The 57,671-nt window shown below is 40.7% G+C and carries 38 protein-coding genes, 2 tRNA genes and 3 rRNA genes (1 of these 43 running past the window's edge); 15 read left to right on the forward strand and 28 right to left on the reverse strand.

Annotation, left to right across the window (positions count from 1 at the left end):
• Positions 1 to 43: 43 nt before the first annotated feature.
• From rrf to spt, 16 genes are all read right to left on the reverse strand, one after another.
• Positions 44 to 155 (reverse strand): 5S ribosomal RNA (gene rrf, locus M472_RS24575).
• A 97-nt stretch (positions 156 to 252) separates the two neighbouring features.
• Positions 253 to 3,135: ribosomal RNA gene (locus M472_RS24580) — 23S ribosomal RNA — on the reverse strand.
• Between the two features lie 177 nt (positions 3,136 to 3,312).
• Positions 3,313 to 3,386, reverse strand: a tRNA-Ala gene (locus tag M472_RS24585).
• Between the two features lie 9 nt (positions 3,387 to 3,395).
• Positions 3,396 to 3,469, reverse strand: a tRNA-Ile gene (locus tag M472_RS24590).
• 105 nt (positions 3,470 to 3,574) lie between these two features.
• Positions 3,575 to 5,102, reverse strand: a 16S ribosomal RNA gene (locus M472_RS24595).
• The 16S, 23S and 5S rRNA genes sit together here with 2 tRNA genes alongside, the layout of an rRNA operon.
• 728 nt (positions 5,103 to 5,830) lie before the next feature.
• Entirely contained in the window at positions 5,831 to 7,282 is a 1,452-nt protein-coding gene (locus M472_RS24600) for an efflux transporter outer membrane subunit (protein ID WP_235049477.1), read from the reverse strand.
• Positions 7,283 to 7,293: 11 nt separating this feature from the next.
• On the reverse strand, positions 7,294 to 10,452 hold the full coding sequence (locus tag M472_RS24605) for an efflux RND transporter permease subunit (RefSeq protein WP_031301268.1): 3,159 nt from the start codon (positions 10,450 to 10,452) through the stop codon (positions 7,294 to 7,296).
• Between the two features lie 77 nt (positions 10,453 to 10,529).
• Positions 10,530 to 11,690 (reverse strand): efflux RND transporter periplasmic adaptor subunit, encoded by a 1,161-nt coding sequence (locus M472_RS24610; RefSeq protein ID WP_031301269.1) that lies wholly within the window; start codon positions 11,688 to 11,690, stop codon positions 10,530 to 10,532.
• Positions 11,691 to 11,891: 201 nt separating this feature from the next.
• On the reverse strand, positions 11,892 to 16,442 hold the full coding sequence (locus M472_RS24615) for an efflux RND transporter permease subunit (protein WP_021068472.1): 4,551 nt from the start codon (positions 16,440 to 16,442) through the stop codon (positions 11,892 to 11,894).
• A 16-nt stretch (positions 16,443 to 16,458) separates the two neighbouring features.
• Positions 16,459 to 17,565: an efflux RND transporter periplasmic adaptor subunit gene (locus M472_RS24620; protein ID WP_021068473.1), complete on the reverse strand. Its 1,107-nt coding sequence runs from the start codon at positions 17,563 to 17,565 to the stop codon at positions 16,459 to 16,461.
• Positions 17,566 to 17,678: 113 nt separating this feature from the next.
• Complete coding sequence (locus tag M472_RS24625) at positions 17,679 to 18,044, reverse strand: hypothetical protein (RefSeq protein ID WP_021068474.1); 366 nt, start codon at positions 18,042 to 18,044, stop codon at positions 17,679 to 17,681.
• Between the two features lie 125 nt (positions 18,045 to 18,169).
• The gene (locus tag M472_RS24630; protein WP_021068475.1) at positions 18,170 to 18,556 is read right to left on the reverse strand and encodes a GtrA family protein; all 387 of its coding nucleotides are present in this window, start codon (positions 18,554 to 18,556) and stop codon (positions 18,170 to 18,172) included.
• Entirely contained in the window at positions 18,546 to 19,253 is a 708-nt protein-coding gene (locus tag M472_RS24635) for a CDP-alcohol phosphatidyltransferase family protein (RefSeq protein WP_021068476.1), read from the reverse strand. Before M472_RS24635 ends, M472_RS24630 begins: the two co-directional genes overlap by 11 nt.
• A 10-nt stretch (positions 19,254 to 19,263) precedes the next feature.
• On the reverse strand, positions 19,264 to 20,262 hold the full coding sequence (locus M472_RS24640) for an NAD-dependent epimerase/dehydratase family protein (RefSeq protein WP_021068477.1): 999 nt from the start codon (positions 20,260 to 20,262) through the stop codon (positions 19,264 to 19,266).
• Complete coding sequence (locus M472_RS24645) at positions 20,259 to 21,380, reverse strand: hypothetical protein (protein WP_021068478.1); 1,122 nt, start codon at positions 21,378 to 21,380, stop codon at positions 20,259 to 20,261. Before M472_RS24645 ends, M472_RS24640 begins: the two co-directional genes overlap by 4 nt.
• A 27-nt stretch (positions 21,381 to 21,407) precedes the next feature.
• Positions 21,408 to 22,622: a serine palmitoyltransferase gene (gene spt / locus M472_RS24650; RefSeq protein ID WP_021068479.1), complete on the reverse strand. Its 1,215-nt coding sequence runs from the start codon at positions 22,620 to 22,622 to the stop codon at positions 21,408 to 21,410.
• Between the two features lie 330 nt (positions 22,623 to 22,952).
• Between spt and smpB the strand changes: the two genes are divergently transcribed.
• Positions 22,953 to 23,408, forward strand: coding sequence for an SsrA-binding protein SmpB (gene smpB / locus M472_RS24655; RefSeq protein ID WP_021068480.1), 456 nt, complete (start codon positions 22,953 to 22,955; stop codon positions 23,406 to 23,408).
• 9 nt (positions 23,409 to 23,417) lie between these two features.
• Here the strand turns inward: smpB and M472_RS24660 are convergent, their stop codons facing one another.
• Positions 23,418 to 24,320, reverse strand: coding sequence for an AraC family transcriptional regulator (locus M472_RS24660; protein ID WP_021068481.1), 903 nt, complete (start codon positions 24,318 to 24,320; stop codon positions 23,418 to 23,420).
• Positions 24,321 to 24,493: 173 nt separating this feature from the next.
• On the opposite strand from M472_RS24660, the gene M472_RS24665 reads away from it, so the two are divergent.
• Positions 24,494 to 25,996 carry an aldehyde dehydrogenase family protein gene (locus M472_RS24665; RefSeq protein ID WP_031301270.1) on the forward strand — a complete coding sequence of 501 codons (1,503 nt, stop codon included), beginning with the start codon at positions 24,494 to 24,496 and terminating at the stop codon, positions 25,994 to 25,996.
• A gap of 80 nt (positions 25,997 to 26,076) precedes the next feature.
• Positions 26,077 to 26,451, forward strand: a complete 375-nt coding sequence (locus M472_RS24670; RefSeq protein ID WP_021068483.1) for a DUF779 domain-containing protein — start codon at positions 26,077 to 26,079, stop codon at positions 26,449 to 26,451.
• 27 nt (positions 26,452 to 26,478) lie between these two features.
• Here M472_RS24670 and M472_RS24675 read toward each other — a convergent pair whose 3' ends face one another.
• The 3 genes from M472_RS24675 to M472_RS24685 are packed head-to-tail and all read right to left on the reverse strand — an operon-like array spanning position 26,479 to position 29,394.
• Complete coding sequence (locus M472_RS24675; protein WP_021068484.1) at positions 26,479 to 26,886, reverse strand: acyl-CoA thioesterase; 408 nt, start codon at positions 26,884 to 26,886, stop codon at positions 26,479 to 26,481.
• A gap of 34 nt (positions 26,887 to 26,920) precedes the next feature.
• A complete protein-coding gene (locus M472_RS24680) occupies positions 26,921 to 28,723 on the reverse strand; it encodes a MutS-related protein (protein WP_021068485.1) in 1,803 nt (600 codons plus the stop codon).
• Positions 28,724 to 28,737: 14 nt separating this feature from the next.
• The gene (locus M472_RS24685) at positions 28,738 to 29,394 is read right to left on the reverse strand and encodes a protein-L-isoaspartate(D-aspartate) O-methyltransferase (RefSeq protein WP_021068486.1); all 657 of its coding nucleotides are present in this window, start codon (positions 29,392 to 29,394) and stop codon (positions 28,738 to 28,740) included.
• Between the two features lie 256 nt (positions 29,395 to 29,650).
• On the opposite strand from M472_RS24685, the gene blaOXA reads away from it, so the two are divergent.
• Positions 29,651 to 30,466, forward strand: coding sequence for a class D beta-lactamase (gene blaOXA / locus M472_RS24690; RefSeq protein WP_021068487.1), 816 nt, complete (start codon positions 29,651 to 29,653; stop codon positions 30,464 to 30,466).
• A 67-nt stretch (positions 30,467 to 30,533) separates the two neighbouring features.
• Positions 30,534 to 31,376 (forward strand): DUF4886 domain-containing protein, encoded by an 843-nt coding sequence (locus tag M472_RS24695; RefSeq protein ID WP_021068488.1) that lies wholly within the window; start codon positions 30,534 to 30,536, stop codon positions 31,374 to 31,376.
• An 11-nt stretch (positions 31,377 to 31,387) separates the two neighbouring features.
• On the opposite strand, the gene priA is transcribed toward M472_RS24695, so the two are convergent.
• Both priA and M472_RS24705 read right to left on the reverse strand, forming a co-directional pair.
• The gene (gene priA, locus M472_RS24700) at positions 31,388 to 33,865 is read right to left on the reverse strand and encodes a replication restart helicase PriA (RefSeq protein ID WP_021068489.1); all 2,478 of its coding nucleotides are present in this window, start codon (positions 33,863 to 33,865) and stop codon (positions 31,388 to 31,390) included.
• A gap of 76 nt (positions 33,866 to 33,941) precedes the next feature.
• Positions 33,942 to 34,331, reverse strand: coding sequence for a DUF423 domain-containing protein (locus M472_RS24705; protein WP_021068490.1), 390 nt, complete (start codon positions 34,329 to 34,331; stop codon positions 33,942 to 33,944).
• Positions 34,332 to 34,584: 253 nt separating this feature from the next.
• On the opposite strand from M472_RS24705, the gene M472_RS24710 reads away from it, so the two are divergent.
• The 3 genes from M472_RS24710 (at position 34,585) to M472_RS24720 (ending at position 39,435) form a co-directional block, all read left to right on the forward strand.
• Positions 34,585 to 37,197, forward strand: a complete 2,613-nt coding sequence (locus M472_RS24710; RefSeq protein WP_021068491.1) for a PQQ-binding-like beta-propeller repeat protein — start codon at positions 34,585 to 34,587, stop codon at positions 37,195 to 37,197.
• Between the two features lie 125 nt (positions 37,198 to 37,322).
• Complete coding sequence (locus tag M472_RS24715; RefSeq protein WP_021068492.1) at positions 37,323 to 38,333, forward strand: DHH family phosphoesterase; 1,011 nt, start codon at positions 37,323 to 37,325, stop codon at positions 38,331 to 38,333.
• Between the two features lie 106 nt (positions 38,334 to 38,439).
• Complete coding sequence (locus tag M472_RS24720; protein WP_021068493.1) at positions 38,440 to 39,435, forward strand: FKBP-type peptidyl-prolyl cis-trans isomerase; 996 nt, start codon at positions 38,440 to 38,442, stop codon at positions 39,433 to 39,435.
• Between the two features lie 835 nt (positions 39,436 to 40,270).
• Here M472_RS24720 and M472_RS24725 read toward each other — a convergent pair.
• Complete coding sequence (locus tag M472_RS24725) at positions 40,271 to 40,483, reverse strand: hypothetical protein (RefSeq protein ID WP_021068495.1); 213 nt, start codon at positions 40,481 to 40,483, stop codon at positions 40,271 to 40,273.
• 265 nt (positions 40,484 to 40,748) lie between these two features.
• Between M472_RS24725 and M472_RS24730 the strand changes: the two genes are divergently transcribed.
• The 3 genes from M472_RS24730 (at position 40,749) to M472_RS24740 (ending at position 45,179) form a co-directional block, all read left to right on the forward strand.
• On the forward strand, positions 40,749 to 41,528 hold the full coding sequence (locus M472_RS24730; RefSeq protein ID WP_021068496.1) for a TatD family hydrolase: 780 nt from the start codon (positions 40,749 to 40,751) through the stop codon (positions 41,526 to 41,528).
• 6 nt (positions 41,529 to 41,534) lie between these two features.
• The gene (locus M472_RS24735; protein WP_021068497.1) at positions 41,535 to 42,551 is read left to right on the forward strand and encodes an asparaginase; all 1,017 of its coding nucleotides are present in this window, start codon (positions 41,535 to 41,537) and stop codon (positions 42,549 to 42,551) included.
• Between the two features lie 225 nt (positions 42,552 to 42,776).
• A complete protein-coding gene (locus M472_RS24740; protein WP_144062622.1) occupies positions 42,777 to 45,179 on the forward strand; it encodes a toxin-antitoxin system YwqK family antitoxin in 2,403 nt (800 codons plus the stop codon).
• Between the two features lie 23 nt (positions 45,180 to 45,202).
• On the opposite strand, the gene M472_RS45580 is transcribed toward M472_RS24740, so the two are convergent.
• From M472_RS45580 to M472_RS24755, 3 genes are all read right to left on the reverse strand, one after another.
• Positions 45,203 to 46,675: a TPM domain-containing protein gene (locus M472_RS45580; protein WP_021068499.1), complete on the reverse strand. Its 1,473-nt coding sequence runs from the start codon at positions 46,673 to 46,675 to the stop codon at positions 45,203 to 45,205.
• Between the two features lie 63 nt (positions 46,676 to 46,738).
• Complete coding sequence (locus tag M472_RS24750; RefSeq protein ID WP_021068500.1) at positions 46,739 to 48,196, reverse strand: FimB/Mfa2 family fimbrial subunit; 1,458 nt, start codon at positions 48,194 to 48,196, stop codon at positions 46,739 to 46,741.
• An 83-nt stretch (positions 48,197 to 48,279) separates the two neighbouring features.
• Positions 48,280 to 50,601 (reverse strand): glycoside hydrolase family 95 protein, encoded by a 2,322-nt coding sequence (locus M472_RS24755; RefSeq protein WP_022829233.1) that lies wholly within the window; start codon positions 50,599 to 50,601, stop codon positions 48,280 to 48,282.
• A gap of 208 nt (positions 50,602 to 50,809) precedes the next feature.
• On the opposite strand from M472_RS24755, the gene M472_RS24760 reads away from it, so the two are divergent.
• Positions 50,810 to 52,300 (forward strand): catalase, encoded by a 1,491-nt coding sequence (locus M472_RS24760; protein WP_021068502.1) that lies wholly within the window; start codon positions 50,810 to 50,812, stop codon positions 52,298 to 52,300.
• A gap of 110 nt (positions 52,301 to 52,410) precedes the next feature.
• The gene (locus tag M472_RS24765; protein WP_021068504.1) at positions 52,411 to 53,583 is read left to right on the forward strand and encodes a trans-sulfuration enzyme family protein; all 1,173 of its coding nucleotides are present in this window, start codon (positions 52,411 to 52,413) and stop codon (positions 53,581 to 53,583) included.
• 54 nt (positions 53,584 to 53,637) lie between these two features.
• Here the strand turns inward: M472_RS24765 and M472_RS24770 are convergent, their stop codons facing one another.
• Positions 53,638 to 54,213, reverse strand: a complete 576-nt coding sequence (locus tag M472_RS24770; protein ID WP_022829234.1) for a hypothetical protein — start codon at positions 54,211 to 54,213, stop codon at positions 53,638 to 53,640.
• A 427-nt stretch (positions 54,214 to 54,640) separates the two neighbouring features.
• Here M472_RS24770 and M472_RS24775 point away from each other — a divergent pair, with 427 nt between their 5' ends.
• Together M472_RS24775 and M472_RS24780 are read left to right on the forward strand one after the other, a co-directional pair.
• Entirely contained in the window at positions 54,641 to 55,573 is a 933-nt protein-coding gene (locus M472_RS24775) for a lysylphosphatidylglycerol synthase transmembrane domain-containing protein (protein ID WP_021068506.1), read from the forward strand.
• Complete coding sequence (locus tag M472_RS24780) at positions 55,573 to 56,283, forward strand: SDR family NAD(P)-dependent oxidoreductase (RefSeq protein ID WP_021068507.1); 711 nt, start codon at positions 55,573 to 55,575, stop codon at positions 56,281 to 56,283. The genes M472_RS24775 and M472_RS24780 overlap by 1 nt, the downstream gene beginning before the upstream one ends.
• A 30-nt stretch (positions 56,284 to 56,313) precedes the next feature.
• On the opposite strand, the gene M472_RS24785 is transcribed toward M472_RS24780, so the two are convergent.
• Positions 56,314 to 57,671, reverse strand: the 3' portion of a protein-coding gene (locus M472_RS24785; RefSeq protein WP_031301273.1) for an alpha/beta hydrolase family protein. The gene runs 7 nt beyond the window's last position; only the last 1,358 of its 1,365 coding nucleotides appear in the window; the start codon falls outside the window, past its right edge; the stop codon is at positions 56,314 to 56,316.

Raw genomic sequence — 57,671 nt, forward strand, 5'->3', positions numbered from 1 at the left:
AACAGAAAAGCCCCTCCAGTTTCCTGAAGGGGCTTTGTATAAAAAAAGGCACCGACCTACTCTCCCACCTGTTACGGCAATACCATCGGCTCTGGCGGGCTTGACTTCTCTGTTCGGAATGGGAAGAGGTAGACACCGCCGATATAGGCACCTGAAATATCTTAAGCTCATCGCTGTTGCATAACAGCTATAGCCTGATTGACATGTTATTGAAAGAAAAAGAACAGTCAGAGAAGACAACAGGTCTATCTGCTTGGAAAGCTTCGGGCTATTAGTACTACTCGGCTTTGGTCTCTCAACCTTTACACCTGTAGCCTATCAACGTTGTCATCTCCAACGACCCTGTAAGGAAGTCTCATCTCGTGGCTAGTTTCGCACTTAGATGCTTTCAGCGCTTATCTATTCCCGACGTAGCTACCCAGCCGTACACCTGGCGGCATAACTGGTTCACCAGCGGTCAGTCCATCCCGGTCCTCTCGTACTAAGGACAGATCCACTCAAACTTCCAACGCCCACAACAGATAGGGACCGAACTGTCTCGCGACGTTCTGAACCCAGCTCGCGTGCCACTTTAATGGGCGAACAGCCCAACCCTTGGGACCTTCTCCAGCCCCAGGATGTGACGAGCCGACATCGAGGTGCCAAACCTCCCCGTCGATATGAGCTCTTGGGGGAGATCAGCCTGTTATCCCCAGCGTACCTTTTATCCTTTGAGCGATGGCCCTTCCATACAGAACCACCGGATCACTATGTCCGTCTTTCGACCCTGCTCGGCTTGTGGGCCTCACAGTCAAGCAAGCTTATGCCATTGCACTCCACGTACGGTTACCAAGCGTACTGAGCTTACCTTTGAAAGCCTCCGTTACCTTTTTGGAGGCGACCACCCCAGTCAAACTACCCACCAAACAATGTCCTCGAAATCATCGAGTTAGAAACCGAATACAGAAAGGGCGGTATTTCAAGGTTGATTCCACGACTCCTGGCGAAGCCGCTTCAAAATCTCCCGCCTATCCTACACATCCTGTACCCAATTTCAATGTTAAGCTATAGTGAAGGTGCATGGGGTCTTTCCGTCCCGTTGCGGGTAATCGGCGTCTTCACCGATACCACAATTTCACCGAGCTCATGGCTGAGACAGCGCCCAGATCGTTACACCATTCGTGCAGGTCGGAACTTACCCGACAAGGAATTTCGCTACCTTAGGACCGTTATAGTTACGGCCGCCGTTTACTGGGGCTTCGATTCAATGCTTCTCCTTGCGGATGACATCCCCTCTTAACCTTCCAGCACCGGGCAGGTGTCAGGCCTTATACCTCATCTTTCGATTTTGCAAAGCCATATGTTTTTGCTAAACAGTCGCCTGGGCCTTTTCACTGCGGCTGCTCATCGCTGAGACAGCGCCCCTTCTCCCGAAGTTACAGGGCCATTTTGCCGAGTTCCTTAGCCATGAATCACTCGAGCACCTTAGGATTCTCTCCTCGACTACCTGTGTCGGTTTACGGTACGGGTTTTCTTTACCTGAAGCTTAGCGGGTTTTCTTGGAAGTCTGATTACCTGCTCTATCTGCGCAGCCGAAGCTTTGCAGTACTGTTGGGTTTCAGCAGGGTCGGCGGATTTGCCTACCGTCCCTATACCTACGCCTTTTAACGGACTATTCCGTCAGTCCGCGGCAGTGTCACTACTCCGTCACCACATCGCAGTAAAGAAAAGTACTGGAATATTGACCAGTTGTCCATCGGCTTTCTCCATTCGGATGCGCCTTAGGTCCCGACTAACCCTGATCCGATTAGCGTTGATCAGGAAACCTTAGTCTTTCGGTGGGCGGGTTTCTCACCCGCCTTATCGTTACTTATGCCTACATTTGCTTTTCTATAATCTCCACACTGCATCACCACAGTGCTTCCCCGACGATAGAATGCTCCCCTACCAGATGCATTTACATGCAAATCCATAGCTTCGGTAGTAATCTTGATGCCCGTTTATTATCCACGCCCGGTCGCTCGACTAGTGAGCTGTTACGCACTCTTTAAATGAATGGCTGCTTCCAAGCCAACATCCTAGCTGTCTGGGCAACCGGACCTCGTTAGTTCAACTTAGACTACATTTGGGGACCTTAGCTGATGGTCTGGGTTCTTTCCCTCTCGGCCTTGGACCTTAGCACCCAAAGCCTCACTGCCGATTATATTTAACAGCATTCGGAGTTCGTCTGGATTTGGTAGGATTTGACTCCCCCGCACCCAATCGGTAGCTCTACCTCTGTTAAACTCTACATCGACGCTGTTCCTAAAAACATTTCGGGGAGTACGAGCTATTTCCCAGTTTGATTGGCCTTTCACCCCTACCCTCAGGTCATCCGGAAACTTTTCAACGTTTATCGGTTCGGTCCTCCACTGTGTGTTACCACAGCTTCAACCTGCCCAAGGGTAGATCACAAGGTTTCGCGTCTACCTCTACTGACTCTGCGCCCTGTTCAGACTCGCTTTCGCTTCGGCTGCGTGGCTGAACCACTTAACCTTGCCAGTAAAGAGTAACTCGTAGGCTCATTATGCAAAAGGCACGCTGTCACAGAATCGCTCTGCTCCAACCGCTTGTAAGCACACGGTTTCAGGTTCTTTTCACTCCCCTGTTCGGGGTTCTTTTCATCTTTCCCTCACGGTACTGGTCCACTATCGGTCTCTCAGGAGTATTTAGCCTTACCAGATGGTGCTGGCAGATTCAAGCAGGATTCCTCCGGTCCCGCCCTACTCAGGATACCACTATGCTGCCATTCTTTACCTGTACGGGGCTGTCACCCATATCGCGCAGTTTCCCACCTGCTTCCAGTTCATAGCGACAATGCAATGGCGTGGTCCTACAACCCCCATATTGCCGTAACAATATGGGTTTGGGCTCTTTCGTGTTCGCTCGCCACTACTTACGAAATCATTGTTATTTTCTCCTCCTACGCTTACTTAGATGTTTCAGTTCGGCGCGTTCGCGTATTATACGACTGTTCTTCAAACAGCCAGGTTGCCCCATTCGGAAATCCACGGATCAAGTCACATTTGCTGATCCCCGTGGCTTATCGCAGCTTATCACGTCCTTCATCGCCTCTGAGAGCCTAGACATCCCCCGTGTGCCCTTATTTACTTTCTTCTCTCGCATAGCCCTTTTGCTACTATGGAGATGCTTTGACTAATTGTCCTGTATGAATACAGAACGTTCGTCCCTATTGTCTTCTCTTGTGTTTTTTTTCTTTCAATATGTCAAAGAACTCTTTTTTTCAGGCACATCGCTAATGGCTTTTGGCTGTTAGCTATATGCTGAAAACAGTGGAGAATAACGGATTCGAACCGTTGACCCCCTGCGTGCAAGGCAGGTGCTCTAGCCAGCTGAGCTAATTCCCCTCTTGTATGTAGTCCCGAGCAGATTTGAACTGCTGACCCCTACATTATCAGTGTAGTGCTCTAACCAACTGAGCTACGGGACTAGCTTTTGCTTTCTATCTCTCGGCACTCCACCGGGGTGGGCACTTTCTTCTTGTCTCTTGATAATCATGTGTGAACGTAACGAGCCTCGATCACGAATGCTCTAGAAAGGAGGTATTCCAGCCGCACCTTCCGGTACGGCTACCTTGTTACGACTTAGCCCCAATTATCGGTTTTGCCCTAACACGCTCCTTGCGGTTACATGCTTTAGGCACCCCCAACTTTCATGGCTTGACGGGCGGTGTGTACAAGGCCCGGGAACGTATTCACCGCGTCATTGCTGATACGCGATTACTAGCGAATCCAACTTCACGGGGTCGAGTTGCAGACCCCGATCCGAACTGTGAACGGCTTTTCGAGATTGGCATCACATTGCTGTGTAGCTGCCCGCTGTACCGTCCATTGTAGCACGTGTGTAGCCCCGGACGTAAGGGCCATGATGACTTGACGTCGTCCCCACCTTCCTCTCTGCTTACGCAGGCAGTCTGTCTAGAGTCCCCACCATAACGTGCTGGCAACTAAACATAGGGGTTGCGCTCGTTGCGGGACTTAACCCAACACCTCACGGCACGAGCTGACGACAGCCATGCAGCACCTAGTTTCCTGTCCCGAAGGACGGATGCGTCTCTGCATCCTTCAGTAACTTTCAAGCCCGGGTAAGGTTCCTCGCGTATCATCGAATTAAACCACATGCTCCTCCGCTTGTGCGGGCCCCCGTCAATTCCTTTGAGTTTCACCCTTGCGGGCGTACTCCCCAGGTGGATAACTTAACGCTTTCGCTTGGACGCTTACGGTGTATTGCAAACATCGAGTTATCATCGTTTAGGGCGTGGACTACCAGGGTATCTAATCCTGTTCGATCCCCACGCTTTCGTGCATCAGCGTCAATAATGGTTTAGACAGCTGCCTTCGCAATCGGAGTTCTGAGACATATCTATGCATTTCACCGCTACTTGTCTCATTCCGCCATCTTCAGCCACATTCAAGCTCTTCAGTATCAAGGGCACTGCGACAGTTGAGCTGCCGTATTTCACCCCTGACTTAAAAAGCCGCCTACGCACCCTTTAAACCCAATAAATCCGGATAACGCTCGGATCCTCCGTATTACCGCGGCTGCTGGCACGGAGTTAGCCGATCCTTATTCTTACGGTACATTCAGCCCTCTACACGTAGAGGGGTTTATTCCCGTACAAAAGCAGTTTACAACCCATAGGGCAGTCATCCTGCACGCGGCATGGCTGGTTCAGAGTTCCCTCCATTGACCAATATTCCTTACTGCTGCCTCCCGTAGGAGTCTGGTCCGTGTCTCAGTACCAGTGTGGGGGATTCTCCTCTCAGAGCCCCTAGACATCGTCGCCTTGGTAGGCCGTTACCCTACCAACTAGCTAATGTCACGCGAGCCCATCCATATCCTATGAATATTTAATTGCTGCACCATGCGGAACTGCAATCTCATGCGGTGTTAATCCGAATTTCTTCGGGCTATCCCCCTGATATGGGCAGGTTGCTCACGCGTTACGCACCCGTGCGCCACTCTCACCATCTATAGCAAGCTACAGATGGATCCCGTTCGACTTGCATGTATTAGGCCTGCCGCTAGCGTTCATCCTGAGCCAGGATCAAACTCTCCATAGTAAAATGAAGTGTGAGATCAAGACTATTTATGAAAAATAGAATTGTCCTTATTTAAATAATTTCTGATTCTATGATCGTCAGGTTGAGTTTTTTTAACTTTCGTTGTTTCTCAACACTACTCGTTACGTTACATGATCATTTCCTTAAAGAACTTTATCGCATCCGCTTCGCGCTTCTGCTTGTATCATCGACATCCGAAGATGTGACCTGTCATTTTTTTCCGGACTCCCTTGCGGAGACCGCCCTTCGTTTCCGTTGGGACTGCAAAGGTAGGAATCTTTTTCGAACCTCCAAATTTTATTTTAAAATAATTTCCGGAGAAGATTTTCAGAGGATAAAATCAAACGGATAAAACCGCAAAATAACCACTCTGTCTACCTTATGTCATCGTTCCGAAGAACCGTCCCTCCCTCGCGGAGTGGTGCAAAGATAGGAACTTTAAAACCACATTTCAAAGACATAACACAGACTATTTTACAACAAACAGCGTAAAACGCTGGAACAGCGGACAATAAAATTGAAAAAAGAAAGCACACAGGCACCATGGAATGCACAAAAGGCATACTGTTCCTATCATAGGACAGAATCAGCAGGGATTTAAGCCAGGAATAACAGAGCCTTTATAGTGGTTTACCTCTATGAACCCTCTATAAAACCTCTATTATATCCCTAAATAATCTCTACAAAATTCAAAGCAGGTACGGAAGCATATAAAAGGAAGTAGCGAACTATCTCCATCCACCACCTAACGACCTATACAAGGTCACACATGCGTTCAATTGTCTTTGCTTCAACTCTACTAAATCCAATTCACTCTTTAAAGCATTACTCTGCGCCGTAATTACCTCCAAATAAGTAGCATACCCACTTTTAAACAATAAAGAGGCATTTTTCACGGCGAGTTCTGAGTTTGAAACCCGCTCTTCCGCTAAGTTTAACTGTTCCTTCTGCTTTTCTACAGTTATGATTGTATTCGATACTTCTCCAACAGCCTCCATAACCCGACGCTGAAAATCCAGTTCCACCTTCTCCCGCTCTATTTTTGCTACCTCATACTGATTTTTAAGTTTTTTATTCCGAAATACAGGAGCTGTTACTCCACCTGCTATCCCCCCAAGCAATGCACCAGGTATATTAAACCAATTTTTTGCCAACATGGCATTTACTCCAAAAACTCCACTTAAACTTATACTTGGATATCGCATAATCTGCGCTACATTCATTTGAGCATTGGCCGCAACCAGAGCATACTCGGCCTGCTTAATGTCCGGCCGATTACGGATAATATCCAACGGGCTCCCCAAAGAGATATCTTGATCAAAATTGATGAGGCTATCATTTAATGTATTATTTCTATTCACCGCAGCAGGCATATCTCCGACCAGCATTCTCAACGAATTTTCTTGAATTGTAATTTCCTTTTCTAAATCCGGGATCAGCGAAGCCGCAACCAATCGCTGTGACTCGGTCTGTTGAATAGCTAATGCTGTGATTTCACCAGCATCAAACTGTAATTTTATCATGCGCAGCGTACTGTCATTCAATTGTAGATTCCTTTTAGCGACTTCAATCTGTGCATCCAACATTAATAGATTAAAATAGCCGGTCGCAATATCCGCAATGAGTTTCGTCTGAATTGCTGTTTTCGCTTCTTTCGTATCCAGCCAACTTGCTTTCAAAACATCTCCCTCTTGCCCTATCTTACCCCAAATATCCAACTCCCAACTAAACTCTAGCCCTGTAGCATACTGTGATTGATACTTTGCCATAGATTCTGGAGCCTTTTTCCCTTTTTGTTCATACCATTTGGATGAGGCTGAGCCATAAAAATCTTTTGAGCGATACTGTTGATTCACTGTCGCAATATTAGCGTCTACGGCAGGTAAATAGTTTAACTTATTGATCCTTAGATTCCGATTCGCTATTTCTATATTTTTTAAAGCAATCCGTATATCATAATTGTGGGAAAGGCCACTATCAATCAGAGTAATCAGATTACTATCGTTAAAGAAGTTCCTCCACTCAATTTGACTTAGTGAAGAATCTCCTTCATCTGTCGTCCAGGCGGATCGGAATGAATCAGGCGTATTCAAATTAGGTTGTTTATATTTCTCTCCGACTTTGCACCCTGTCAGAAAAAAAACACCCGCAAATAGATATAAAATTGTTTTTATCGACATATTACTCATAATTAATCCTCCTCCGACTTAAATTTCAATTTGACTCGCTCATCTAGTGTTTTAAAAACAACAAAGAGTACTGGGATAATAAAAATACCAAAAGCAACCCCAGCAAGCATACCACCTGCAGCACTAAAACTAATAGAATGGTTACCAATAGCCGATGGCCCAACAGACCACATAAGAGGCACTAAGCCTGCCACAAATGCCAAAGAGGTCATCAAAATAGGTCTCAATCTCAACTTTGCACCCTCAATAGCGGCATTGTATATACTCATTCCTTTATCCCGCTGCTGAACAGCAAACTCGACAATAAGAATTGCATTTTTTGCTAACAAGCCTATCAACATAATGAGCCCAACCTGTACGTAAATATTATTTTCTAAACCAGCCATTAAAACTGTCGCAAAAACACCGACTAATCCAACAGGAACAGAAAGCAACACTGCCCATGGTAAAATATAACTTTCATATTGTGCGGCTAACAAGAAATAAATAAACAAAATACTTAAACCAAAGATCAGTACAGTCTGCGAACCAGATTTACTCTCTTCGTAAGACATTCCGGTCCATTCATATCCAAAATTACCTGGCAATTGTTGAACCGCCAACTTTTCTATTGCCTGCATCACATCTCCTGTACTATAACCCGATGAAGGATTAATATTTACTGTAATGGCATTGTAGAGATTATATCGTGCTATAGTCTCTGGCCCGACTACTTTATTAAGTGTCATTAATGTACCGACAGGCACCATTTTCCCTTCCTTATTACGGACAAAAATGGAGTTTAACGATTCTGGATCTGTACGATGCTCAAAATCTGACTGCATATATACCCGATAGGTACGTCCAAAGCGATTGAAATCTCCTGCACTCACTCGCGCAAAGTACATCCGGATTGTATTCATCATTTCTTTAATGTCTACGCCCATACTTTTTGCCTTCACCACATCAATATCTGCTTCGTACTGTGGAAAATTGGATTTAAATGAGGTATACGCATTATCCACCTCTTTCAGCGCATTGATTTTATTGATAAAGGAGTCCGCAACAATATCAAAATCTCGAATATCTCCTCCCAACCTGTCTTGAAGAACTAACTCTACGCCGGCAAAATCACCAAACCCTTGTACTGTGGGCCTTGGAAAAACTTTAAATGTTGCCTCATTGATCACTGACAAATCTTTGCGAACCGTATCCATAAATGCATTTATATTTTTAATTTCTTTTCGTTCTGCATGAGGTTTCACATTAATATAACCCGCTGCAAACGCAGGGCTTGTCCCTCCCCCCAAAACATTAAAACCAGAAACAGTGGTCATACCGGCAATATCTTCGCGTTTTTGTAGAATACTATCTGCCTGACGCAAAACGGCAGTGGTTCTCGACAAAGAAGCCCCAGGAGGCATTGCCAAGGAATAAGTAACAAAACTATCGTCCTCAGTAGGGATAAAACTCTTTGGTGTATAAAACAAGAATAGAACACCTATGACAGTAACTAGCAATAATCCACCAAATGCAATTTTCTTATGCCCAATCAAATATTTTACCCCAACAATATATTTGTCTGTGAATCTATCAAAAGATGCATTGAAGGCATTAAAGAATCGTTGCTTATATTTTTGTACTTTACTCAAATCCTGTTCAGCTTCGATATCCTTGGGGTGAATCGGCTTTAAAAGCAATGCACACAACGCAGGTGAAAGAGTCAATGCATTGAAAGCTGAAATCAAAATAGCGGTAGCAAGGGTATAAGCAAACTGTCTATAAAAAATACCAACAGGTCCTTCCATAAATCCTACAGGTAGAAATACTGCGGCCATCACCATTGTTATAGACAATATAGCTCCTGTAATTTCGGACATGGTCTGCACAGTAGCATCTTTTGCCCGCATTCCTGTCTCGTGCATTTTTTGATGAATCGCTTCCACTACGACAATCGCATCATCGACAACAATACCAATAGCCAGCACTAGCGCAAACATTGTTAGTACATTAAGCGAAAAACCAAACAGACTAAGGAAAAAGAAAGTTCCTATCAAAGAAACAGGGATCGCGATCGCAGGTATCAAAGTAGAACGGAAATCCTGTAGGAAAATAAAAACGATGATAAAAACTAAAATAAAAGCTTCAAACAAAGTGGTCTTCACTTGATTAATCGACTGATCAATCTGATCTCTGACGCTATAGGAGATCTCATAATGAATCCCTTCTGGAAAAGATTTTGACAATTCCTCAAGCACTTTCCGAACCTCTATATCAATCTGATGCGCATTGGAACCACTCGTTTGTGTGATATTCAAAGTCAGACCTGGATTACCATCGACTTTATTATCACTTCCTAAATTGGTCGCTCCAAATTCAATGCGTGCAATATCTTTGAGGTAAAGTATAGAGCCATCTTTATTCGTTTTGATGACCATGTTTTCAAATTCTTCTGGCTTACTGAACCTTCCTTTATGTTTGATCACCGTCTCAAAGACCTCATCTGAGGTCTCTCCAAATTTACCTGGAGCAATCTCAAAGTTCTGATCATTCAAAGCCTTAGTAACATCCTGCGGGATAATATCATAAAGTGCTAGCTTTTCTGGATTCAGCCATACCCGCATAGAATAATCTCGCGCTCCCAATCGAGAGACTTGAGCAACACCGTCCACACGTAGTAGAGGTCGTATCATATTAATCTGCGAGAAAGCTTGTAGAAATGTCTCATCGTATACAGAATCCTGATGATCCGAGAAGATATTTATAGTCATAATAGCACCACTTTGCCGCGGTTGCACGGTAATTCCGTTTTCATTGACTTCTGCAGGTATAGCACTAATAGCTTTTGATATTCGTGTCTGTACATTTACCGAAGCGATATCGGGATTAGTTCCTGTTTTAAAAAACACCTGTACAGAACCTGAACCCGAGTTAGTAGCAGACGATTTGATATAAGTCATATCTTCTACCCCATTTATAGCTTCTTCAATAGGCAGTAAGACACTCTCCGCAACGGTCTCGGAGTTTGCTCCTGGATAGCTCAATGAAACAACAACACTTGGTGGAGCTATTTCTGGAAACCGGGTGATCGGTAGGGTCTTTAGTCCCACCAGTCCTAAAATCACTAAAATTAGGGACATCACCGTAGCTAATACAGGTTTGTTTATGAAGGTTTTTAACATACTGTTTGGATTTAACAAGCAATAGTTTTCAAGCGCCATCAGTTAAGACGGCGCAAGAAACTTTGCTACATTGAAAATTATTGTTGAATTGGGGTTACTGTTGATCCTTCAGTAATCTTATCCAGGCCGGTCAGTAAGACACGTTCGCCTACAGCAAGACCGTCTGCGATGATATAATTATCTTTACTCTTACCACCTATCGTAACAACACGGCGACGTACTTTGTCTTCCTTGTCCAACACATAGACAAAGGTTTTGTCTTGCAACTCACTGGTTGCTGTCTGTGGAATCTGGATTACATTTTTCTTTACCTCGGATATTTTTAAAGTTCCCGTACTTCCACTTCGCAACATATTGTCTGTATTCGGAAAAGAAGCTCTTAATGAAATTGCCCCAGTCGTACGATCTACCTGTCCATTGATTGCGTCGACAGCTCCTTTGTTCGTGTATTCTTCACCATCCGCCAAAATCAAGACAGCGTCTGGAAAGCTTAATGCATTCCTGCTTTTTGGAATTCCATTGATACTATCCTCTTTGACCTTTAATTTTGAGAAGTATAAAAAATCAGACTCATTCATAGAAAAATACACATATACATCCTGCACATCTGACAATACAGTCAATGGCTCTTTATCCCCTTTACCAACAAGATTACCTATTCGCTTCGGAATACGACCAATATATCCACTAACTGGCGCTGTGATTATAGTAAAACCTTGATTGATTTCGGCACTACGAACTGCAGCTGTAGCCTGGTCTAAAGAAGCTTTAGCAACATCATAATCGGATTGAGCTGACCGCAGGCGAACCTCAGAAATAACATCGTTGTCAACCAAGGGCTTCAATCGCTCTATCTCTAAACGTGCATTCTTTAACTTTGCTTTGGCAACATTCTGATTAGCGACACTATTATTCAACAATTCTTGGTAAGCTGATGCATCTACCTTAAATAGCTTCTGTCCCTTCTCGACAAAGGAACCTTCATCTACATAGATTTCCTGTAAAAGTCCCTCTACCTGAGGTCGTACCTCTACGTTTACCTTCCCCTCGATAGTCCCCAAATACGTCTTGATCGTCGTTGCATCACTCGCATTGACCGTATATACAGGGAGTGCTAAGGGCTTGGCTGTAACTTCATTCTCTTCGGACTTACCGATAAAACAACTGTAAAATGTAGCAACGACTAAAGCTGTCATTGAAACAATTGAAATATAAAAACTCACTTTCCTTTTTCTCATATTACTTAACTAGATTTTAGCAAATTAATAAAACGTAACTGATCTGTTACACTCAAGAACGCAAAAACAATGCAAGTTTGGGCCTTTCCTTGTTTCTTTTAACAGTCTTTAACAGAATAAAAAGACCTATTATTAGGCTAAAAGGCAAAAAAAAGACTCTCCAAAACTGGAGAGTCCTTTCATTTTCAAAGATTTAAGCTACTATTTCCAACCACCACCTAGGGCTTTGTACAAAACAACTTGATTTAGCATCTTTTCCTTCAATACATCCACCTGTGCTTCCTGAGCTCCTATAACATCTTTCTGTGCTGTTACAATATCCAAATAATTGACTCGTCCTGCAATAAAAAGCTCTTCAGCCGCAATAATAGCAGATTCTAAAGCTTCTACCTGATTATGAACTAACACTTCACGTTCTGCAATAGCACCTTGTGTATGCAGTGCCAAAGAAATTTCATTCACAGCATTCAAAATCACTTTTTCATACTCCAAAAATGCTATTCCATAATTTGCTTTCATGGCCTCATACTGCGACTTCAATTCCCGTTGTCTGAAAATTGGGACTGTGACACTACCTAAAACTCCATAAGCAACAGACTTATCCAAATTGAAAAGTTGGTCTATACTAAAAGTCTGTAACCCAAAATAGGGACTGATCGCAACAGAAGGAAGAAAGGAGAGCCTAGCAACTTCCAAGTCGCTATAGTTACCCTGCAATTCCAATGCTGCCCTTCGGATATCGATACGGTTATTAAAAAGTAAATCAATGTTACCAACATGGAGTTCTTGGAATATCTCATGATTCGGAACATGTTCTTTTGTCCTCGCAATAGGTTGATACACTCTTCCTAAAAGTTGGTTTACCTGGTGTTCGTATCCGACTATTTCTTGCATAGCCAAAGCCCTTCGTCCCTTAGATTCGGCTAGAATAGATTTAAACTGTTGTACACCTAGTTCGTCTGCCCGGCCAGCCTCTTTCTGTGCTTCAATAATACTTAAGGCTCGTTCATGCAACAGTATATTCTGCTCATATACCTTTACTTTATGATCCAACGCGATCAGTTCAAAGTATGCTGCAGCAACACTACTAATGAGTTCGGTTTGTAATAACCGCTTAGTTTCGCTTTCTGCTAACAACCCCATAAAAGCAGCTTCTCTTCTATTTCGTAATTTTCCCCAAAGATCTATTTCCCACGATGAACGCACACCAACGAAATAGTCTGGAATGAATGGCTCGGGTAATTTTTCATCTGATGTCAAATTATCCGAAAAATTAGAATCGTAATTACCAATACCGGATTCAGTATAGTGGCCATATTTCCGAAGTCCAGCCTCTACTGCTGCATCCAACGTTGGCAACAATGCAGCCTTACGTTGCCTAAAATTAGCTTGCGCCACTTCAATACGGTGGATAGCTTGCTTGAGGTCTCTATTATTTACTAAAACAGTATCAATAAGGCCTTTTAAATAAGGATCAGAAAACACCTGCTGCCAAGGAATATCTCCTAAGGAAATACTGTCTGCCAATACCGTTTGAGCATTGACTTTTACATCTTGACTTAACTCAGATTTTGTGACTTTCTTAGGAACAGTACAAGAAGACACCAACAACAGAGCTGCTAACACAGCTACTACCTGACCTGTTTTTTTAGGCTTATTACGCTTGGAAAACAAAACCACTAACCCAGGAATTACAATAACTCCCAAAATGGTTCCAATTACCATCCCTCCCACTGAAGCCGTACCAATAGTCCTGTTACCAACGGCACCTGCTCCATTTGCCAACATCAATGGAATAAGTCCTGCAGCAAATGCAAAAGAAGTCATTAAGATTGGACGTAATCTCGCTACTGCTCCTTCTACGGAAGCTGTAAAAATATCCATCCCTTGCTTGTACTTCAAGTTGGCATATTCCACAATTAGGATGGCATTTTTACCTAACAATCCAATAAGCATTACTAATGCGACCTGCGCATAAATATTATTTTCAAGACCAAATATTTTCAAGAAGATAAAGGCTCCAAAGATTCCTGCCGGTAAACATAAAATGACGGGCAATGGAAGCAGGAAGCTCTCATACTGTGCTGCCAAGAGCAAATACACGAATACAAGACAGAGTAAGAAGATATATCCGGCCTGGTTACCTGATATCTTTTGCTCTCTTGTCATTCCCGACCATTCGATTTCGTATCCCTGCGGGAGATTCTCCGCAATACGCTCTACCGCCTCTATAGCCTGTCCAGAACTAAAGCCTGCAGCAGCTTGACCAGTAATCATCGCAGAACTAAACATATTATATCGTGTAATCTGCTCTGGCCCATATACGCGCTTCATAGTCATAAATGAGGAATAAGGAACCATCTCTCCTTCTGCAGTCTTTACATATAGCGCCAAAACATCTTCTGGTTTTTGACGGGAAAATGCATCAGACTGAACCATCACTTTATACATCTGTCCATAACGGATAAAATTGGTCGCGTACTGACTCCCTAAAAGGGTCTGTAGGGTATTCATCGAATTCTCAACAGAAATGCCTTTTTTAGCTGCTAAATCATAATCGATTTCAAGCATGTACTGTGGAAAATTAACATCAAAAGTAGTACTAGTGCTCTCTATTACATCGTCGTTGTTCAACTCTTTAATAAAATCATTCAGTACAATACTCGTTTTTGATAAATCTTCATTACCACTTTTATCTAACAAACGCAGCTCAAATCCGGAAGAGTTACCGAATCCTGGGACTGTTGGCGGTGGAAAAAACTCTATTGTTGCATCTGCGATATGGCTAGTTTTCTCTCTAAGAATCGTCATCACATCGTCCACACTTTCATCACGTTGATCCCACGCCTTCAGGTTAATCATCCCCATACCATAGGATGCTCCCGACACCTCGGTCACAATACTATATCCGGCTAACGTGGATACAGTCTCTACAATATCCAACTCTCGAGCAATCCTATCTACCTCATCAAGAACCTTTTCCGTACGATCTACCGTAGCGCCAGGAGGAGTAGTTACAGCAACATAAATCATACCCTGATCTTCTGTTGGAATAAATCCAGTAGGTAGAATCGCAGCAGATCCCCAAGTAAGGACAAACATCAAGGCTAGCGCCCCCAATGTAACGACTCTCCGTCCTGCTATACGTGTCAATAAATTTTTATAACCTCCCCCTATTCGATCGTATGTGGCGTTAAAACCTTTGAAAAAACGGGATAGCAAACCGTTGCTTTCCTTTTTATCGTGAGGTGATTTCAGAATCAAGGCACACAACGCTGGTGTAAGCGTGAGGGCATTAATTCCGGATATAACAATAGACGCAGCCAATGTCAGTGAAAACTGTCGATAGAAAATACCAACCGGCCCTGAAAGAAAGGCAACAGGTATGAATACCGCCGACATGACTAGCGTAATCGCAATTACTGCACTACCAACTTCCTTCATCGCCGCAATGGTTGCTTCCAGCGGTGGAAGATGTTCATCCTCCATCTTGGCATACACAGCCTCGACCACGACAATACCATTATCGACGACAATACCGATGGCTAGCACTAACGCAAATAAGGTCAAAAGGTTGATAGAGAATCCCATCATTTGCATAAAAAACAAGGCTCCAATCAAACTAACCGGTACTGCAAGAATAGGAATTACGGTTGCCCTAAAATCTTGAAGGAAGATAAACACAACCAGAAACACGAGAATAAAAGCTTCCAATAGCGTGATAAGTACGCTAGATATTGAAGCATTCAGGAATCTCGACACATCATATCCCATGGTATACGTCATCCCTGGGGGAAAGGTTGCTCCTTTGAGCTCTTCCATTCTATCTTTTACGCTCTGAATTACATCCTGGGCATTGGAACCAGGCAACTGCTTTAACATGATCGAAGCAGAAGGTCTACCATCTGTCTTAGATACCATTTCGTAATCTAAGGATCCAAATTCAACATCGGCAATATCCTTGATACGGATTATCGAACCATCTGCATTTGCCCGGATAGGTACATTTTCGTACTCGCTTACCTCCGTAAACTTACCAGGGTAACGAAGCACATATTGCTGCATATTCACTGCCTTATCGGAACTTATTCCAGTCTGACCAGGTGCTGCTTCTATATTTTGTCTCCTCAACGCTGCAACAAGTTCTTCTGTAGAAATAGAATAAGCAGAAAGTCGATCAGGTTTTACCCAGATGCGCATTGCATAATCCTTCATTCCCATAATTTGTGCAAAACCTACCCCTTCAATACGTTTCAGCTCTTTAAGAACATTAATATCTGTAAAGTTATAAATGAATCTTTCGTCTGCCGTCTCATCGTCTGTATACAGATTGAGGTACATCAACATACTATTCACCTCTTTCTCGGTGGTGACTCCCGCCTTGATTACTTCTTCGGGCAACTCATCCAATACGGTCGTAACCCTATTCTGAACGTTTACCGCTGCAATATCCGGATCAACACCTACTTTGAAAAACACCTGAATTAATGTAGTACCGTTGTTGGTGGAGACGCTATTCATATAGGTCATCCCCGCGACTCCGTTGATAGCACGTTCCAAAGGAATAGCCACAGCATTGGTACTCACCTCCGCATTGGCTCCAGTATAATTAGCTGTTACGACAACAGAGGGCGGAACAATATCAGGGAATTGTGTAATTGGCAAAGTAAATAATGCCAACAAGCCCAAAAGGGTGATAAAAATTGAGATTACCAGTGATAACACCGGCTTTCTAATATACGTTTCAAACATCTAAATCGCCTCCGTTCTAATTATTAATCGGTTTCGGTTGTATGCTCATACCATCTCGCAAAGACTGTACGCCTTCAAAAACGACCTTTGTGTCCGCATGTAACCCGTCTTCTACCACATAATAATGTCCAACGCGCTGGCCATTCTTAAATGGCATCATCTTAACTTTATTACCCTCTACCGCATAAACGTAGGCTTTGTCCTGGATCTCAAATACGGACTTTTGGTGTACGAATGTAAGATTTCCAGTCTGCGTGGGTACTCCAATACGTCCTGAAGCACCGTGCTTTAGTAATCCCTTGGGGTTATCGAACTTGGCGCGCAAAGAAATGGATCCTGTACTAGCCTCAAACTCACTTTCAACGATCTCGGCTATCCCTGTATAAGGATACACCTCGCCATTGGCTAATATCAAGCGTACTTCTTGCTGAAATTTATTCCTGTTAAATGAAGAATCAGATGCAATAGCAAGATATTCAGATTCAGAAATATTATAATAAACGTTTACTCTTTCTAAATCAGAAATGGAAGTGATCAATGCACCTTCGCTCAACAACGAACCTTCCTTGAGCAAAATCCGGTCAATACGACCATCAAAAGGCGCTCTAATCTGGGTATGGCTTAGCTTGGTTCTTGCTTGATTCAATATCGCATCAGCTTCCTGCACCTTTGAAATAGCGGCTTTAAGCTGTACTTTGAGCAAATCCTGCTCAGTGGTACTGATGATTCCTTTTTGTACTAGCTTTGCTGTCCTTTCCAACTCTAACTCCACTTTCTTCACCTCCGCTTTTGCTGTATTTAACCCCGCTTCTGCACGCGCAAAATCGGCCTTATACTCTTCATCATTAAGACTAAACAAAACCTGCCCCCTTCTGACGAAAGCCCCCTCATCAACATAAATTCTATTTAAAAATCCCGACAGTCTAGAGCGCAACTCTACGTTCCTTTGGGATTGAATATCGGCAATATACTCTTTGTAGATAATGGTATCCATCTGTAGGAGACCAGTCACAGGCACAACCTTGGCTTGTTCCTCGGATTTATTTTCACTGCTGCTAGCAGTACAGGACGCGGCAAATAACAGGCACCCAAATATTGGGTACATGAGTTTATTTTTCTTCATAGCTAAATATGAGTGAATTAAATATTAAAAAATCGATAAAAATAGAGCGACCTACGAGAACTAAAACTAGCCTCATAAGCATTTATTAAGCAAATAAGATGGGGTTGTAAAAATTAGAAAGGTCTGAACCTATACAGAAATGTATAGTATCCTGGCAAACATAGGGTTTTAGAAACGTAGGCTGGATGATCAATCTCTTTGGAGAAGAGAAAAAGCTTTCGAACTAGCCAACAAAAGAAAAGAATAACAGGCAGTACGCCCAATATTAACATAAGAATCCTGTAATCATCAAAAAAGATATTAGGAAGATTCTCATGTTGTTCTGGATGTGTGACATCTAAAATCTCCTCTAACACAACCTCTAAGAGCGTTTCGCTAGAAGAAACAGGTTTAAAGTCTACTATATTACAATACTTCACCTCATAACAAAGTACATTGAGATAGCCAAAAAGCGCTAGAAAATGTAGTATTCGCAACATATGCTGCAAATATAAAGAAGCAAAACGCAGGAAAACGCAGAGCATTGTAAAAAAAATGTTATCTAGACAGTCCAAGACGGTAGTTAGACTTTTCTCTGACAAATACAACCTACTACATTAGCTCACTATTGCTTGAATACCCAGAATTTTTGTAATGTAAAATTGAATCCTAAAGAAACTATTATTTCTACGATTCCTTTGGACAATAAAAAATGGCAATGCCATACGTCTACGAGGAAGTGTATACCCGTAGATTTCAGAACGATACTGCCCATCACCACAATAGCAAACTTCCACAGTTGACTTGCTAAAGGGACTGCTGTATTGTTAAACGACCAATATCTATTAATCGTAAAGTTGACTACTGCTCCCAAACTTCCGCTGACCACATTGGAGAGTGGAGCGGATATCATTAAAACTTTATAACAAAAAGAATAAATTCCAAAATCAAACAGACCTCCTACAAAGGCGGACAATTGTGCTTTTAAAAACTCTTTAAGTTTAAATGTCATTTTCTTGGGTTTGTTCAGCTTGCTGTTTGGCCAACTTCTCTTCTTTATCTTTTGCATCTCCAACAGCTAGTAGCTTCATGGTATCACCTATATTAATAAAAAACAGAATGATACAAATTCCAAAGACACTATAATCGATTGTACCTTTGAACAGAACTTCAACAAGCAGTACCAAACAAACAACAACCCTTATTTCTGTAGGGCCTAATAATCCAGCGTCAATTGTATACTTGTCAGTAATTCTGTAACGCAATTGAGATATAATCATTGCCCAGCCATAGAGCGCTACCAATGCAAAGCCCAAGTATTTAAAATCTCCGACCGTATACAACATGTAGCCTAGTCCTATGAACACTGTACTGACCCAATCCATCACTATATCGAGAGCGAAACCGTACCATTTACGTGATTTATTACGATAATAGGCTATTCTTCCGTCAAGAGAGTCACCAAACCACTGGATAAAAAAACCAGGAATTGCTAACAGCAAAAGATCTTTATCTACATATTCAGCCAACAGGAAACTTACAAGAATTATTATGGATCCCAAAAAGCCTATCGCTGTCAATCCATCCGATGTAATCCGTTCCGGTATACGTGGAACCAAATAGCTAATGAACCGCTGTTCTGGGTCGCTCAGTATGTTTGTACGTTTTCTATCCTGAAACAATTTTTTGTTTATTTCCTGTTTACTCATATCTCTCTTATTACAGCCAATTATTCGTTTTATACCACAATAGCGTTTCCTTCAATCCTGAAGATAAGTTAAATTTAGGTTCAAAAGCTAATTCTCTTTGTGCCTTTTCAATATTACATCCCCAGTTTTCAGCGGTAAGCTCGGCCAATCGCTCAGGATATAAAACTGGAGTTTTTTCAGATCGTGCATAAAGTGATTGCGAAATTTTAGCGACAAAAGCCACTAGAGCATAAGGAATATGCAGACGAAAAGACTTTTTATTAAACGTATTTCTAAAAACATCAGCCATAGCATATCGCGAATAGACCTGACCATCTGTAATATTATAGAACTGTAGACCTTGTTGTGATTGCGTGCATGCATCAAGAATAACATCAACAAGATCCTTGACATAAACAAAGCTCAACTTTTGAGGTTTGTTTCCAATATAAGGATCAAATCCCTTACTTAAGGTATCAAAGAGAATAAATAAGTCCTTCTCGCGCGGTCCATATACTGCTGTAGGCCTCAGTACGGAAATAGGACTATCCGAAAAGTTAGTCTTAATCATCTCTTCGGAAGTTCTCTTACTACGGCCGTATACAGTCAGGGGATTGTAAGGTGTGTTTTCTGTAATTAAAAATGGGCTTTCAAAATCAATTGGACCTACGGCAGCTAAGCTACTAACGTATACAATTCTTTCTAAAATATCCTTTATTGCGGAAGAAGCCTTTAAAATGTTTTCGGTATATCCGACGTTAACTTTCAACATATCGCTTTCGCTCTTTGCTTTAGTCATCGCTGCGGCATGTATGATATAACTGTACTGTTCTTGCTGAAATAAGGAGATTAGCTCGTCAGAATCATCCATATTCGGAAACACGAATTTATCAACAGCATGCTGAATAGTATCAATCTTACTGGTTTTTCTTACAGCAGCGTGGACCTCATACCCTCTTCGTCTTGCCTCTTCTACCAGATGAGACCCCACAAAACCACTAGCACCTGTTATAAATACTTTTTTCCTCATATCGCCTTCTCGTATAAACGATAGCGTTTGTATAGTTCACCATTAATTTGCTCAATGGCGTGATTCATTAAGTAGTTTGTTTCCAACATCCAGGAACACTCCGCACCACGTATACCAGCAGGTTTAGCATTTCTGATAATCCGACCGTATAAACAAGCTTCAATTCCTAGTTTCCGATAACCTTCCAAAACCCCCAGCATCAGAACACGTAGGGATTTAATATTCTTTTTCCCAAATAACAATTTAAAAATACCCGTTGGCAATAAGCGTCCACGTTTTATATTGATTTGGATTTCATTAACATTGGGAATTCCTACTGCAAAACCGATTATTTCTTCTCCTTTTTCTGCTATAATACAGAAACGGGGATCAACAATCATTTTTAAGTCTTTGGCGATATAATCAAACTCTTCATCAGTCATAGGGACAAATCCGAGATTCTTATCCCATGCCTTGTTATATACTTCCCGAATCTTAGCCGCTTCGCTTTTAAAGTCTTTTAAGTTAATTGTCCTTAGCTTTATTCCCGATCTACCTAAACGCTCCTCTAGTCTATCCATAAGTTGAACAGCACGCGTACTGGCGGTTTCCGTTCTCACGTTATAAGCTAAGAGATCCACTTTTTTATCAAAGCCGTAATTGCTTATTAAATCGAGATAATAAGGGCTGTTATAAGGCATCATCGCCATTGGAGGCATATCAAAACCATCTACAAGCAGTCCACATGTCTCATTTGTAGAGAGATTGATCGGCCCTACAATATTATTCCCTCCTTTTTCTCTTATCCAACCTAATGCTGCGTCAAACAATCCGTTGGCCACTTCCTGATTATCAATAGAATCAAAGTACCCAAACTGTCCTTCATTCAAATTGTTAATAGAATTGTGGCGATTATTCCATATTGCAGCTATTCTTCCAACAACTTTATTCTCTTTATAAGCTAAAAAGAGCTGTGCTGTCGAGTGCTTATAAAAAGGGTGCTTTTTAGGATTTAACAAATCACTTTGTGCAATAAATAACTCGGGAACGTAGTTAGCATTCCCCAAATACAAATCATGCGGAAAGTCTATGAATTCCGCACGTTGTTTTTTTGTCTCTACAGGTATGATTGTTATCATGGCCTTCCTAAAATAGATAGTATGTCTCTATATAACTTTTTTGTATCGCTCTACCTCCAATGTCTTAAAGACCTTGGACATTTTGTCGATAGCCTCATCGATTTGATCGAAAGTATGGGTTGCCATCAGCGAGAAACGAATCAAAGACTCCTCTGCTGGAACTGCTGGTGCCACCACTGGATTAACAAATACCCCATTATCTTGAAGCATTTTAGTAACAATATAAGTTTTATCGTTATTGCGAACAAAGATTGGAAGGATAGGACTTTCAGTGTCTCCTAAATCAAAACCGTTTTCAATCAATAGTTTTTTCGCATAATGTGTATTCGCCCACAATTTCTCTATATGCTCCGGTTCTGTTTGGATGATCTCCAAAGCTTTTAATGTAGATGCAACTGAAGCTGGAGTCATACTCGCGCTGAACATTAATGACCGTGCTCTATGTTTTAAATATTCAATCGTATCTTTATCGGCAGCGACAAAACCACCAAGAGATGCCAAAGACTTACTAAATGTTCCCATGATAAGGTCAACCTGATCCGTCAATCCAAAATGACTTCCCGTACCAGCTCCTTTTTCACCTATCACACCTAAGCTATGCGCATCGTCACACAGAATTGCAGCATCGAACTCTTCTGCTACTTTAACCATTTCGGGCAATTTGACAATATCACCTTCCATGCTGAAAATTCCATCCGTAGCAATCAACTTCAAGCTGTCTTCAGGAAGTCTCGCCAGCTTAGCACGAAGATCCTCCATATCATTGTGCGCATATTTGATTACCTTCGAAAAAGAAAGTCTACTTCCATCAATAATAGATGCGTGATTTCTTTCATCCAATAGGATATAGTCATTTCTTCCAGTAAGACACGACAGAGGCCCTAAATTCGACTGAAAACCTGTACTGAATAATACAGCAGCATCTTTACCAACGTAATCAGCTAATTTTTCTTCAAGCTCTACATGGATATCCAACGTACCATTTAAAAATCTGGATCCAGCACAACCTGTCCCATATTTCGCCAAAGCATCCTGAGAAGCTTCAATAATACGCGAATCAGTGGTTAATCCTAAATAAGAGTTTGATCCAAACATCAATACACGTTTTCCGTCAATAATGACTTCCGTATCCTGTTTTGATTGGATAGGCCTAAAATAAGCGTACAAATCGTTGGCTTTAATTGGCTCTAGTTCCTTTTTTAGAAAACTTGATGTTCTTTCACTTAACTTTCCCTTGCTCATGCTATAGGTATTTCTAATTTTACGCCTTTATATTTTAACTTTCTGACCAAACCGAAACAAACGTCAAAAATATGAAATCTATATTAAGGTAAACAATTTTTATCAACAAATGACGTTAATCTAACATTGCCTTAGTACGTACTTCTCATAATTCCACGCAATCTCTAATCTAGCTGCAAAACGTGCAAACTTACAAAACTTTGCAGTATAAACCACAACCAAAAAGCATATAAATATCATAAAGTTAAATTATTGTTAATAAACAAACAATAGGTTTTGGCAATATCAATCCTCAAATTTACTACATTTGCACATTACACAGTTATAGTTATGGCATTATCGTCTCAAATAAACATAAAAAACAAAAAAGCTTCCTTTGAATATCATCTGATCGACAGGTACGTAGCAGGAATACAACTGCTCGGCACAGAGATCAAATCTATCCGAGAAGGGAAGGCAAATATCAATGACAGTTTTTGTTCTTTTTTTGAGGATGGGCTCTACATTCGTAACATGCATATTGCTGAATACTCCTTTGGATCATTTTACAACCACGAATCCAAACGAGACAGAAAGCTCCTATTAACCAAAAAAGAGCTAAAGAAACTCAAAGATAAAGGGGAAGAGAAAGGCTTCACCATAGTCCCGCTACGCATCTTTATTAGCGAAAGGGGCTTTGCTAAGGTTGAAATAGCATTAGCTCAGGGTAAGAAAGACTTTGACAAAAGGGAGACTATCAAAGAACGTGAAACAAAACGTGAACTGGATCGCGTTATGAAATATTAACGACTGCGATTAACCGAGCATGAATGCACCTGGTGTAATTCCTTCTCGGTTCTTAAAAATCCGAACGAAATAATTCACATCATTAAATCCCGCACCAAAACAAGCTTCTTTCACACTTCTCGTCGACAATAGCAACTCTTTGGCTTTAGCAAGACGTTGTCTGATAATATACTCCATTGGACTCACTCCCAGCTCCTGTTTAAACATTCTTGTTATACTTGATTTGCTCATATTGGCCGATTTCTCGAGCATATCGAGCGTCAGTTTCTCAGTGATATGCCTACGTACAAACTCTTTCAGATGAGTTAGCGCAGTATTAGTCACTTTCCCAAACTCCAATGCTAACAAAGACTGAGCCTGTAACAGTCGAATCATCAACTCTTTAAATGTCAAATCAGCCAATGCATTCTTGAGCGGATTTGAGCTCATCATAATCTGGAATAGCTTATTCAGTAGATCTGCAAGCTCAGGTGTATTATAAAGGTAATAATGGTCATCTTCCAATTTCCAAGTACCTGACAGACTCACTTTAGGGTAAAAATCATTTAAATAATCCATCACCTTACTGATTCGTTCTCTGCTTACTGTAAGGGCTGTACATTGCGTAGGATTCCCAAACGTGGCCTCTGGAAAATCAATATTCATTCCCACAGAAGCCGGCAATACAATCATCTCGCCTGGAAGATATTCAAAAGAATGTATATTATTTATATGCATCACTTTTTTGCCTTGTATCATATTGATCATTACGACATCATCAAAACGCAACGGAACGTTTTCAGAAGGCTTATACGTTTCATAAACGTGAAGCTCTAAATTGTCTAATGTAAACGCGCGTCGATTCTCCACGAGAGTGGACAGTTCCCGTCCTGTTGCAAAAGGCAATAACCGTACCTGATTATTATTTATCATACCATAAAACTTTACAATTGGCAGTCAACCAAATATAACAAAAAAACACAACAAATCCCCGTAACCTAACGTTGACTATATAATGCTATCCTTTGACTAGATAGTGCTACATTTCTGAAAAATGGTTGGCTAAATTTGATAAACAAGAATTCAAACAAATAAATACGATTAATATGAGTACTATTAAAAGACCAACGTTCAAAGAGCGTTACGACAACTACATAGGCGGAAAATTTGTTGCGCCAGTCCAGGGCAAATATTTTGATAACATATCTCCTGTTGATGGAAAAGTATTCACTCAAGTAGCACATTCTACTAAAGAAGATCTTGATCTCGCAGTCAATGCAGCAGCAAAAGCATTCGAAACGTGGGGCAAAACCTCTGCTACAGAGCGAAGCATCATCCTTAACAAAATTGCTGATCGTATAGAAGAAAACCTGGAATACATAGCAGCAGTTGAAACCATAGACAATGGAAAAGCAGTACGCGAGACTCTTAACGCTGATATCCCCCTAGCGATTGATCATTTCAGGTATTTTGCAGGTGTAATACGGGCTGAAGAAGGCTCTCTAACAGAACTGGACGCTAACACCGTATCATTGATTGTGCACGAACCGATTGGTGTCGTCGCACAGATTATTCCCTGGAACTTCCCTATCCTAATGGCTGTATGGAAACTTGCTCCTGCACTCGCCGCAGGAAACACTGTGGTATTAAAACCAGCAGAGAGTACACCTACCTCCATCCTAGTTCTCATGGAATTAATCGGTGACCTTATCCCTGCCGGCGTTGTCAATATAGTAAATGGTTTTGGATCTGAACTGGGCAGAGCATTAGTAACTAATCCTAAAGTTGCCAAGGCGGCTTTCACTGGTTCTACTGCCACAGGACGCCTAGTCATGCAATATGCAACAGAAAACATTATCCCTGTAACACTAGAACTTGGCGGAAAATCCCCCAATATCTTTTTCAGCTCGGTGATGGACGAGGATGACGCCTTCTTAGACAAGGCTATAGAGGGTGCAGTACTATTTGCATTAAACCAAGGAGAAATATGTACATGTCCATCACGATTGTTAATACAAGAAGATATCTACGAGCGCTTTATCGCCAAAGTCATTGACCGTGTAAACCAAATAAAGGTAGGTGACCCGCTAGATCCATCAACAATGATGGGAGCGCAAGCTTCAAAAATCCAAAAGGACAAGATTATGTCTTACATCCAATTGGGTAAAGAAGAAGGTGCTGAGGTGCTGACTGGTGGTGATCAAAACAATGTCGGCGTTGGGTTTGAAGAAGGCTACTATATCAAGCCTACTTTATTCAAGGGACACAATAAAATGCGGATTTTCCAAGAGGAGATTTTCGGCCCTGTGCTTGCGGTAACAACTTTTAAAGACGAAAAAGAAGCTATAGAAATTGCTAACGACACCATTTATGGCTTAGGTGCAGGAGTATGGACCCGAGATGCTCATCAGCTCTATCAGGTACCTCGCGCCATTCAGGCAGGTCGGGTATGGGTCAACCAATATCATGCTTATCCTGCAGGCGCGCCTTTTGGCGGATACAAACAATCTGGTATCGGTCGAGAAAACCATAAGATGATGCTTGGACATTACAGACAGACCAAAAACATGTTGATCTCTTATAACAAGGAAAAACTAGGATTTTTCTAACAGCAACAAAAAACACAGCTCCTCTTGTCTTTATTAAACAAGGGGGCTGTGTTTACTATATCTTCACAACAAAAATAAAAATGAGCAATAGACTAGACACCACAGAAGCCGCTAAAGTCCTTATTAAGGAATTGGCAGAAAAACATGGAGATCTTATGTTCTACCAAGCTGGCGGTTGCTGCGAAGGCACGCAACCTCAATGTTTCGAAAAAGGCACCTTCTTTCCACGTACCAATGATGCCATGATAGGCCTTGTAGAAGGTTTTGAATTTTGGGTAGACAGAGATCTGTTTGAATATTGGCAACACGCTCACTTTACATTAGATGTCCTAGATGGCTTTGGCCCTGGCGGTTTCTCTTTGGAAAGTCCTTTAGGAAAAACCTTCAAAGTTCACTATAGACTCTTTGATGAGCAAGAGCTCAAGCAATTAGCCCCCGTAATACGGAACCAATAACAAGTAAGGCTATAATAACATTATACTCTATTCGACTGTGACATTTAGTCCTTCCAGCACGGGTATTGGATTTTTATTATCATCTAATGCCACAAATGTAAACATTCCTTGGATTGCTAGTTCCCGTCCCTCTTCGTACATATGCTCAAGATAGATTTCAACTTTTATTTTTAAACTGGTGCGACCCACACTGTCAACCCTAGCAATCGCTTCGATAATACTACCCGATGGGATAGCTTTTTTAAAATCTATGCGGTCTGTGGAAACCGTGACCAGGCGCTTACGACAAAAACGTGTCGCCGCCATAAAAGAGACTTCATCCATAATAGCCATGGCCTTTCCACCGAACAAGGTATCATGGTGATTGGTTAAAAAAGGAAATACAGTCGTACATACACGTGTCTCCGAAATTTCAATCTTTTCTTCTAACGTCATTTTTGGAATAAATTTTCACAAAGGTAGTATTTTATCAATTACCTACTTCCACCCCTATGCCTTTTAATAACAATGACGCATTAAATACGGTACATTTTCCGTCTTTTAACTTATAATCAAAGAGCATCTCTCCTTGCTCCACTTGAATATCGAAATGATAGTTTTTCAATATGCCAGGATAATCGTCTTGCAAGGATGCCAATTGTAGATCATGGGTAGCTACCATACCTCTTCCTCCCATCGCTATCAACTTCTTAATTATAGCTCTAGATCCCAAATACTTGTCTACAGAATTAGTACCCCTCAACATCTCATCAATCAAAACAAAAGTATCCGTTTCTGCCGCTACTAGATCTAAAATAAACTTCATCCTATCCAACTCGGCTTTAAAAGTAGAAGTACTCTCATTTAAATCGTCTTTGATCCGCATATAAGATACCATCCTATATATAGGCAGTTCGAATCGGTCCGCACAGACAACAGCTCCCGCGTAAGCGAGTACTGCGTTGATTCCCAAAGTCCGCAAAAAAGTACTCTTGCCAGCCATATTAGATCCGGTAATCAGTGCTATTCTATGATCTTCCGAACTATAATCATTTGCAACGGCCTTATCGATCGGAATTAATGGATGATTCAACTTATTTGCTACTATAGAGTCCTTATTGACATCATCCAGTATAACCGGAACCGTCCATTGAGGATGATTTCGTTGTAAAACAGCCAAACTTATCAATGCTTCAAAGTCGGCCATGATATTAAACGTATTTAATATGTTGCCTTCATAGCTTTTCTTCCAGCGTACAATAGCCATCACTTGCTTGAAATCCCACAAAAAGACGATATTCAACAAAGAACCGATCAAAATATTATTGCGAGCATCCAGTTTGTCTACTAAAGTTCCCAAACGTCGAAATGCAACAGAAAGATTCTCTTGCTGTTCCGTCTTTAGGTTCTGTTGCAGATTTTGATTCATCTTACTAGAAAAATGTTCTTCCTCAATCATCTTGACCGCATCGGAGTACGCGATCAAGGTCGCCCCAATCTTATCTATACGGGACGAAAAGTGACTCACCTTACCTGCTAAAGCAAGCGTCCATCCGAGATGTATCAGTCCCAGCAAGAGTAGGATATTCCAAATCGGGAACACAAGAAGAGAAAATAAAACACCAGCAACAAATAAGTAAGGAGCAATCGGCACATAAGTTCGTAGTAAAACAGAACCAAAATCAAGTCCTCCATCCTGGAGATATCTGGATAAAAAAACGCGAATATTGGTTGTTTGTCCCAAATTGAAAAGCAATTTAGTCTGCAGTTGTTGTATCCACTCTCCCTTATCCCGCAACTCAGTACTGCCCTGCTGACGCAACAATATTTCTTCTTTGCTCGTTGGCTTGACAAACCACGACACCAAACGTTCAACGCCATCGGGAGTAGCGGCTCTATTAACTTTTGCAAAAAGAGACTTCGCTCCAAAAATATCCAAATCAGAGACATAGGGATGCTTGCCTTCGTCATGCGCCTCTCCTTCGTTATATATATTGGACTTCCCTTCTCCTAAAGCGACCTCATTTTTATTGATCCGTAAAAAGGCCTGCGCATCAGCTTTTGCTTTTTCTAACCTACTCTGCCGCAATACCAAATAGGCAAAAGACAAAACAATCATTAGAACGACAACCAATAATAACCAGATGTTATTCCATTGAAATATTTTGAAAAGTGCAGCTCCACCGACCAAAATAACGGCCAACCGTAAAAGACTATTTTTATTTATTTTTTTCTCTAGGGAAGAGAGCTCTATCTCAGCTCGCTGTATATTGTCTTGATAAAGTTCTCTCATATGATTAATTAGGTTTACCAGGCTTTATCACCTACTAATGGTACAAATCTAAAAGTATCTAATTCTATTCGTTCAAAATCATTTTCTCCTACACGTAGGATAGTTACCATCTTCTGACTTTTCTCATCTCCGACGGGTATCACCAAAAGACCTCCCAGCTTCAATTGTTGTAGCATAATTTCTGGCACAAAGGGAGCTCCAGCTGTAACAATAATCTTATCATAAGGTGCATGCTGTACAATTCCTTTCGAGCCATCGCCTAAAAAGAAATGGGGTTTATATCCCATATAGGGAAGAACTTGAATCGTTCTATTATACAAACTCTCTTGTCGCTCGATAGTAAACACCTCTGCTCCCAACTCTAATAAAATACAAGTTTGATACCCAGATCCTGTTCCAATCTCTAAGATTTTATCTCCTCTTTTGACATGCAATAATTCAGATTGATAAGCAACTGTATAGGGCTGGGATATCGTCTGCCCGTCTCCTATTGGAAAGGCGATATCTTTATACGCCTGATTCCAGAATGTTTCATCAAAGAAATAATGTCTCGGCACCTTTCCCATGGCCTCAAGCACTCTTCTATCCTGAATACCTCTGCCTTCAAGGTGCTTTACAAGCTTGTTCCTTGCACCTTTTTCCCTATAATTATCTACAAACTTATATGCCATTATTCCTCAAAAATACCCTAATTAACGGATATTTTAAGGAATAAATACAAAATGTTTGAAGTCAGCATCTTCCCAAATAAAACATTCTTCTTTATCAAACAACGACCAACTGTTGAACACCAAACTCCATATTGCTAGGCATTCCATCCCTCCTAGCCGATCTGACAACTATAGGGCTTGCGCACAGATTACTTCAATAATAAAACATAAATATTTTGATTTTTAGTATCTTTCTCACTTCAAAAGCAAATAGTCAATGTACAAACTTTTTTTTCTTTCTATACTATCCTTCTGTCTTGCATGCGGAACTGCATCTAGAAACAGTAATCAAAACGACAAGTATAAAAATGATTTCACCTCTATTTTAAACAACTATGATTTAAAAGGGAGCATACTCATCTATGATCCACAGGAACAGGAGTATTATTCTAACGATTTCGAATGGGCCGATCGAGGTTTCCTACCCGCATCGACTTTTAAAATCCCGAATAGCATCATCGCTCTAGAGTCTTCGGTTCTAAGAAGTGATACTTCTATCCTCAAATGGGATGGCCAAAAAAGAGATTTTGAAAATTGGGAGAAGGACCTCACTTTACGAGAGGCTTTCCAAACATCCTGTGTCCCCTGTTTTCAAGAAATCGCACGTAAGATTGGTGTTGCAAATATGAAAACCTACCTAAACAAGCTTCATTACAATGGCATGGATGTTCGGACAGAGAATATGGATTCTTTTTGGCTCAAAGGAAACTCACAAATATCCTGTTTCGAGCAAATCGATTTTTTAGAACGTTTTATATCCAAAAAACTCCCCATACTCAACACAACCCGAGAGACCATGTTAAGGGTATTTCTTATAGAAGAAGGCAAAAACTACAAGCTGTCAGGTAAAACAGGCTGGTCTTATAACGAAATCGACAATAACGGTTGGTTTGTAGGCTTTCTAGAAAAAGACGAAAAAAAATATTATTTTGCTTTAAACGCTACACCTAAAGATCCTAAGAGAATGGAAAAATTCGCTGAGGGTCGCAAACAAGCCGTATATGATGCGCTCAAAACAATGAAACTAATGTAAATCACAACAAATAACTGAAACTCAAAATCGATTCGCTAACAGCGCATTATTAAACAATTAAACACTTATGAACAAAATCAACCTAACCTTAATCTTATTCGCTACTTTCTGCCATGCCTTATTCGCTCAAGAAGCTGGCACACTCAAAATATTGGCCATAGGCAATAGTTTTTCCGAGGATGCTATCGAAAACTACCTGTACGATCTGGCTAAAACCAATAACAAAAAAATGATAATAGGAAACCTCTATATCGGGGGAGCTCCTTTAAAACTCCACGTTGAAAATGCTAAAACCGATAAAGCAAGTTATAGCTATCGTAAGACAAATATAGATGGAACAAAATCCTCCACTAAAAACACAAGTATTGCACAGGCTTTAAAAGATGAAGACTGGGATTATATCAGCCTACAACAAGCGAGCCCCTATTCAGGAAAGTACACTATTATCATGGAGAGCTTACCAGCGTTAGTCGCTTATGTGAATAGCCTAAAACCATCAAAAGCCCAGCTTATTTATCACCAGACATGGGCCTACCAAAATGACTCAGATCACAAAGGCTTTAGCAATTATGAAAGGAGTCAAGAAATCATGTATAAACACATAGCTCAAACAACGAAGAAAATCAACAAGTCAGGTGTTTTTGCTTTCGTAGTACCTGCGGGAACAGCTATACAAAACGCAAGAACTTCTTCTATCGGAGACAAATATACACGTGACGGCTACCACCTGCAATTAGATTACGGTCGCTTTACGGCCGCTTGCACCTGGTACGAGATGCTATTCAAGTTAGATGTACGCGAGAACAGCTACAAACCTGAAAAGGTGAGTGACCTACAAGCAAGAATTGCTAAAGAAGCTGCTCATAAAGCGGTCAAAAAGCCATTTAAGGTCTCTAAAATAAACTTATAGCTTATCTCTACCTAGTACGGATCTATATCCAACTGGATCCGTACTCCTGAATTGAGCTTATCCAGTTCGAAGGAAAGTATAGCTGCACGGATAAGCTCCTTGACCTTTACAATACTTACGTGACCACGCTCGACCTTTAAGGTGATGGTCTGTATATAATTATTACGCACTCTAGAAACCAAGGGAGGCTCAGGCCCCAACACTCTATCCCCCAATTGTGCACGTAACAGAACTGCTAGTTTTTGAGCAGAATCCAATGTCTGCTGTTGATCCGGATGCTTAACATCCAAACGTATCAACCTATAAAACGGTGGATAATGAAAGTTTTTACGTTCTGTAACTTCTTTCATAAACATCCCTTCATAGTCATGCTGAACAACCTGCTCTATAACGCGATGATTAGGTGTATAAGTCTGTATTACGACTTTACCCAGGGCATCTCTACGACCCGCCCTTCCGGCAACCTGTGAGAACAATGAGAAAGCTCTTTCATAGGCTCTGAAGTCCGGAAAGTTGATAATCGTATCCGCATTAATAATTCCGATCAAGCTCACTCGACCAAAGTCTAGTCCCTTGGCTACCATCTGTGTACCAATCAACACATCATACTCATGATCATCAAATGCCGTAATAATTTTATCAAAACCATACTTGCCCCGTGTAGAATCTAAATCTAGCCGACCAATACGAAGCTCTGGCATTAGGATTTCCAACTCTTCCTCCACTCGCTCTGTTCCAAAACCTTTACTCTCCATATGTGGCATACCACAAGCTGGACACACATTAATAGGAACCTCTGAATGTCCACAATAATGACAATGTAATAAGTGAGATGTTTTATGATAGGTAAGACTTACATCACAATTCACACACTTAGCCACATATCCACAAGTACTACACTGTACGAAAGGAGTATGTCCTCTTCGGTTTTGAAATAGGATGACTTGCTCTTTACGCCCTACGGCCTCTTTAATTCCATTCAGCAAGGTTTCACTGAAATAGGAGTGCATTTTGTTTTTCCTGCTTTCTTCAGGAATATCTACAATCTCAATTTCAGGCAATTGTGCCTCCCCATAGCGTCTCAACAGCTGTACCAGTCCATATTTGCCCGCTTTCGCATTATAATAACTCTCCACCGATGGTGTAGCTGATCCCAAAAGAACCTTAGCTCCATGAAGATGTCCTAGATATATGGCTGTATCGCGCGCATGATACCTTGGCGCTGGATCAAACTGTTTATAGGAGTTCTCGTGCTCTTCATCCACGATGATAAGTCCCAAATTTTGAAAGGGCAAAAACACGGAGGATCGAGCCCCAATAATAACACGGAACTCATTTTTTAAAACTTTATGCCATACCTCTGCCCGCTCATTGTCATTAAATTTGGAATGATACACCCCTAACTGATTTCCAAAGTGAAGTCTCAATCGTTCCGTAATCTGGGCAGTCAAAGCAATCTCAGGCAAAAGGTAAAGAGCATTTTTACCCCCCGCAAGCATCTCTTCAATCAACCGAATATAAAGTTGGGTTTTTCCAGATGCAGTAACGCCATGCAGGAGGACGACATCCTTTTGTCTAAAAAGGCTACCAATTTCATCAAAAGCATATTTTTGATCGTTGCTGAAATCAAATTCCTTAGTCATCTGCATATCTACCCCTTCAAACCTACTCACTACCTTCTCCCTTATCACAAAGACACCTTTATCGATCAGCGCTGTAATTGCACCTGCCCCACAAGCTGTTGCTTCCTGTAAATCTTGTCGGGTTATATCCTGCTTATTCTTTACAAGTTGTAAAAAACCCAATACGGCATCCTGCTGTTTCGGCGCTCTATTCAGACTGTCCAATAGCAACCTTTTTCCTTCAGAATCATTATATTCAGAGGCCATAGAAAGGAACGTTTTTGTTTTAGGCTTATACTTTTCTTTTATCTCTTCCGAAATGAGAATAAACCCTTGCTCAAAAAGTGACCTTAATAATGGAAAGACAGATTTTTGCCCTAATATCTTAGTCACATCCGCTACACGAAGCTCTCCTGCAATATCAAGTGCTTCTAAAACCAAATACCCTTTATCGGAAAGTATCGTCCTGTCCAGGTCAGGATTCTCAGCTGCTACAATCTTAGTCTCAGAAGCCATTTTAAGAGCTGCTGGCAAAGCAGCCTGCATCACCTCTCCCAACTGGCACATATAATAGTCCGACATCCATTGCCACAGTTTTAGTTGCGTCCCATCGACAATAGCGTTGTCATCGACAACCTCTAAAATATACTTTGCTTCATATTTCAACGGTGCTTCTGTCGAGACATCTTTCACGATGGCCGAATACACTTTATTCTTTCCAAACTGAACGATTACCCTTATCCCTATCCTGATTTTTTCATTCCATTCAAAGGGTACTCGATAGGTGTAGGTCTTCGCTATGAAAAGTGGTAACACCACTTCGACAAATAAAGTCTTACGTTCGGCGAACAAATCAATATTATGCATCTAACAAAGATAGGTAAAAACCCACAGTAGCACACTGCGGTAAAGATGTGACGGATACGAAATCGAGAGAAAAAGACTAAGCTCTATGTTTGACAGCTGCTACAAACAAGCCTATCCAACCGATCATAAAACAAAGACCACCTAATGGTGTCACCGGCCCTAGGAACTTCCATCCCTCTATTCCCAGCAAAGAGCGAACACTAAGTAGATACAGTGACCCTGAAAACAGAAGAATTCCAATAGTAAAAGCTATAAAGGATACACGGATGGATTGACTTTTGGCTCTGGAAAAAGTAGAAAGAAACAGTAAGGCAAAAACGTGATAAAAATGATATTGATTGGCAGTCTTCCAAGTGCCCAGATGATAATCACTGATTTTTCCTTCTAGACCGTGTGCTCCAAATGCTCCTAAAGCCACAGCGATCAAACCCAAAAAAGAAGCAGTTAAAATGATTTGCTTATTCATGTATTTTTATTCAGAAACTACTTATGTTGAACTTTTGTTTATAAATGTATAAAATATCCCCTATAAATTAGGCATTTTTATTTTTTTACAGCTAAAGACCATTAAAAGATCAGTATTTGCGTCGAATATCAGCATTCACGACACATTCTATTACCAATAGAAAATATTCACCTGATTAAATGAATTCAAACAATGATGAAAAGTTTTTGTTACGTTATTTATAAAATAGCAGTGAAATAAGTAGGTTTGCAATATGCGAAATACTATTATCCTTTCGGTAATTCTATTTGTAGCGGTTGTCGCTGCTTCCATATATTACTTCCGTGATCTTGATGGTGAACATAACCGAGCAGCCAAGCCACTACGTTATCTCCCGGACAATGCGCTTCTAATTGCTGCTATTGGAAACAATGAAGCCTCGGATAATATCTTTAAAGACTTTGAGATTTTTGAAGCTCTACTAGGGAAACAGGATTTTGACTTGATAAGCGAATTCAAGATTAACCTGCTGCGCCATGAAGCTCTAAAAAAATATGTGGACGACTCCGAAGTATACATTTCCTTCCATCCTGAAGGCAAGAAAACAGAAAGTATACTCACTATCCCGACTTCTACAGCGATCGCTTCATCCGAATTTGCTACTATATTAAATACAATTCGTAAACAATACAAAATTAACGACATAGACACCTTAGGGCATAAAGTATATCAGATACAATACGGGGCAAAAGATTCGACTTTGTTTTCTGTTTATTACAACAACATTTTCTTTGCCACCAAGTCTATAAACCTGCTTACCAGAATACTCGACAAGCATAGTAAACATCTTCCCGATTCCCAGATCGATTTCTTTCTGAAAGGTGATTCACGCAACACAGCGTTAAGTATTTACTTTCCACACCAACAATATGACAGTATCGTAAATTTATATCAACGCAGAAACAGTGGTGCTTTTTTAGATTTATTCAAAAATATGCAGGGACAGTCGGTTTGGAACATCAACTTCAAACAAGATGCGTTAATGCTTACCGGAGAAAGTGAACTTGACCAATACTCGGAAAACTACGTCTCTTTATTTAAAAATCAGGAAAAGACAAGTCAGCGTCTATATACCTACTTTCCTTCTAGCACAGCAGTATATATGGAGTGTAGTATAAGTGATCGTACTCGTTTTCAAAAAGATCTAAAGGATCTCTTTAAAAGAAGAAAGGAAAAAATTGCAGAAGAAATCGACACAACAGGAAGACGAGAACAGCTTACAAACTTAATGGGTAATGATATTGCTTTTGTCGAAACGGCTTCCAGCAGTTTTATAGGCTATATTAGATTGGAGAACAAGGAATCCTGGGTGGAGCTGGAGAAAGATTTCTTAGAGAATCTACAAGACTCTATCTACCGCTTTAAATCATCAGGTTTACTGTATGCGCAATTTGGAGACCTTTTTAAAGAGCTACCCCGCCCTTATGTAACACGCATTGACGATGTACTAGTCCTAGCCAACAGTAGCAGGACATTAAAAGATTACAAAGACGATGTGGAAAGAAGAGACTTCCTAACAGGAACATTAGGATTTAAAAACTTTGAAAAATTACAGGGAAATGAGGCCAACGTTACACTTTTTGTACACACAAGAAATGCAAACTCTAAGCTATTAAACTCCTTGAACCAACCTTTCCAAAACAACTTTAAAGACAAAGAAAATTTTGGTTTTCAGGATTTCTATTCCTGGTCCGTACAGTTGTCTGGTAATGCAGGTAAATTCACCTCACAGCTTTATGCACTATTCAAAAGCAAGAATGCCCTGGGGGCTACGCCAGAATGGACCTATTCTTTTGAGAACAAGGCCATCACAAAACCATACATATTTGAGCATTCCGACACGAGTCAATTTATACTCATCCAAGAACTGGACCACACCGTCCATGCAATCAGCCCGCAAGGTCAAAAACTATGGTCTACAGTATTCGCTGGTCGAGTTGTCGGCGATATTCAACAGCTAGAAGATCGCAGCATGCTGTTAGTAACAGATCGTAATCGATTATATCGCTTTGACACGAACGGAAAACCATTAAAAGGATTTTCTGTGGAAATTCCGGATGAGCCCATAGCTCAACCTTCTGTGGTGACCCTACAAGGAAAAACAATAATCTTGGTACCTACCCGAAAGAAGATCCATGCTTTTGAGATGAATGGTACCCACCAGAATAACTGGGGGACTTTGGAGATAGAAGGCGATATATTAGGTCCTGTGTTCAATGCCCATAATCAAATTGCTATAGGCACTACCTCCGGCAAAATATATCTTATCAATGAGAACGGACAAAAATCACGTGAAATTCGAATAGGAAATAACATCCAACTCCGAAATCCTATCGGCTTGCTACAAGAGAATAGCCCTAACAGTGATTTTCTCGCAATAGATACTACAGGTCGCTTGTACATAATACCCACTGAGGGAACAAGCAAGTCCTTTTTACTGGATCGAATGGCTGCATCCAGTCTAGCAGACTTTGTAAATATAAATACGTCGCCCCACTCGGAACTTGTCAATATCAACAATGATCTCCTACGCGTCTATGACATTGCAGACAGCACACGTCTTCTTTTTGAGTACAACTTTACGAAGACAATCAATGATCGTCCACAGTACTTTCGACTGCCCAACAACGGGGGATTCCGAATCGGAGTTGCTTCAAAGGCCACAAACCTTATTTATCTTTTCAATAGCGAGGGTGGTTTAGAAAATGGATTCCCTGTAGAAGGACAACCATTGTTCCATTATGGCCGAATAAACTATAATAGTGACATCTATTTATTGTGTATGCGACGCGACCATAAACTATATGCTTTTAAACATCAAAAATAGCTAAGACTCGATGCTAGAGAAAGGACAATTATCTCTTTTTTTATTGCGAAAACACAGTGTAATTGCATTAAAAATAATTTTCTTGCCAAACGAATAATTTGTACGTTTGTATTCTTATATTTTTTATGTTACGAGGAGAAAATAATTTAACGTTACTGTCCCAACCTAGACGTATTGTCATTACAACACATCACAAGCCCGATGGAGACGCTTTAGGCTCATCCCTAGCGCTATATCATTGGCTTAAAAAAAGGAATCATGATGTTTCTGTAGTACTATCATCAGATTTCCCTTCTTTTTTGGACTGGATGCCGGGACGTTCAGACGCCATTATCTATCCCGAACAGACCAAGTCTGCAAAGGAGCTATTGGCTAATGCTGAAATTGTATTCTGTCTGGACTACAGTGCACTTTCTCGAACAAATATTCTCGAACAGTTTATTACCGCATCTCCTGGTCAAAAGTGGATGATTGACCATCATTTAGACCCAGAAGATTTCGCATCGTTGGTTTATTGGGACTCTTCTGCTGCTGCCACAGCACAGTTGATTTACACTTTTATAGCGGACGTACTTGAGGCTCGCGAAGAAATAAATGCCGATATAGCGACTTGTTTATATGCAGGTATTATGACCGATACCGGCTCCTTCCGCTTCCGTTCTACGACCGCCGCTGTGCACCACATTATAGCCAACCTGATTGAAGCTGGAGCACGGAATTGGGAAATCCATGAACACATCTATAACAGTTCAACAGAGCGTCGATTGAAATTTTTAGGTTATGCCCTCCTCAACTGTCTCGAAGTAATACCGGAATACAATACAGCACTTTTCGCGATAAGTAAAGAAGACCTCGCGCAATTTGACATCACGACAGGCGATACGGAGGGATTAGTGAATTATGCATTATCGATAAAAGGTATCCGTTTAGCTGCATTAATTATTGACAGAACTGAATTAATTAAATTATCTTTACGCTCGATTGGCGAAATCCCATGTAATGAAATATGTAAAAAGTATTTCAATGGGGGAGGACATTTGAATGCCTCTGGAGGTAGTTCTACTTCTGATTTAGCTGCTGTTGTAAATACATTTAAATCTATATTACCAGAGTATAACGATATATTAACAAAGTAAATAAGTATTAATCAATAAAATGAAGACCATCACGATTTATTCTATCTATCACCAAGAAGAATAAATCAGATAGCTTTCATACCAAATGAAAACAATTTTAAAATAGATGAAAAAATCAGTTTTATTTTTATCAGCAGCCGCTATGTTACTGGCTGCCTCATGCCAGAGCTTCAAAAAAGGCGAAGGCGGTCTAGAGTACAGTATTGTGGACGATGTTGCCAAAGAAAAAGCCGTAGCAGGCGATTTTTTATCTGTCGATCTAACGATCACGTCCGACAAGAACGACTCTTTATTAAACAGCACATATGACTTGGGGTTACCTCAAATTGTAAATATTGCACCAGATTCTATTCCTGGAGCCTATAAGGGAGATTACAACTCTATGTTCAAATTCTTAGGTGAAGGTGACTCTGCTGTATTCAAATTAAATATGGATACTATGGCGGCCAAAACAGGACAGCCTAAACCAGAATTCGCAGACAAATTTGTTACGTTTACTGTTAAGGTAAGAAAACACTTCAAAAAAGGTCAATTAACAGATTCTGCCTTATACGCTGAAATCGATGGTTATTTCAAAGGTGAATTAGAAGGTCTGAAAAAAGCGGAAGAAGGAAAAATATCAAGCTATATCGCTGGTAAAAAACTAGAGCCTAAAAAGACAGCATCGGGATTGCAATATGTTATTGCGGAAGAAGGAAAAGGCCCTAAACCGGTATTGGGAGATACTGTGGTTGTAAACTATACTGGTATGTTGACCAACGGTACGGTTTTCGATTCATCAATCAAAGAAAATGCAATTAAAGGAAAACTTCCTGTAGACCCTATGCGTACTTTCGAACCGATTCGTTTCCCAATTGGTGTACAACCGGTAATTGAAGGATGGACAGAAGCTCTTTACTTATTTGGTAAAGGTACAAAAGCAACACTTATTATTCCTTCGGCATTGGCTTACGGAGATCGTCCTGCAGGACAAAAAATTCCTCCTTATGCACCGTTGATTTTCGATGTAGAACTAGTTGACGTAATTAAAGGAGTAGCTCCAGCACAAGCACCAGCTACACCTAATGCTACCGCTCCAACAGTAACGGAACCTACAAACTAAGAGTAAAAAGATTATAAAAAAACGCCCGAGAGATCGGGCGTTTTTCTTTTTTAACCATTGTCCTTACAACTTCATAATTATGTAATACTAGAAGCTCTTCACTTCCTATTCAACACCACAAACATAACCTCGTAATGAAGGCAAAATGAAAGTATCAGCGTCAAAAATTGAGATAGGTCTATATCGTACATTTCGCGCCGTTTGGCGCTGACAGACAGCTTTTAAGATTCTGCTACATACTTATTGGGATAGTGCCCACAGTATATGGGGCATCACCACCCACCACGGACAATCTCGTACAAAAGTGTGAGGGACTGGTACCGAACTTTCACATTCTCACACAAAAGTTCAATAGATAGATACCTAACTTTAAGAGTTCTGTACATAAATGGCAAACAGTTGTACAAAACTTTCATAATCTTGTGCACAAGTTTGAAACTTCTGTACAGAACTAGAAAGAATCTGTACAAAACATCAATTGCTCTGTACAAGAATTAGATAGTCCTGTACAGAAGTACGATAGTCTTGTACAAATGTTTAAAAGTATTGTACAAGACATTCGCAGAACTGCACAAAACAACAGCAAACCTGTACAAGGAAAGTACATTCCTGTACAGGTTTACCGCATCATTTCATGAAACACAGCTACGAGCGCCCCCTAGTCACGACTTCTTTTTATACTTTGATACCATGAGGTCCTTAGCTAGACCACGGGCAAAGTAATAATCAATTTTCCCCAACTTCATCGGGTCGAGCTTTTCATCTGCTACGTAATTACGAAAGGTCGCATCCGATATGCACAGCTTTTTCAACACCTCCTGCTTGAACAGCAATGCTAATCCAATAGCGACAGTAGATCACGGTCGAGAATCTCGCCCATCTGCAGCATCAGGTCTTCGATCCGACCGATGCGTCGTTGTAGCAGTTCCATCTGCTGCTCCTGGTTTTGAAGAATAGCCTGTTGGATCAAAAAAGTCTCATGCTGCTTTTCATTTAGATCATTGGCCCTGATCGTCTGGTCGATCAGCTGTTGGAATAGTTTTTCCATGTTGACATAAGGACATACACAGTCAAAGTCCGGCGTAGCGGATAGATATTGTTATACAGTAATCGATGACAACATAAACACAACGGACAGACTAAACAGAATAACTCAATATATATAGTTTATTATCTGAGGAGAATAAAACGCAATTCTTTAACATTTTCAAAAATAAAACTCAATTCCTTTAAGGGAATCACTTTTATTAGGCCTGGATTAGTCTTATTATTAACAATTTGCTATTTTTGAAAAATTCAAAACAAAGCTGATCATGCAATCACCCTTTACCTTAACCGATACGCATACGCATCTTTACTATAATATTCATACAGAAAAGATGGCGGGACAGATTCAGCGCTGCTTAGACAATAATATCGAGCGGCTTTTTCTGCCCAATGTCGATTATGAATCCGTCGCCGCCGTGATGGATACAGTAGCGACTTATCCTGATTATTGTTACCCTATGCTCGGACTCCACCCCTGTAGTGTAAAGCAGGACTATAAGTCAGAGCTAGATCGTATCGAACAGGCAATTTCTCGACACAAGATATATGCGATAGGTGAAATAGGCCTCGATTTATATTGGGACAAAAGTACACTAGATTGGCAAAAGGATGCATTTCGAACCCAGGTCAGATGGGCAAAAGAACTCGGTTTGCCTATTGACATCCATTGTCGCGAAGCATTTGATGAAATTTTTGAGCTCTTAGATGAATTAAAAGACGATCAACTATTTGGTGTTTTCCATTGTTTCACGGGGAGCCTAGAACAGGCACATCGGGCTATAGACCTAGGTTTCAAATTGGGAATAGGTGGAGTTGTCACTTTCAAAAAAGCAGGCCTAGATGCTGTCGTCAAACAGATCGGACTAGAACATCTCGTATTGGAGACTGATGCCCCATATCTTGCTCCAGTACCTTTTCGAGGAAAGGAAAATGAAAGCTCCTACTTACATTATATCGCTGAAAAAGTCGCTGACCTACATGAAACCAGTTTGGAAGAAGTGGCACGCATAACTACACTAAATTCGAAAACAATTTTTGGTATCTAAATAACTATGAACATATTCATCATATATACTGGAGGAACCATAGGTATGGTTCAGGACGAGTCTGGCACCTTTGTGCCTTTTGACTTTGACCTTATAAAGAATAACCTTCCTGACCTAAGCCGTGTAGATTACAAACTCACCGTACACTCTTTTGACCCCATAATTGATTCATCGAATATGAATCCGGAAATCTGGTTAAAAATGGCACAGCTGATTCAGGACAACTATGAAAAGTATGATGGTTTTGTAATTCTTCATGGTTCAGATACAATGGCCTTTAGTGCCTCCATTTTAAGCTTCTTGCTCGAAGGACTACAAAAACCGGTTATCCTCTCCGGATCCCAGCTTCCTATTGGAGAAATACGCACGGATGCCAGAGAGAATATGATGACAGCGTTGGAAATTGCCTCAACAAAACATAATGGCGTATCCGTCATACAGGAAGTGTGTATATTGTTTGACAACAAACTCTTTAGAGGTAACCGCGCATTTAAATATAATTCGGCTAAATTTGAAGCCTTCCGCTCGCCAAATTACCCCGTTCTAGTAGAAGCTGGCATACACCTCAAGTACAATTTCGAGGCTCTCCTAAACAATACGGACAAAGAAATCGTCCTACACAATAAGCTAGATGACCAAGTAGGAGTACTCAAATTATTTCCTGGGATTCGTCCGGATACCATCAAGGCTATTTTAGACTCCGATGTACGATCCATCGTCATGGAGACATTCGGATCAGGCAATACGACCACAGATCAATGGTTTTTAGACCTACTGGAAGAAGCAATCAAAAGCGGGAAAAATATACTCAACATCTCTCAATGTAAAGTCGGATCTGTAGAACTAGGGCGCTACGAAACAAGTCAAGGTCTGAAAGCTATTGGGGTATTAAACGGTTATGACATGACTTTTGAAGCTGCTGTAACAAAACTCATGTACTTACAGGGCGAATTTGAAGACCAAGCTCGGGTAGCTTATTGGGTCGAGAAAGACATTCGTGGAGAATTAACTATAAATGATTAGGTGCTGATAGCCATCCTATTTTAATAAGGATGGCTATTCACTTTGTCCGACAGGCTATATTTATTGAACCTACTTCAAACCCATTTTTCCTTTTTTAACAAAGCGAATTTAAGTAGGTAATGTCGCATTGTAAATTATGTTATTATCCTAATGGCTTTATCACCATATTTGGATAAATATTTTATTACAATGCACAAGGCAATCTATTTCATCCTTTTAACCATCTTGACAACACACATTGTTCAAGCGCAGGACATATTATACTTTGATGAAGACTGGCAGAAAACTACCAAGGATAAACATGTATATTATCGCCCTCTTCCACTAAAAAAGGAAGGTGAGTTACTTTTACTAAGAGACTACTACAAAGGTGGTCAATTACAAATGCAGGGATATCTCATAGCAGACAACCCTGAGATTTATGTAGGGGATGCCTATTGGTACGATGAGAAAGGCTTTGATACCAGCTTCAGTCAATACAAAAACAACAGTACCGTCAAACAGCTGAACTACTACTACCCTGATGGCAGCTTATGGCAAACGGTAAACTATGGGACAAACGGAAAAAAGGAAAAAATCACAACCTATCTGCATAACAAAGTAATCGCGACAGGGTATATATCTCCTTCAGAAGAACTCTCTGGCAATTTCAGTTATGGTCAGCCCCTATCATATTATGAATACAGCCCTTCTGATGAAGGAGTAATGTTAGAGAAAACAATTGCTGTCCCCACAGACCCCGTCACTAAAACGAAAGAACAGCGCTTTTACTTCATTACGGTGTTTTGGGAGAATGGAAACAAAGCGAGTGAAACCAAAGTAGCCTATAAACCGTATGGAGGAACGGCCGAAGTCTATAAAAAGACCTGGAATAAGGAAGGTAAATTTATTTCAGAAAAAAAGTATGACAGCGAGACACCTAACGCATCATACATAGAAGAAGAGTATTATACTAAAAACTATATCGCTACACAAATCCAAGAAACAACGCCCTACAAAAATGGAGAAAGATATGGTGTATCGATAGTCTATAGTAATAATGGAGACACACTGTATCGATCCGTTTTTAAACAGGATGAACTCCAAGAAGTCAATATATATCAAAACAATAAGCCCACTCAGAAAAACATATACCAAGACAGCAAACCCTACGATGGTATTTTTACGGATGAAATGGGGGGAGTCATCAAGGAGTTTAGATTACGTAAGGGTGTGAAAATAGACAAAGAATTCCTGAAAGAACAAGATAGTCAAAAAATATTAGCAGAAGGTGTCTATCAAAATGGGCAACCTTGGGATGGGACTTTCTTTAATGAAGGAGACTTATTCGAAATCCTACAGTACAAAAATGGTGTTCAGGAAGGAATACAGCGGGCATTTAGCAACTTATACTTTGAGCACATCAAGGAAGAGTATGAGATGAAAAATGGTCTACGCCATGGATATAGGAGAATGTATGAGGAAGATAGTCTTGTAAATGAAAGTATATATAAAAACGGTCAGATTGTTTCGGGAACAATTCAAGAGGATAATATGAAGCTCACCTATGCAAATGGAAAAGTAAAAACCCGCAGTCAATTCCATCACCGTGATGAAAACCGTCTGTTGTCCACAGAACAATTCGAAGACGATATCATCCAATCCATAACTTACTTCGATTTTTCGATCAAAGAACAGCCCAAGGCATCGTATACAGGTTATTTTAGAAATGAGAAGCCCTATGCTGGGTTCTTTAAGTTGGACACGCTGATTGATGATATTTCATTAATAGACTATTACGAGAATGGTACACTTAAGTACAAGTATTCTTTTGATTTTATCGAACAACTCGAAAATTATGAACATTATCTATATACTGTAAAAACCAGCTATAAAGAAGGACAGCCGATATCTGGTCCTCTTTACAAGAGAGTCGGAAGGGAACGTCTATTACAAATCGATTACACAGAAGGGAAAATCAACCATTTCGATGTCAATTTATTCGGCATGCACTATTTTGCCCGTATATCCTTCCAACTCAACAATAACATTTTATCCATATCCGGAGGTAACTCTCCGATAGCAATAAAGGCATATCAGGCAGATCAAAGTATCATTGCTGACCTCTATAAGGACAATCAAATCTTCAGAAAAGGACAGGAAAGCATACAAATAAAAGAAGGTAGTCCAAACTCCATAACATTTTATTATATCAAAGATGGGCAAATCAAAACATTCGCAACCTCCATCCTCCCTTTCATGGATGAAGACATCGACCACAATGATCTAGTCATGAAGCTGTACCCTATGTTTCCTATGAATAATACAACAGACATGCAGACCTTGCTTAACAAATTTCTCAACAAATTTGAAACAGAGGATCTAGAGGAAACATTTGAGTATGGTATCGGTGAAAATTTTCCTTTTAAAATGGAAGATATACTAACAACCGTCGAATTTGATCAAAATGGAGCAATTGCCTATGGAATACGCCCAATTATTCAACCTGATGGCAGCATTCTTATAGAAGGCATTGAAAACGGGAAGATAAAGAAAAAAACAACATTTAAAAGTATTCCCGAATTGCTCAAGAACAATAAGGCTGACTTCAAGAAATTTGAGCACAATTTACTCAATGATATAAATTAAAAAAGGACAGACAGGAGGACCAACTACCATCGCCCTCCTGCACCCCCTCCTCCTGAGGATCCTCCTCCAAAGCTACCGCCCCCGCCGCCTCTTGAAGAAGAACCTCCTCCTCCCGAAGAGCTACTACTAGACTCTCTGGTTTTCATCGGAATAGTAAAAAATTTTATATGTTTAAAATATTTACAGTTTTGACAAGCGTCAAACTGCTCCCCCTCCCCCGAGGAGGAGTAAGTAGCCGAACGGATAGTCTGTATTTTTTTGACTTCCAAAGTAAAGTAATGGCATTGCGGACAATCGCTATAATGCGAACTTCTATCCCAAGGTAGCAAACGTATCTCTTTATTGGCTGTATTCATCCAGATTTCGTAGCGTAAGCTCTTGATCGATTCCTCTTTTTTCTGACCAGAATCAAGATAGCGCTGCGCCTTTGCTTTCGTATCTCCACGATTGATCCGAATCCAGTTACCACTGCTATCAGGAGGAGTAAAACGACCTGCATTACGTCGAAAACGATTTAATATTCCTCCCAGATCAAACCAAGCTAATGGAGTAAGTAACATCGGAATCAATAAATATGACACGTATTTTTTCAATCCCTTCTGTATATCCTCTTCATCTTTGAAGCTCTCTACGATTTTAGTTTTACCATTTGTGATTTTCATGGCAAGTATCAATGCTAAAAGAACAAACACAAAATAAGGCAGGTTCTTGCGTTGATAAATTTCTTCCAGATTATTGAAAATAAAAACGAAAATGAAAAGTGTCAAAAACATAAGGAGCAGCATACAGCCCATCCCCCAGAATATAGGCGCTATCAGCTTAGGCTTGTTCTTCGTTCCTTTCAATATACGTCCAGAAATATAATGCACATATAGATACAAGCCCGTAAACAAAGCTAACATCCAAAGTGTATTCACCAGAATAGGGTTACGTGTGCTCCAAAACGGAGCCGCATCAGGCATCAAACGTTCCAATTCTGCAACCGAATCAGGGGATTTCAATATCTTCTCAATAAAACGAGAGGCTTCCAATACACCTTGGTCATAATCTTCATTTCGAAAGTTAGGGACTAAATAGGTCTCACCAACCCGTTTTAAATAAGCGTCCGGAAAGATAGCCTCCATGCCATACCCCGATATAAATCGATACTCATGTCGATCTTTAGAAATAAACAATAACAAACCATTATTTGCTTCTTTTTTTCCTATACCCCACTTATTAAAAAGCTCCAGCGCGAACTCGAAATCGCTATCACCTTCATAGTCGTTGACCAACACAATAGCATACTCGGCTTGAGTCAGGCTATCGATACTCGCTGAGATTTCATTCAGTTGAGCTACGGCATAATATCCCAATATCTGATCAGGATCACTCACAAAATAATTCTGGCCCTGTGTTTTAGGGTTAGGCACAGTCTGTACGGTATATTGCCCAAAAACAGAAAAGAAAGACAAAAAAATAAGTATTCCTATACTAGCAGATAATCTTCTAAACATTCAAAATCAAAATTTGTCGCCTAAAAGTAAGTAACAAACCTTGATTTTGAAGAATGTTTTTTCCTAGAAAGATTCCTCTTGTTGGCCACTCCAATCCATATCCCGTTGTATTTGAAAAGTTCCAATAGGATCTACATCAATCAAGAGATTTCCTCTAAAAACAAGTTGCATATTCTGTTTTAACGTACTCTGCAATTGAAACGTACGCAGCACTCCATTGGTACCCAACAAAGAAATACTGTATTTAATTGGTACCGCTAAAGTCTGCTCTCCCATAAATTGATTAAAAACCAATTGCTTATTCTGCTGAAAATCATCGATAATCTCCACATCGCTTTGATCTAAAATAGGATTGGTCATATTGGAATTGAAAGGTGCAAAGAAAAATGGCTCATGCTGTTGGCTGATACGTATTTTGCTTATTACCGACAAATCTGACGCATCTGTAAACTCTAATTTGATCTGACTGAACAACCTCCTTAGTTTCACTTCATGATCAGTCTCTCCATCTACCTCCAACTCGCCATAATAGCCAAAAATATCAGCGTTTGAGTTGGAAAAATGATTCCCTACATAAAAGTTGGAAAGTGTCGGATTAGAAGTAAGAATCAAATCTCTATTGGATGTATTCGACACAAAACAGATCGAATACTTGCCTTCAGGCAAATTAAGTTTCAAACTAGATACCTCTTCATATTTAATTGTGCCTGTCACCACAACTTCGGGCTTAGTCTTATGGAAAAGATAATAATGAAGTTTATCTATCGCTCCGCCACCACCTGACGAAGAAGCCATTCCCACTAAACGTATATTGTCAAAACGCCAAGTGCCAGTTGACTCACTATATGCGCTTCCCTCCTCTCCTCTATCTCCTGCTTTGGGAATAATTTTAAACCAAAGATTAGTAGCAGCAATATTCTTTGATGACAGCTCGTAGACGTAGGACTGTTTAGCTCCGCTAGTTTTTGTATTGCCAAACTGATTTTCTATTTGTAAAACTTCATATTTCTCTCCTTCGTTTATCGAATAATAGATTTCAAAATCTTTAGGTCCCGTATCAGAGCTACCTGTATCAAAAGCGAATTGGGTGATTTGTTCAGCTCCTTGAATCGGCATTTTGATCAATACCTCATTAGCTGCTTTTATGGAAAGAGACTTGCCGGGGGGATACTCTTCAAATTTATAGCCTGTTATATAAGAAGAAGTACCATGCGAAACGATCTCAGGTGCTTTCACCGTCTGATAAGCAATATCAGGTGCTAAGCTTTCATTATTGAACGACCAAAAATAAAGATAGCCTTCCACATAATTCGACACCGGATTGGCACTTTGAGTCCCGATTGGAGGAGACGAACTCTTTAATACAATGGATTCACTGGTAAACCCAGAGATTTTAAACTGAACAGCGTGCAGGTTTTCATTTTGGTCATCTACGGATCCTTCTTTCTTACAGGCGGCAACGGCTAATAAAATGATGAAATAAAATGAAAGCCTATCTTTTTTGACAAATAGACTTCTCATAATTCTATATAATTAGTTTATAAAAATATTGGGAGATAATTCCCCTTACCCCTAATATAGATAAAACATTTTAAATCAACAAATTACCCCTTAACAATATAAACTTCTTCCTTACCATCCACACGAACACGAACCTGATCACCCTTTTTTCCATTAATCCTATAAGACTGTACCTTTCCGTCTTTCCAAGTAATATCCACGATCTTATTTCCTCTAGCCCGAAGACCTTTTACTTTGCCCTCCTGCCATGCTTGAGGCAAAGCAGGCAACAAATGAATATAACCATCTTGGCTCTGTAACAACATTTCTGAAATACCTGCTGAGCCTCCAAAATTTCCATCGATCTGAAATGGAGGGTGCGCACAGAATAGATTTGGATAAGTCCCAGATCCTGCTCTACCATTCCCCAAAAACGCTGGCTTCATCAACTGTCGCAAAATCTCCAGAGCATGATCACCATCATGAAGCCTCGCCCAGAATAATATCTTCCAAGCTCTGGACCAGCCCGTGCCTTCGTCGCCCCGAACCTCTAGTGTTTTCTTAGCCGCTTTGGCCCAATCAGGTGTTGTATTAGGAGAGATAAATGCCGCCGGATATAGGCCATAGAGATGCGAAACATGTCTATGAGTACGTTCTATTTCCTCATAGTCTTCCAACCACTCCATAATACGTCCGGACGAACTAATACGTACAGCTGGCGGAATATCCTTAAGATCAGCACGCAAGGTATCAGCAAAATCATCTTTAAGGCCCAACACTGAGTCTGCACTAATCACAGCTCCATATAATTCCCTCACAATTTGATTGTCGATGGTAGGTCCCATTACAACCGAAGCCGTTTTACCATTAGGCAATCTAAAACCATTCTCGGGAGAGACAGAAGGTGATGTAACCAACCATCCTGTTTTCGGATCTTTGACCAAAGTTGCCTGATAGAACTTCGCCGCTCCAGCCAACAAGGGATATATCTCTCTTAGATAAGCTTCATCCGCACTAAAAAGATAATGCTCCCATAAATGATTACATAACCAACCAGAGGCCGTACTCGCTCCCCAAGAAGCATTCTCTCCTGGAGCAGAATACCCCCAAATATTGGTCATCATATACACCACCCATCCAGGAGCATTGTAATAAGCCTTTGCCGTCTTTTCGCCTTCTTTAGCTATTCTTTTGATCAACTCTATAAAAGGTTTATGATATTCCGGAAGATTACCCACTTCTACTCCCCAGTGATTCATTTGTGCGTTAATATTCAAGTGATAATCACCATTCCAGGGCGTCTGAATCTCATGTGCCCACATCCCCTGCAAGTTAGGAGGAAGTGCCTTTTCGTATTTCGGTGCAGTACTGGAAATCATCAGGTATCGTCCAAACTGATAATAGAGCGCTGCCATTGCATTATCTTCTTCAGGATGTTCGAAAAAGCTTTGGATCCGTTGATCCGTGGGGAAATTTGCTTTAGAAACCTGATCCTTCAGACTTAGTTCGACTCGCCCAAACGTGCGTTGATACTCCCGTAGATGTGCAGCAAACAGCTTATTATAGCTCCATTGTCCAGCGTTCTCCAGGTTAGTTGACACATCAGTATCGGGAGATTTACTATAATAACTGGTCGACGCTGTAAAATAGACCAATACCTCGTCTGCCTCTTTGACGATAATCTGGTTATCATACAACTGCTGCTTCCCGCCCTTCGCCACCACCTTAATTTTACCGACAAACTCCAACCCATCTCCTCCCACGCCATTCGGTAGTCGGCCTGTTATAGTGATTTCATCTTGCCGCAGCTCATAGTCCTTTACATCTTGGTCGCGGTAAAAGTGGAGCGCAAAACCGATAGACTTCTTCTTATTTGCTGATAGTCTCACGACACCGACATTCTGATCCTGAGAGGTGAAATACTCCCGTAAATAATGGACCCCATTGGCTTCAAAACTCGTTTCTGCTTTTGCCGTCCGTAAGTCTAAACTTCGTCTGTAATTAGAAAAGTCCCCTTCTATAAAATGAATAAAATTTAGGAAACCAAAGTTCTGAAAGCATCCATAGGGGACAGTAAATCCATTGCCATGCCCTGAACCTTGACCACTACAAACGAAATTCTGATTGACAAGCTTCTCAGCTTCATCATTCTTCCCTTCAAAAAGTAGCTGTTGGATACGTCCAACACTTTTGTAAGCATTGTAATTATTCGGATCCTGTTCTGAACCAGACCACATGGATATTTCATTAAGAACGATTTGCTCCTCTTTGACACCCCCGTACGGCATCATCCCTATCCGACCATTGCCCAAAGGGAGTGCCTCCTCCCAATTTGTAGCAGGCTTGTCATACCACATCTTAAGACCTTGGCCATAGACAATAGAAAAAGTGCAGAAAACTGCCACTATAGTACAAATCTTCTTCATTACTAATGAGTAAATTAAATTCTGCAACTTTTTACAATCTTAACTAAGGTACATAAAGATTAGCCATTTACACGAATCACCTCATTAAAGATATAAATCCAGACTATAGTGTATAGTTTTTTACGATAAGAATCTACTGCTTTTTTGGTATAATTTTGGAAAACAAAAACAGAGGTAAAAACATTTACTATATATAACACTAACAGCTATGGAAGAGAACAAGAAAAAAATTACTACCGCATCGGGCAATCCTGTGCCATTTTATCAAGATTCGATGACTGCTGGTCCAAGAGGCCCCATTTTATTGCAGGACTTCTTTCTTCATGAGAAACTAGCTCACTTCAACAGAGAGCGAATCCCAGAACGCATCGTTCATGCCAAGGGTTCGGGTGCCTATGGTACTTTCACAGTGACACATGATATTTCAAAATACACAAAAGCGAAATTCTTAAATCAACTGGGTAAAGAAACCCGTGTATTTTTAAGATTTTCGACCGTAGGTGGTGAACGCGGTTCTGCTGATTCAGAAAGAGACCCTAGAGGTTTTGCCTTAAAATTCTATACAGAAGACGGCAATTATGATTTAGTAGGCAACAATACCCCCGTGTTCTTTATTAAAGATCCTCGCAAATTCCCTGATTTTATCCATACACAAAAAAGAGACCCCTACACCAATTGTAAATCGGCAACTATGATGTGGGACTTCTGGTCATTGAACCCCGAATCGCTGCATCAGGTTACCATACTCATGTCAGATAGAGGAACCCCCTACGGCTTCCGTCATATGCATGGATACGGTTCACACACGTTTTCAATGATCAATGCCAATAACGAAAAAGTATTTGTAAAATTTCATTTCCGAACACAGCAGGGGATCAAGAACCTTACTGGCGAGGAGGCCGATCAAATGCGAGCAAAGGATATGGACTACGCGCAACGCGACCTTCATACTTCCATTGCAAATGGAGATTTTCCAAAATGGAAACTCTATATCCAGGTCATGACCGACGAACAAACAAAAACATTCAAATGGAATCCTTTCGACCTCACAAAGGTATGGTCGCAAAAAGAATACCCTCTGATCGAAGTCGGTGTTTTAGAGCTTAATGAAAACCCTGACAATTATTTCGCTCATGTCGAACAAGCCGCATTTGCACCGGCTCATGTGGTGGATGGCATCTCTTTTTCACCGGACAAGATGTTACAGGGACGCATCTTATCTTATCCGGATGCACACCGTTATCGCCTAGGCGCAAATTTCGAGCAAATCCCTGTGAATAGATGTCCGTTTATGGTCAACAATTACCAAAGAGATGGTTACATGCGGGTAGATGGAAATGGTGGTTCTACACCGAATTATTTCCCAAACTCTTTTGACGATAACCGCGAAGCCCGGGAATATGCCGAACCCGCCCTACACCTAGACAGTGCCATCGCTGATCACTATGACAGAAATGCGAATGACGATGACCATTATACCCAACCTGGAGATCTATATCGTTTGTTAGACCAAGAACAAAAAAATCACCTCATTGCTAATATAGTTGGTGCAATGTCCGGAATAGAAGGTCCCAAGCGCGATGAGATAATCATGCGACAATTGTGCCACTGGTTTAGAGCTGATATGAACTTAGGTATGGGCGTAGCCAAAGGCTTAGGTTTTTCTATGGATAAACTAAGTGAATATATGGCGAAATAAAGATCAACAAAAAAAAGCTACCAATTTGGTAGCTTTTTTTTGCATAAGCAGCAAATAGGTTTTATTTTTATAAAAAAAAGCAATGACCGTAAAAAACAAGTAACATACATATGAAAAAAGATCAGTCCCGAATAATCAGAGAACAGGCACCACGTTCTGCAACAAGAGAGCACTCGGTACCCTTGTACCTGACCTCTAGCTTTATTTTTGATAACGCAGAACAGGGACGAGCTATTTTTGCTGATGAAGAAGAAGGAATGATCTACTCGCGTTATGCCAATCCCAATACCTCTGAATTTATAAACAGGGTGTGTGCTTTGGAAGATGCCGAATCGGGATTAGCTTTTTCCTCCGGTATGGCTGCTGTATTCGCTTCATTTGCGGCTTTTGTTGAAAATGGAGATCATATCGTATCTAGCCGAGCCATTTTTGGTTCTACACACCAGCTTTTAACCCAGTTACTTCCTCGGTGGGGAGTAACCACTACCTATGTCAATAGTGCAAAGATATCCGAATGGGAGAATGCCATACAAGAAAACACAAAAATTGTCTTTCTAGAATCTCCTTCCAACCCTGGACTCGAATTATATGATCTCAAGAAGCTTGGTCAATTGAAGAAAAAGTATCCTAATATTATCTTTTCTATCGACAACTGTTTTGCTACTCCTTATCTGCAAAAGCCCCTACAATACGGATTTGACTTGTCTATACATTCCGCCACAAAATATATGGATGGCCAAGGCCGTGTTTTAGGTGGTGTCATTACGGGAAATAAATCATTGATGACCAAGCTGATGTTCTTTATCCGGCATACCGGCCCCGCCATGTCGCCTTTCAACGCTTGGACATTATCCAAAAGCTTAGAAACTCTTGGTCTCCGGATGGATCGACATTGCTCGAATGCCTTGGCCATTGCCAAAGCTTTGGAAAAACATCCGGAAATAATCAGTATACGCTACCCTTTTCTTCCATCTCACCCGCAATATAAATTGGCACAGAAACAAATGAAAGCAGGCGGAGGCATTGTTACATTGGAAGTAAAAGGAGGACAAGAGCGTGCTTTCCAGTTTATTGATGCCCTGAAAATGATCCTTTATACATCTAATTTGGGGGATTCCAGGACAATCGCAACACACCCCGGATCCACAACGCACTCCAAATTAACCGACAACGAAAAAACAAGTCTAGGGATTAGCCCAGGCACAATAAGACTTTCTGTTGGTCTAGAAGATCTCGAAGACATTCTTGAAGACATCCTACAAGCGCTGGAAGTGACAAAATAAAAAAGAGGGACACCATCTATATAGCGCCCCTCTTTCTGTATTGTAATGATACTTTTAATCCGCTTGTTTTGAAAAGTTGAAAACAAGGTGTCCACTAGCACCATTATCCAATGGAATAGGCATTTTTAACACCAAAGACTGTTGATCTGCAAAAGACAATCCTAACGCATAACCATTCTTGACATTTGCAGCTTTATCTCCTGCATATATTTTCTTAAACTGAAATTCGGGCTCACCTCCCATTTTCCCTGGGTCATAGATAGACCAAACGATCGTACGCACAGCACCATTAGCACACAGCTTACCCGAAGAATTGAACGTGATACTTCCCGTCTGATTTCTAAAACTTCCAGCAGGCAAATGCCATACGCTACCTATGAAACATTCTACAGGAGCCTCATCAAAAATATTCTTTATGGTATAGGAGTCAGGTATATCTTGACGTGTCACAGAATTTAACACCCATGTTCCTTTTACACCCGCACGCCATTGAGAAGCAGAGGGACCTGTTACTGATGTTGTAGAAGAACCATTATTGGTACCGGAGGCTCCTTTTTTTTGAGCTCCACATGAGGTTACCAACATTATCACTGTAAAAAGTGACAGTAGGGAAAGAATACGTTTACGCATAATTATAATTATTAAATAATCTATGATGTATATTTGCAAAGATATAAAACATTGATATCTTAATTAGCGATGACATCCAAAAATCATACCATAAGTAGAATTATAGCCAAAACGTTAATACGTCTACTCGTTATTATTCTGGCATTTTCTATTTATCTCTATTTTGCAAAAGGGGATCAGTTAGCCTCTACCCTACATTTTGAAAACATATGGTCTTTAGCTTTTCCCATAGCGCTATTCCTAATTGTATTTATACTCATGTTCATAAGCTTAAAGCACAAGTTTATACACTCAGATATCAATTGGCTTTTTTCTCTATCTTGTATATTCTTCATAGTTTATCTTATCCTATTATATTCTAGGATCTACCCCCTAATATAATGGATATGATAATGTAATTTTGTAGGCTACGAAAAGTAAGATTAGCATGAAGAATAAAACAACACTAAATGTTGTAAAAAATATTTTCAAAGTAATTGTCACGTTTGGTGCGCTATACTGGGTTGCACAAAAAATTGATTTTAAAGATCTAAAAGAAGCACTTGTTGATTGCAATTGGGGGTTTCTCTTCTTAGCTCTATGTGCCTATACCTTATCTATACTGATTGCTTCTTCCAGATTAAACTCTTTTTTCAAAGCTATCCATTTAAAACTCAGTGAACGCTACAACCTGAGGCTATACCAACTGGGGTTACTCTACAACTTCTTCCTTCCCGGTGGCATAGGCGGGGATGGCTATAAGATATACTTCTTGAAAAAAAATCACGACGTATCAGGCAGGAAGGTTTTAAGCGCCGTTTTCTTTGACCGGCTTAGCGGCTTGTGGGCTCTCGCTATCATCATATGTGCGCTCGTGATATTCATGCCAAGGTTGGCCATTCCTAATATACTTCCAATTTCAGTGGCGGTTATTGGCACAGCCTCCTATTATTTCTTTTTACATCTTTTGTTCCGTGGATTTTCCAAGAAATTCATCAGCACACATATCAAGGCGTTAGCCGTGCAGAGTTTTCAGGTTATCACAGCAATACTGATTTTATACTCGCTCAACTTCGACGAAAAATTCTCACCATACCTGCTTATCTTTCTCGTATCCTCTTTGGTTGCTATCGTTCCTTCGATCGGAGGAGGCGTAGGGTTACGGGAGCTGGTGATGATATATGGAGCAAATTATTTCCAAATCGACGAACATACGGCAGTTTTGGTCAGCCTGTTCTTTTATATAATTTCTCTTTTAGTGGCATGTTCTGGTATTTACTATATCTTTAGACCACAACGATTAGGGGCTGACCGTTTACCATCCGTGGCAGAGGTTGAAAAAGAAATCGACAAAGAAACTTTAGACGAAAACAATTTATAATGGCAAATATTATTATTACTGGGGCAAGTAGCGGTATCGGTTTTGAAGCAGTACTGGATCTCACTGCCAATAAAGAAAACAATGTAATAGCACTGGCTAGATCAGCAGACAAGTTGCGAAAACTACATGAAATAGCATCTTCATTAAACCATGACGGAGGGAAATTCTATCCTGCTCAGTTTGACATTGTGTATGATAACTATGCAGAATCCCTAATCCCCTTCATCACCTCAAAATTTGACAAAGTAGATATTTTGATAAATAATGCAGGAGCATTAATCAACAAACCTTTTTTAGAAACCTCAACTGAAGACTTTGCACAGATGCTACAAAGCAACCTGCTAGGCCATATCAATATGATCAAACACGTAGTGCCTTTAATGACCGAAGGGGGACACATCATCAATGTCAGCAGCATGGGAGGTTTTCAAGGATCTTCCAAGTTCCCTGGCTTAAGTGCTTATTCCAGCAGTAAAGGGGCACTTGCTGTTTTAACGGAGTGTCTTGCTGAAGAATTCAAAGATCGAGGCATAAAAGTCAACTGCCTAGCACTTGGCTCTTCTCAAACCGAAATGTTCGAGTCTGCTTTCCCAGGAATGCAAGCAGGCACCCTAGCTTTTGAAATGGGACGATACATTGCCGAATTTGCCCAAAATGGTGCTAAATATTATAATGGGAAAGTATTGCCCGTAGCTAATACGACTCCGTAAAAAATAAAGAGCATTCCTGCTCTTTATTTTTTATAATCCTTTTATCCAGTCTGCAATGTCCTTCAAAAGCTGAACGCTTATCGTTTCTTCGATCTGAGCATATTCTGTCACTTGTCCGGTTTTAGCGTGTTGAAACAGATGATTCAATCCTTCGTACTCCTTCAATACATTTTTCTTGTTCTTAGGCAAAAGATCAAACAGACTTTTGAGATTGACATCAGCCGGCACCTGAACATCCAGTGAGCCAAATGCTGCAAAAACCGGCACTGTAATCTTTGGCAGGTACTGTTCTGGTTCGATACGAACAAAATAACGGTAGGCAGGGGCCAACATCGTCATCAATTCAGTCTGTAATTCCGTACTTCCGTTATTTTCAATCACCCCTCCAACGTTTCCCATCAATGCCGTATAGGCCTCTGCCGTAGTTAGGTCACTTTTTATAATTGCAAAATTCTTGATATTAATCTGCTTAGCTATATCAAGATTAGCCTCACTTATGCCACCACTTTTACCGATAGCATACAGCTGCTCCACCATCAGCCTATCAATTGAAATAGCAGGCCCCGCCAAAGAGACAATAAAAGACAAACCAGACAGTCCCTGACCTGCCAATAACTCTGCTATCAATCCGCCCTCGCTATGACCAATAATTCCCAGCTTCTGTGGATCCACTTGTTTTTGTTTCTTTAGGAACTCCAATGCTGCAATAGCATCTTTACTGAAGTCTTCAATTGTACTCGTTTCAAACACTCCACCACTCAATCCCACCCCTCGGTCATCATAACGCAAAACCACAACACCTTGGTTTGTCAAATAATCCGACAGAATCTTAAAAACCTGGTGTCCAAATAGTTCCTCATTTCTATTCTGTGCACCAGATCCTGTCAACAAAATGACAGCAGGATAACGACCAGACTTCTTGGGGTAAGACATCGTACCAGCCAAAGTAATCTTATCATAATTATTCCTAAAACTAACATCTATCGTATCATAACCATAGGGAGGTTGCGGGGTCTGCGGTCTAATTAAAGGCTTCAAGGCCGTATCAGCTCCTGTCTGCCGAGCCAAAAGTAGGGGAAGTTTTACACCTGCCTGCATAAATGTAGCCTTTATCGTGCTATCGTCAAACAAAACGCCAGATATTCGTATTCCACCTTGCAACTGAACAAAAATAGAATCTGCACCAAAACTCACCTTCCCTGGTATACCATGAACGCCTTGCTTTGGACTGTCCCCCTCGACCATCCATTGTCCGTTGGTTAGTTTCAACTTCAAGACAAAGGGTAGACTTGCGCTTCCATAACTTAAATCTCCTTGCCACCTGCCTTCGTAATCTTGTGAAAAACCCAAGCAGCATTGCATCAGGATAAAGAATAATAAAATACAAA

The sequence above is a fragment of the Sphingobacterium paucimobilis HER1398 genome (assembly GCF_000416985.1).
Lineage (GTDB): Bacteria > Bacteroidota > Bacteroidia > Sphingobacteriales > Sphingobacteriaceae > Sphingobacterium > Sphingobacterium paucimobilis.

What these genes read in the sequence shown, in the direction of transcription:
- M472_RS24600 (WP_235049477.1), bottom strand. Translation starts at nt 7,282, where the DNA reads ATGTCGATAAAAACAATTTTATATCTATTTGCGGGTGTTTTTTTTCTG.
- M472_RS24605 (WP_031301268.1), bottom strand. Translation starts at nt 10,452, where the DNA reads ATGTTAAAAACCTTCATAAACAAACCTGTATTAGCTACGGTGATGTCC.
- M472_RS24610 (WP_031301269.1), bottom strand. Translation starts at nt 11,690, where the DNA reads ATGAGAAAAAGGAAAGTGAGTTTTTATATTTCAATTGTTTCAATGACA.
- M472_RS24615 (WP_021068472.1), bottom strand. Translation starts at nt 16,442, where the DNA reads ATGTTTGAAACGTATATTAGAAAGCCGGTGTTATCACTGGTAATCTCA.
- M472_RS24620 (WP_021068473.1), bottom strand. Translation starts at nt 17,565, where the DNA reads ATGAAGAAAAATAAACTCATGTACCCAATATTTGGGTGCCTGTTATTT.
- M472_RS24625 (WP_021068474.1), bottom strand. Translation starts at nt 18,044, where the DNA reads ATGTTGCGAATACTACATTTTCTAGCGCTTTTTGGCTATCTCAATGTA.
- M472_RS24630 (WP_021068475.1), bottom strand. Translation starts at nt 18,556, where the DNA reads ATGACATTTAAACTTAAAGAGTTTTTAAAAGCACAATTGTCCGCCTTT.
- M472_RS24635 (WP_021068476.1), bottom strand. Translation starts at nt 19,253, where the DNA reads ATGAGTAAACAGGAAATAAACAAAAAATTGTTTCAGGATAGAAAACGT.
- M472_RS24640 (WP_021068477.1), bottom strand. Translation starts at nt 20,262, where the DNA reads ATGAGGAAAAAAGTATTTATAACAGGTGCTAGTGGTTTTGTGGGGTCT.
- M472_RS24645 (WP_021068478.1), bottom strand. Translation starts at nt 21,380, where the DNA reads ATGATAACAATCATACCTGTAGAGACAAAAAAACAACGTGCGGAATTC.
- spt (WP_021068479.1), bottom strand. Translation starts at nt 22,622, where the DNA reads ATGAGCAAGGGAAAGTTAAGTGAAAGAACATCAAGTTTTCTAAAAAAG.
- smpB (WP_021068480.1), top strand. Translation starts at nt 22,953, where the DNA reads ATGGCATTATCGTCTCAAATAAACATAAAAAACAAAAAAGCTTCCTTT.
- M472_RS24660 (WP_021068481.1), bottom strand. Translation starts at nt 24,320, where the DNA reads ATGATAAATAATAATCAGGTACGGTTATTGCCTTTTGCAACAGGACGG.
- M472_RS24665 (WP_031301270.1), top strand. Translation starts at nt 24,494, where the DNA reads ATGAGTACTATTAAAAGACCAACGTTCAAAGAGCGTTACGACAACTAC.
- M472_RS24670 (WP_021068483.1), top strand. Translation starts at nt 26,077, where the DNA reads ATGAGCAATAGACTAGACACCACAGAAGCCGCTAAAGTCCTTATTAAG.
- M472_RS24675 (WP_021068484.1), bottom strand. Translation starts at nt 26,886, where the DNA reads ATGACGTTAGAAGAAAAGATTGAAATTTCGGAGACACGTGTATGTACG.
- M472_RS24680 (WP_021068485.1), bottom strand. Translation starts at nt 28,723, where the DNA reads ATGAGAGAACTTTATCAAGACAATATACAGCGAGCTGAGATAGAGCTC.
- M472_RS24685 (WP_021068486.1), bottom strand. Translation starts at nt 29,394, where the DNA reads ATGGCATATAAGTTTGTAGATAATTATAGGGAAAAAGGTGCAAGGAAC.
- blaOXA (WP_021068487.1), top strand. Translation starts at nt 29,651, where the DNA reads ATGTACAAACTTTTTTTTCTTTCTATACTATCCTTCTGTCTTGCATGC.
- M472_RS24695 (WP_021068488.1), top strand. Translation starts at nt 30,534, where the DNA reads ATGAACAAAATCAACCTAACCTTAATCTTATTCGCTACTTTCTGCCAT.
- priA (WP_021068489.1), bottom strand. Translation starts at nt 33,865, where the DNA reads ATGCATAATATTGATTTGTTCGCCGAACGTAAGACTTTATTTGTCGAA.
- M472_RS24705 (WP_021068490.1), bottom strand. Translation starts at nt 34,331, where the DNA reads ATGAATAAGCAAATCATTTTAACTGCTTCTTTTTTGGGTTTGATCGCT.
- M472_RS24710 (WP_021068491.1), top strand. Translation starts at nt 34,585, where the DNA reads ATGCGAAATACTATTATCCTTTCGGTAATTCTATTTGTAGCGGTTGTC.
- M472_RS24715 (WP_021068492.1), top strand. Translation starts at nt 37,323, where the DNA reads ATGTTACGAGGAGAAAATAATTTAACGTTACTGTCCCAACCTAGACGT.
- M472_RS24720 (WP_021068493.1), top strand. Translation starts at nt 38,440, where the DNA reads ATGAAAAAATCAGTTTTATTTTTATCAGCAGCCGCTATGTTACTGGCT.
- M472_RS24725 (WP_021068495.1), bottom strand. Translation starts at nt 40,483, where the DNA reads ATGGAAAAACTATTCCAACAGCTGATCGACCAGACGATCAGGGCCAAT.
- M472_RS24730 (WP_021068496.1), top strand. Translation starts at nt 40,749, where the DNA reads ATGCAATCACCCTTTACCTTAACCGATACGCATACGCATCTTTACTAT.
- M472_RS24735 (WP_021068497.1), top strand. Translation starts at nt 41,535, where the DNA reads ATGAACATATTCATCATATATACTGGAGGAACCATAGGTATGGTTCAG.
- M472_RS45580 (WP_021068499.1), bottom strand. Translation starts at nt 46,675, where the DNA reads ATGTTTAGAAGATTATCTGCTAGTATAGGAATACTTATTTTTTTGTCT.
- M472_RS24750 (WP_021068500.1), bottom strand. Translation starts at nt 48,196, where the DNA reads ATGAGAAGTCTATTTGTCAAAAAAGATAGGCTTTCATTTTATTTCATC.
- M472_RS24755 (WP_022829233.1), bottom strand. Translation starts at nt 50,601, where the DNA reads ATGAAGAAGATTTGTACTATAGTGGCAGTTTTCTGCACTTTTTCTATT.
- M472_RS24760 (WP_021068502.1), top strand. Translation starts at nt 50,810, where the DNA reads ATGGAAGAGAACAAGAAAAAAATTACTACCGCATCGGGCAATCCTGTG.
- M472_RS24765 (WP_021068504.1), top strand. Translation starts at nt 52,411, where the DNA reads ATGAAAAAAGATCAGTCCCGAATAATCAGAGAACAGGCACCACGTTCT.
- M472_RS24770 (WP_022829234.1), bottom strand. Translation starts at nt 54,213, where the DNA reads ATGCGTAAACGTATTCTTTCCCTACTGTCACTTTTTACAGTGATAATG.
- M472_RS24775 (WP_021068506.1), top strand. Translation starts at nt 54,641, where the DNA reads ATGAAGAATAAAACAACACTAAATGTTGTAAAAAATATTTTCAAAGTA.
- M472_RS24780 (WP_021068507.1), top strand. Translation starts at nt 55,573, where the DNA reads ATGGCAAATATTATTATTACTGGGGCAAGTAGCGGTATCGGTTTTGAA.